General features: G+C 70.1%; 56 protein-coding genes and 1 pseudogene (2 of these 57 cut by a window edge). 35 read left to right on the forward strand and 22 right to left on the reverse strand.

Features of this window, described 5'->3' with window-relative positions; translation table 11 throughout:
- The 5 genes from ABZW60_RS31810 to ABZW60_RS31830 all read left to right on the forward strand — a co-directional run.
- Positions 1-250 carry the 3' portion of a hypothetical protein gene (locus ABZW60_RS31810; protein ID WP_355483122.1) on the forward strand. It extends 56 nt beyond the left edge of the window, so 250 of the gene's 306 nt are visible here — the last part of the coding sequence; its start codon lies beyond the left edge, outside the window; its stop codon occupies positions 248-250.
- A complete protein-coding gene (locus ABZW60_RS31815) occupies positions 247-1,275 on the forward strand; it encodes a zeta toxin family protein (protein WP_355483124.1) in 1,029 nt (342 codons plus the stop codon). Before ABZW60_RS31810 ends, ABZW60_RS31815 begins: the two co-directional genes overlap by 4 nt.
- 13 nt (positions 1,276-1,288) lie before the next feature.
- Positions 1,289-1,594 carry a hypothetical protein gene (locus ABZW60_RS31820; protein ID WP_355483126.1) on the forward strand — a complete coding sequence of 102 codons (306 nt, stop codon included), beginning with the start codon at positions 1,289-1,291 and terminating at the stop codon, positions 1,592-1,594.
- Positions 1,591-2,643: a zeta toxin family protein gene (locus ABZW60_RS31825; protein WP_355483128.1), complete on the forward strand. Its 1,053-nt coding sequence runs from the start codon at positions 1,591-1,593 to the stop codon at positions 2,641-2,643. Before ABZW60_RS31820 ends, ABZW60_RS31825 begins: the two co-directional genes overlap by 4 nt.
- A 115-nt stretch (positions 2,644-2,758) precedes the next feature.
- Complete coding sequence (locus ABZW60_RS31830; RefSeq protein ID WP_355483130.1) at positions 2,759-3,901, forward strand: hypothetical protein; 1,143 nt, start codon at positions 2,759-2,761, stop codon at positions 3,899-3,901.
- Here the strand turns inward: ABZW60_RS31830 and ABZW60_RS31835 are convergent.
- Positions 3,880-4,662, reverse strand: coding sequence for a phytanoyl-CoA dioxygenase family protein (locus ABZW60_RS31835; RefSeq protein ID WP_355483132.1), 783 nt, complete (start codon positions 4,660-4,662; stop codon positions 3,880-3,882). The genes ABZW60_RS31830 and ABZW60_RS31835 overlap by 22 nt on opposite strands.
- A gap of 50 nt (positions 4,663-4,712) precedes the next feature.
- Here ABZW60_RS31835 and ABZW60_RS31840 point away from each other — a divergent pair, with 50 nt between their 5' ends.
- Positions 4,713-5,516 (forward strand): helix-turn-helix domain-containing protein, encoded by an 804-nt coding sequence (locus ABZW60_RS31840; protein WP_355483134.1) that lies wholly within the window; start codon positions 4,713-4,715, stop codon positions 5,514-5,516.
- Here ABZW60_RS31840 and ABZW60_RS31845 read toward each other — a convergent pair.
- A complete protein-coding gene (locus tag ABZW60_RS31845) occupies positions 5,498-6,145 on the reverse strand; it encodes a response regulator transcription factor (protein ID WP_355483136.1) in 648 nt (215 codons plus the stop codon). The two genes, ABZW60_RS31840 and ABZW60_RS31845, sit on opposite strands and share 19 nt — an antisense overlap.
- Positions 6,097-7,398, reverse strand: coding sequence for a sensor histidine kinase (locus tag ABZW60_RS31850; RefSeq protein WP_355483138.1), 1,302 nt, complete (start codon positions 7,396-7,398; stop codon positions 6,097-6,099). The genes ABZW60_RS31845 and ABZW60_RS31850 overlap by 49 nt, the downstream gene beginning before the upstream one ends.
- Positions 7,399-7,587: 189 nt before the next feature.
- Between ABZW60_RS31850 and ABZW60_RS31855 the strand changes: the two genes are divergently transcribed.
- The 10 genes from ABZW60_RS31855 (at position 7,588) to ABZW60_RS31900 (ending at position 16,820) form a co-directional block, all read left to right on the forward strand.
- Complete coding sequence (locus ABZW60_RS31855; RefSeq protein ID WP_355483140.1) at positions 7,588-8,613, forward strand: acyl-CoA desaturase; 1,026 nt, start codon at positions 7,588-7,590, stop codon at positions 8,611-8,613.
- A 12-nt stretch (positions 8,614-8,625) separates the two neighbouring features.
- Positions 8,626-8,919, forward strand: coding sequence for a hypothetical protein (locus tag ABZW60_RS31860; RefSeq protein WP_355483142.1), 294 nt, complete (start codon positions 8,626-8,628; stop codon positions 8,917-8,919).
- A gap of 11 nt (positions 8,920-8,930) precedes the next feature.
- A complete protein-coding gene (locus ABZW60_RS31865) occupies positions 8,931-9,695 on the forward strand; it encodes an alpha/beta fold hydrolase (RefSeq protein WP_355483144.1) in 765 nt (254 codons plus the stop codon).
- Positions 9,696-10,020: 325 nt separating this feature from the next.
- On the forward strand, positions 10,021-11,124 hold the full coding sequence (locus tag ABZW60_RS31870; protein ID WP_355483763.1) for a DUF1343 domain-containing protein: 1,104 nt from the start codon (positions 10,021-10,023) through the stop codon (positions 11,122-11,124).
- Positions 11,125-11,205: 81 nt separating this feature from the next.
- Positions 11,206-12,171: a GNAT family N-acetyltransferase gene (locus ABZW60_RS31875; protein ID WP_355483146.1), complete on the forward strand. Its 966-nt coding sequence runs from the start codon at positions 11,206-11,208 to the stop codon at positions 12,169-12,171.
- A 1-nt stretch (position 12,172) separates the two neighbouring features.
- A complete protein-coding gene (locus ABZW60_RS31880; RefSeq protein ID WP_355483148.1) occupies positions 12,173-13,453 on the forward strand; it encodes an extracellular solute-binding protein in 1,281 nt (426 codons plus the stop codon).
- Positions 13,454-13,485: 32 nt separating this feature from the next.
- Positions 13,486-14,397 (forward strand): sugar ABC transporter permease, encoded by a 912-nt coding sequence (locus tag ABZW60_RS31885; protein ID WP_355483151.1) that lies wholly within the window; start codon positions 13,486-13,488, stop codon positions 14,395-14,397.
- A complete protein-coding gene (locus ABZW60_RS31890) occupies positions 14,394-15,269 on the forward strand; it encodes a carbohydrate ABC transporter permease (RefSeq protein WP_355483153.1) in 876 nt (291 codons plus the stop codon). Before ABZW60_RS31885 ends, ABZW60_RS31890 begins: the two co-directional genes overlap by 4 nt.
- 10 nt (positions 15,270-15,279) lie before the next feature.
- Positions 15,280-16,026: a PIG-L family deacetylase gene (locus ABZW60_RS31895; RefSeq protein ID WP_355483155.1), complete on the forward strand. Its 747-nt coding sequence runs from the start codon at positions 15,280-15,282 to the stop codon at positions 16,024-16,026.
- A 35-nt stretch (positions 16,027-16,061) separates the two neighbouring features.
- Positions 16,062-16,820, forward strand: a complete 759-nt coding sequence (locus ABZW60_RS31900; RefSeq protein ID WP_355483157.1) for a ChbG/HpnK family deacetylase — start codon at positions 16,062-16,064, stop codon at positions 16,818-16,820.
- A gap of 95 nt (positions 16,821-16,915) precedes the next feature.
- Here the strand turns inward: ABZW60_RS31900 and ABZW60_RS31905 are convergent, their stop codons facing one another.
- Entirely contained in the window at positions 16,916-17,707 is a 792-nt protein-coding gene (locus ABZW60_RS31905; RefSeq protein WP_355483159.1) for an AraC family transcriptional regulator, read from the reverse strand.
- A gap of 32 nt (positions 17,708-17,739) precedes the next feature.
- Here ABZW60_RS31905 and ABZW60_RS31910 point away from each other — a divergent pair, with 32 nt between their 5' ends.
- The 3 genes from ABZW60_RS31910 to ABZW60_RS31920 are packed head-to-tail and all read left to right on the forward strand — an operon-like array spanning position 17,740 to position 19,376.
- Positions 17,740-18,501 carry a phytanoyl-CoA dioxygenase family protein gene (locus tag ABZW60_RS31910; RefSeq protein ID WP_355483160.1) on the forward strand — a complete coding sequence of 254 codons (762 nt, stop codon included), beginning with the start codon at positions 17,740-17,742 and terminating at the stop codon, positions 18,499-18,501.
- Between the two features lie 54 nt (positions 18,502-18,555).
- A complete protein-coding gene (locus tag ABZW60_RS31915; protein ID WP_355483162.1) occupies positions 18,556-18,762 on the forward strand; it encodes a type II toxin-antitoxin system HicA family toxin in 207 nt (68 codons plus the stop codon).
- An 11-nt stretch (positions 18,763-18,773) separates the two neighbouring features.
- A complete protein-coding gene (locus ABZW60_RS31920; protein ID WP_355483164.1) occupies positions 18,774-19,376 on the forward strand; it encodes a hypothetical protein in 603 nt (200 codons plus the stop codon).
- A 41-nt stretch (positions 19,377-19,417) separates the two neighbouring features.
- On the opposite strand, the gene ABZW60_RS31925 is transcribed toward ABZW60_RS31920, so the two are convergent.
- The 5 genes from ABZW60_RS31925 to mce form a co-directional block, all read right to left on the reverse strand.
- Entirely contained in the window at positions 19,418-21,244 is a 1,827-nt protein-coding gene (locus tag ABZW60_RS31925; RefSeq protein ID WP_355483165.1) for an AI-2E family transporter, read from the reverse strand.
- A complete protein-coding gene (locus tag ABZW60_RS31930; protein ID WP_355483167.1) occupies positions 21,241-23,238 on the reverse strand; it encodes a transposase in 1,998 nt (665 codons plus the stop codon). Before ABZW60_RS31930 ends, ABZW60_RS31925 begins: the two co-directional genes overlap by 4 nt.
- A gap of 82 nt (positions 23,239-23,320) precedes the next feature.
- Positions 23,321-24,652: a crotonyl-CoA carboxylase/reductase gene (ccrA, locus tag ABZW60_RS31935; protein ID WP_355483169.1), complete on the reverse strand. Its 1,332-nt coding sequence runs from the start codon at positions 24,650-24,652 to the stop codon at positions 23,321-23,323.
- A 148-nt stretch (positions 24,653-24,800) separates the two neighbouring features.
- A complete protein-coding gene (locus tag ABZW60_RS31940) occupies positions 24,801-25,700 on the reverse strand; it encodes a sensor histidine kinase (protein WP_355483171.1) in 900 nt (299 codons plus the stop codon).
- Positions 25,701-25,752: 52 nt separating this feature from the next.
- On the reverse strand, positions 25,753-26,184 hold the full coding sequence (mce, locus tag ABZW60_RS31945; RefSeq protein WP_355483173.1) for a methylmalonyl-CoA epimerase: 432 nt from the start codon (positions 26,182-26,184) through the stop codon (positions 25,753-25,755).
- 125 nt (positions 26,185-26,309) lie between these two features.
- On the opposite strand from mce, the gene ABZW60_RS31950 reads away from it, so the two are divergent.
- The 4 genes from ABZW60_RS31950 (at position 26,310) to ABZW60_RS31965 (ending at position 29,774) form a co-directional block, all read left to right on the forward strand.
- The gene (locus ABZW60_RS31950) at positions 26,310-27,512 is read left to right on the forward strand and encodes an acetyl-CoA C-acetyltransferase (protein ID WP_355483175.1); all 1,203 of its coding nucleotides are present in this window, start codon (positions 26,310-26,312) and stop codon (positions 27,510-27,512) included.
- Positions 27,513-27,552: 40 nt separating this feature from the next.
- Positions 27,553-28,509 carry a methylmalonyl Co-A mutase-associated GTPase MeaB gene (gene meaB / locus ABZW60_RS31955; RefSeq protein WP_355483176.1) on the forward strand — a complete coding sequence of 319 codons (957 nt, stop codon included), beginning with the start codon at positions 27,553-27,555 and terminating at the stop codon, positions 28,507-28,509.
- Positions 28,510-28,806: 297 nt separating this feature from the next.
- Entirely contained in the window at positions 28,807-28,965 is a 159-nt protein-coding gene (locus tag ABZW60_RS31960) for a hypothetical protein (RefSeq protein WP_355483178.1), read from the forward strand.
- An 89-nt stretch (positions 28,966-29,054) separates the two neighbouring features.
- Positions 29,055-29,774 carry a PH domain-containing protein gene (locus ABZW60_RS31965; protein ID WP_355483180.1) on the forward strand — a complete coding sequence of 240 codons (720 nt, stop codon included), beginning with the start codon at positions 29,055-29,057 and terminating at the stop codon, positions 29,772-29,774.
- Positions 29,775-29,793: 19 nt separating this feature from the next.
- Here the strand turns inward: ABZW60_RS31965 and ABZW60_RS31970 are convergent, their stop codons facing one another.
- The 4 genes from ABZW60_RS31970 to ABZW60_RS31985 all read right to left on the reverse strand — a co-directional run bounded on the left by ABZW60_RS31970 (position 29,794) and on the right by ABZW60_RS31985 (position 32,614).
- On the reverse strand, positions 29,794-31,041 hold the full coding sequence (locus tag ABZW60_RS31970) for a DUF6596 domain-containing protein (protein WP_355483182.1): 1,248 nt from the start codon (positions 31,039-31,041) through the stop codon (positions 29,794-29,796).
- Positions 31,038-31,385 (reverse strand): YciI family protein, encoded by a 348-nt coding sequence (locus tag ABZW60_RS31975; RefSeq protein ID WP_355483184.1) that lies wholly within the window; start codon positions 31,383-31,385, stop codon positions 31,038-31,040. The genes ABZW60_RS31970 and ABZW60_RS31975 overlap by 4 nt, the downstream gene beginning before the upstream one ends.
- 61 nt (positions 31,386-31,446) lie before the next feature.
- Positions 31,447-32,169 (reverse strand): maleylpyruvate isomerase family mycothiol-dependent enzyme, encoded by a 723-nt coding sequence (locus tag ABZW60_RS31980; protein ID WP_355483186.1) that lies wholly within the window; start codon positions 32,167-32,169, stop codon positions 31,447-31,449.
- Between the two features lie 31 nt (positions 32,170-32,200).
- Positions 32,201-32,614 carry a DUF4231 domain-containing protein gene (locus ABZW60_RS31985; protein ID WP_355483188.1) on the reverse strand — a complete coding sequence of 138 codons (414 nt, stop codon included), beginning with the start codon at positions 32,612-32,614 and terminating at the stop codon, positions 32,201-32,203.
- Positions 32,615-32,682: 68 nt separating this feature from the next.
- On the opposite strand from ABZW60_RS31985, the gene ABZW60_RS31990 reads away from it, so the two are divergent.
- From ABZW60_RS31990 to ABZW60_RS32015, 6 genes are all read left to right on the forward strand, one after another.
- Positions 32,683-33,186 (forward strand): MarR family transcriptional regulator, encoded by a 504-nt coding sequence (locus ABZW60_RS31990; protein ID WP_355483190.1) that lies wholly within the window; start codon positions 32,683-32,685, stop codon positions 33,184-33,186.
- A gap of 90 nt (positions 33,187-33,276) precedes the next feature.
- Complete coding sequence (locus ABZW60_RS31995; RefSeq protein WP_355483192.1) at positions 33,277-34,950, forward strand: methylmalonyl-CoA mutase family protein; 1,674 nt, start codon at positions 33,277-33,279, stop codon at positions 34,948-34,950.
- On the forward strand, positions 34,871-36,661 hold the full coding sequence (locus tag ABZW60_RS32000; protein ID WP_355483194.1) for an NAD-binding protein: 1,791 nt from the start codon (positions 34,871-34,873) through the stop codon (positions 36,659-36,661). Before ABZW60_RS31995 ends, ABZW60_RS32000 begins: the two co-directional genes overlap by 80 nt.
- Before the next feature lie 52 nt (positions 36,662-36,713).
- Positions 36,714-37,664 carry a tetratricopeptide repeat protein gene (locus tag ABZW60_RS32005; RefSeq protein WP_355483196.1) on the forward strand — a complete coding sequence of 317 codons (951 nt, stop codon included), beginning with the start codon at positions 36,714-36,716 and terminating at the stop codon, positions 37,662-37,664.
- 93 nt (positions 37,665-37,757) lie between these two features.
- Positions 37,758-38,639, forward strand: a complete 882-nt coding sequence (locus tag ABZW60_RS32010) for a MurR/RpiR family transcriptional regulator (protein ID WP_355483197.1) — start codon at positions 37,758-37,760, stop codon at positions 38,637-38,639.
- 47 nt (positions 38,640-38,686) lie between these two features.
- A complete protein-coding gene (locus ABZW60_RS32015) occupies positions 38,687-40,111 on the forward strand; it encodes a hypothetical protein (protein WP_355483199.1) in 1,425 nt (474 codons plus the stop codon).
- Between the two features lie 75 nt (positions 40,112-40,186).
- Here the strand turns inward: ABZW60_RS32015 and ABZW60_RS32020 are convergent, their stop codons facing one another.
- Positions 40,187-40,930: a citrate/2-methylcitrate synthase gene (locus ABZW60_RS32020; RefSeq protein ID WP_355483765.1), complete on the reverse strand. Its 744-nt coding sequence runs from the start codon at positions 40,928-40,930 to the stop codon at positions 40,187-40,189.
- Positions 40,931-41,416: 486 nt separating this feature from the next.
- A pseudogene (locus ABZW60_RS32025) lies at positions 41,417-41,533 on the reverse strand (helix-turn-helix domain-containing protein); the annotation flags it as partial.
- Positions 41,534-41,606: 73 nt separating this feature from the next.
- Between ABZW60_RS32025 and ABZW60_RS32030 the strand changes: the two are divergent.
- A complete protein-coding gene (locus ABZW60_RS32030; RefSeq protein WP_355483201.1) occupies positions 41,607-42,746 on the forward strand; it encodes a citrate/2-methylcitrate synthase in 1,140 nt (379 codons plus the stop codon).
- A 180-nt stretch (positions 42,747-42,926) separates the two neighbouring features.
- Here ABZW60_RS32030 and ABZW60_RS32035 read toward each other — a convergent pair whose 3' ends face one another.
- A complete protein-coding gene (locus tag ABZW60_RS32035) occupies positions 42,927-44,366 on the reverse strand; it encodes an NAD(P)/FAD-dependent oxidoreductase (protein ID WP_355483203.1) in 1,440 nt (479 codons plus the stop codon).
- Positions 44,367-44,470: 104 nt separating this feature from the next.
- On the opposite strand from ABZW60_RS32035, the gene ABZW60_RS32040 reads away from it, so the two are divergent.
- Together ABZW60_RS32040 and ABZW60_RS32045 are read left to right on the forward strand one after the other, a co-directional pair.
- A complete protein-coding gene (locus ABZW60_RS32040) occupies positions 44,471-44,842 on the forward strand; it encodes a YciI family protein (RefSeq protein WP_355483205.1) in 372 nt (123 codons plus the stop codon).
- A 63-nt stretch (positions 44,843-44,905) separates the two neighbouring features.
- On the forward strand, positions 44,906-46,120 hold the full coding sequence (locus ABZW60_RS32045; RefSeq protein ID WP_355483207.1) for a sigma-70 family RNA polymerase sigma factor: 1,215 nt from the start codon (positions 44,906-44,908) through the stop codon (positions 46,118-46,120).
- On the opposite strand, the gene ABZW60_RS32050 is transcribed toward ABZW60_RS32045, so the two are convergent.
- Positions 46,104-46,526, reverse strand: coding sequence for a MerR family transcriptional regulator (locus ABZW60_RS32050; protein ID WP_355483209.1), 423 nt, complete (start codon positions 46,524-46,526; stop codon positions 46,104-46,106). The genes ABZW60_RS32045 and ABZW60_RS32050 overlap by 17 nt on opposite strands.
- Before the next feature lie 24 nt (positions 46,527-46,550).
- Here ABZW60_RS32050 and ABZW60_RS32055 point away from each other — a divergent pair, with 24 nt between their 5' ends.
- Positions 46,551-47,951: an MFS transporter gene (locus ABZW60_RS32055; RefSeq protein WP_355483211.1), complete on the forward strand. Its 1,401-nt coding sequence runs from the start codon at positions 46,551-46,553 to the stop codon at positions 47,949-47,951.
- Here the strand turns inward: ABZW60_RS32055 and ABZW60_RS32060 are convergent.
- Complete coding sequence (locus ABZW60_RS32060) at positions 47,899-48,846, reverse strand: sigma-70 family RNA polymerase sigma factor (protein WP_355483213.1); 948 nt, start codon at positions 48,844-48,846, stop codon at positions 47,899-47,901. The genes ABZW60_RS32055 and ABZW60_RS32060 overlap by 53 nt on opposite strands.
- A 101-nt stretch (positions 48,847-48,947) precedes the next feature.
- Between ABZW60_RS32060 and ABZW60_RS32065 the strand changes: the two genes are divergently transcribed.
- Together ABZW60_RS32065 and ABZW60_RS32070 are read left to right on the forward strand one after the other, a co-directional pair.
- Positions 48,948-49,346 carry a DUF4870 domain-containing protein gene (locus tag ABZW60_RS32065; RefSeq protein ID WP_355483214.1) on the forward strand — a complete coding sequence of 133 codons (399 nt, stop codon included), beginning with the start codon at positions 48,948-48,950 and terminating at the stop codon, positions 49,344-49,346.
- 10 nt (positions 49,347-49,356) lie between these two features.
- Entirely contained in the window at positions 49,357-50,172 is an 816-nt protein-coding gene (locus tag ABZW60_RS32070; protein ID WP_355483216.1) for an aminoglycoside phosphotransferase family protein, read from the forward strand.
- On the opposite strand, the gene ABZW60_RS32075 is transcribed toward ABZW60_RS32070, so the two are convergent.
- The 4 genes from ABZW60_RS32075 to treS form a co-directional block, all read right to left on the reverse strand.
- On the reverse strand, positions 50,162-51,034 hold the full coding sequence (locus ABZW60_RS32075) for a GNAT family N-acetyltransferase (RefSeq protein WP_355483218.1): 873 nt from the start codon (positions 51,032-51,034) through the stop codon (positions 50,162-50,164). The two genes, ABZW60_RS32070 and ABZW60_RS32075, sit on opposite strands and share 11 nt — an antisense overlap.
- A 10-nt stretch (positions 51,035-51,044) precedes the next feature.
- Positions 51,045-53,273, reverse strand: a complete 2,229-nt coding sequence (glgB, locus tag ABZW60_RS32080) for a 1,4-alpha-glucan branching protein GlgB (protein WP_355483220.1) — start codon at positions 53,271-53,273, stop codon at positions 51,045-51,047.
- Between the two features lie 110 nt (positions 53,274-53,383).
- Positions 53,384-54,796 carry an aminoglycoside phosphotransferase gene (locus tag ABZW60_RS32085; protein ID WP_355483222.1) on the reverse strand — a complete coding sequence of 471 codons (1,413 nt, stop codon included), beginning with the start codon at positions 54,794-54,796 and terminating at the stop codon, positions 53,384-53,386.
- On the reverse strand, positions 54,797-56,261 hold the 3' portion of the coding sequence (gene treS, locus ABZW60_RS32090; protein ID WP_355483767.1) for a maltose alpha-D-glucosyltransferase. Its footprint extends 248 nt past the window's final position; only the last 1,465 of its 1,713 coding nucleotides appear in the window; its start codon lies beyond the right edge, outside the window; it ends in the stop codon at positions 54,797-54,799. It abuts the gene before it with no gap.

A 56,261-nucleotide genomic window follows, 5' to 3' on the forward strand; every position in this document is an offset into this window, starting at 1 on the left:
GGTCGCACCGCTGAGCGATGACGACCGGGTCGAACGGGAGCGTGTCCGCGACCTGGTCCAGGCGGTGGCCGGCTGCTACCACACCCTTGTCGCCCAGCAGGCCGGCGCGAACGCCGAACTGGCGGCCAAGCTCGATTTCCACGACGCCGAGTTCCGCCGCCGGGACACCATGAGCGCGGCCGAGCGCGCCGAGGTGCTCCGTAGTTACCCGGCCCTGCTGGCAGAACTCCGCGCCGAGATCGACGGATGACCGCCGATCCCACCCTGACCCCGGACGAAGCGAACGCGGTCACCGCCCGCCGGATCGCGCAGATCACACCGCTGTGGCTGCCCGAGCGAGCCGCCGGCCAACGTCCCGTCCTGGTGGTCATCGGCGGCCAGCCGGCGGCCGGCAAGTCGACCGCCCAGGAACTCATCCGGGCGGCGCTCGACGCCCGTCGGGTCGCGGTGTACGACCGGGACGACGATCCGCCGGCGCACCCGCGGTTCGACCCGATCATGCGCGCGAACGGTGTCGACGGCAACCTTCTCGTCGCCGAAGGGCTCCCGCCGAACCTGCGTGACGACTGCCTCGACCATCTGCGGTCGCGGCAGTATGACGTGATCGCCAGCAGTCCGCTGCAGTCGGAGGCGGCGACCCGGTTCTGGGTGGACGGTTTCCGTCCCGAGAACTACCGGATCGCCGTCGTCTACATCGCCACGAACGAGGCCAACAGCCTGCTCGGTATCGCGAACCGGTACCAGCAGGCGAAGGACACCGTCGGCTACGGCCGCTGGCTGGAGAAGGAACTCCACGACCGTGCCGCTGCCGGAATGCCCGACGCGGCGCATGCAGCGGAGGTGCAGGGCCTGGTCGACGACCTCTACGTCGTCGACCGGGACGGCAACGTGCTGTACGAGAACCACCGTGGCGACGACGGTGTGATGCCGCCGCCGCATCGTGGCCGGGAGACGATCCTCGGCGAGCGCAACCGTCCGCCGACACCGGCCGAGCACCAGTGGTTCCTCGGCACCGCCGTGCCACTGCTCGACCGGGCCGCCGATCTGGAGCCTCCGGTCCTGCAGTTGGTACAGACCGCGCTGCGGCTGCACAACGAGCGGCCGGCCCCCGAGCCCCTCGTCCGCGGGTCCGAACTCCGCCTCGACCAGCGGCTTGCCGATCTTCGGCGGATCGCGGGTTCCGGTGTCGCGCCGCCGCAGATCGGCACCGTGGCCGCGGCGGACGCACGGCCGGTCGGCGGACGGGTTTCGGAGCGGCGATCGCTCGATCGCTGAGTACCCTGGCGACATGCCGCATGAGCCGACGAACCACATCACCGAGGCGCTGGGTGGGCGGCGGGTCGAGCCGCTGAGCCACGAGGAGCGGGTGGAGCGGGAGCGGGTCCGGACTCTCGTGCAGAGCGTGGCCTCGTGCTACAGCTCGCTGGTCGCGCAGACGAGTGACGCGGATCGGCGGGCCGAGCTTGCCGAGCGGCTCGCCTTCCACGACGCCGAGCTGCGGCGGATCGACGCGATGCCGGGCGCGGAACGGCGTATCGTCATCGGCACGTATCCGGCGCTGCTGACGCGGTTGCGCGCCGAGCTCGACGGATGATCGCGAGCACGCGTCTCGACCTGACCTTGGCCGAGGCGCAGGCGGTGCTCGCCCGTCGCCAGGCGCAGATCACTCCCGAGGAGCCGCCGTTGCGGGCTCCAGGTCAGCGGCCGCTGGTGGTGCTGATCGGAGGCCCGCCGGGGTCGGGCAAGTCGACCACGCAGTGGCTCCTGCAGGCGTCGCTCGGCGCGCGGTCCGTCGCGGTGTACGACTTCGACGACGACATCACGGCGCATCCCCGGTACGACGCGATCATGCGGGCGCGGGGCATGGGCGGCGCCGACGAACTCGCCCGCAACCTGCCGCGCGGCATGATGGTGCGCTGCCTCGAACACCTGCGCCGCGGCGAACCGCAGTACGACGTGATCGCCAGCGCCCCGCTGCATCGGGTGCCACTGGCGACGAACTGGGTGGACGGCTTCCGCGCCGTCGACTACCGCGTCGCGCTGGTCTACGTCGTGACCCACGAGGCCACGTGCCGGCTGGGACGCGTCAGCCGGTTTCAGCAGGCGCTCGACGACACGGGCATCGGCCGATGGGTCCGACCGGAGCTCGGCGACCTGTCCTACCGGTTGGTGCCGGACACCGCCCAGGAGCTCGAGTCCCTGTCGTACGTCGACGACCTGTACCTCGTCGACCGCAACGGATTCGTCCTGTACGAGAACCACCGCGACGAGGCCGGCCGGATGCCCGAGCCGTGGCACGCCAAGCAGGAGATCCTTGCCGAACGCAACCGCCCGCCGACCCCCGCCGAGAACGACCAGTTCCTCGCCACCGCGCTTCCGCTACTGGACCGCGGCGACAACCTGGCCGCGCCCGTCATCGCCGAGCTCCGCACTGCGATGGCCCAGCACGAGGCGCGCGGGGAGCCACAGCCGCGCGCACTGATCCTGCCGGACCGCCTGGACCACCAAGTCAGCGCCCTCCGCCGCTTCACCACCGGCATCGCCGCCCCCACCACCATCTCCACCCGCGTCACAGGTGGGGATGGTGGTGTTCGCAGCCCAGGTTCCTCCCGGCCAGGCCCTGCCCGCACCCGCGACCGCTGAGTGCCATCGGCGCCCGTGGCAGTAGGCGGGCCCGCGGTTCGGGGCACTCGGGAGGGACCTGACATACCCGCGAGCAGCGAGGGGCTGACCCGCGAGGGCTGGCAGACTCGGGCGGGTGTCGAGGAGATCGGTCGAGCGCGATCTGGTGTCGGTGGGTGGGACGCTGCTCGTCGTCGTGACGGGGCTCGGGCTGATCATGATGCCGCAGGCAGTCGGCGCCGACTGGTCGGGCTGGACCTCGCTGATGGTGCTGGTTGCCGTGGTGGTGATTCCGGTGGCCTGGGTGCTGATCGGGATCACCGCGGGATCGGCCACCGTAGCGCGCTGGATCGCGGTGCTCGGGGTCGGTGCGGTGCTCATCCGGCTCGCCTGGACGACGTACGACGCGGGCCTGGCGATGCTCCTCGCCGTACTGCCGCTGCTCGCCGTGATCGTCCTGCTCGGCGCGGTCCTCGCGTACTCGTGGCCGCGGGCAACCACCCGCGCGGTCCAGGACTGCGCGCACCGCAACGGCTGGCGGCTCGTCGATCCGCGGGAGCTGCGGCTGCCGCCGCTCCCGTTGCCGGTCGGCCGTACCTGGACCGCCCGGAACGTCGTACAGACATCGAACGGTGTCGCCTTCGAGGTGCGGTGGCTGCACTGGAACGGGCTGCTGTGCCGGCGACGCGTCCTGAGCGCCTTCGTCACGACGCTGCCGGTCGCGCTGCCGGGGCTGGAGGTACGACCGGGCGGGCTCACCCGTTCGGACCTCACGCTGGAGAGCGCCGAGTTCAACCGGAGCTTCGACGTGATCGGCGATGAGCCCCGCTACCTCACCGCGGTCCTGCACCCGCGCACCATGCAAGCGCTCCTCGACGCGCGCCCCGTACGGCTGGCCATCGCAAGCACAGCGCTCGTAATATCCCGCGACGAGCCGCTGACGGCCGAGTCACTCACGCAGGGTCTCGCGACCAGCATCAAGGTCCCGCAGCACGTGTACGACGACTGGGGCCGGCGCGCCCCGGAACCCGGCCGCGGCCTGCGATTCCTGGGGCGTCGCTTCGACCCGTCACCCGGCGCGGCGCTGCTGCGGATGACCACACTCGCGACCGGGATCCTCGGCCTGACGCTGCTCACCTGCCTGGCCGCCGCGGCCACCGAGGCCGACTTCGATCCACCGCACTCCGTCGGCCGGCTACTGACCGGCGGTGCGGTGCTGCTCGCGATCGCTGCAGCCTGCGCCCTGGCAAGGCGGGTTTACGGCTCGGCCTGGGCGTAGTCGCCGCAGGGGCCGCCGCCAATAGCCTCGGGCAGAACGGTCTCGCGGCGATCCGGACGGACCAGCGGGTTGTAGAAGGCCGCGATCTCGACGCTGTCCTCAGGGATGTAGTGGAAGATCAGCGAGCGGCGGAAACGGTCCTCGGTGGTGTTCGGGCGGGAGCCGTGCACAACGCTGCCGTGGAAGAACAGCACGTCGCCCGCCTTCATCCGGGTCTGCACCCTGCTGAGGCCGTCCGGGACCGGCACCTCGACGCTGGTGAACGACTCGGTCAGGTCGGCCGGCTCCGGGCAGACCAGCTCGGTCTTGTGCGAGCCGGGCACGACCGCGAGCCCGCCGTTGTCCGCGTCCACGTCGTCGATCGCGATCCAGGCCGCGAGGCACGTCTCCGGATCCGCGCGCAGGAACGTGTTGTCCTGGTGCAGGGCCTGCCCGCGGGCGCCCGGCGGCTTGAAGTAGAACATCGACTGGGCGCCGAGCGCGGGACCGATCAGAGCCTGCACGACATCGAGGATCCGGCTGTCCAGCATCAGCTCCATCGAGAGCTTCCCGGCCTCGGTGCCGTCCGCCCGGTGCGGGTGCACGAACCGCGGGAACTTCGCGAGCGGGTCGTCGTCCGGTACGCCGTCGTCGATCGCGAGCGAGTGGTCCACCGCGACCTGCTCCATGAAGACCGTCTTGATCCGCTCGACCTCGGCGGGCTCGAGCAACTGGGGGACCTGGACGATGCCGTCCCGCTGGTAGATGTCCACGACTGTCATGCCTCCAGGATCTGTCCCCGGGGCCCGGCCGAGCGATAGCCTATCGCGCTGTGAACCTTCGATATCCTGCTGAGTCGCCACATCCGGTGGTGCGCCGGCTGGTGACCGGCGAGTTCGACGAAGGGCCTGAGTACGCGACGTATCGGCGGCGCGGGACGACCGACTGGCTGCTGGTGCAGACCCTCGACGGCCAGGGACGATTCGGTCAGGTCGCGGCCGCTCCGGGCAGCGTCACGCTGGTACGCCCCGGCACCCTGCACGACTACGCCACAGTCGGCGACCGGTGGCATTTCCTGTACGCGCACATGCACCCGAAGCCCGACTGGCTGCCGCTGCTCGACTGGCCGGAGGTTGTCCCCGGCACCGTTCAGCTCCACCCAGCCGGCCCCACCTTCGAGCGCATCGCCGACCACCTGCGCGACGCCGTACGGCATCAGGACAGCGTCCTGCCCCAGGCCGAGCAGCTCAGCGCTAACTCGCTCGAAGCGGCGCTGCTGTGGTGCGACACCCAGAACCCGAGGGCGGTCCAGATCGACGACCGGCTGCTGCGCGCGATCGAGCTGGTCGACCAGGACCTCACCGCTGCGCTGGACGTTCCGCGCCTGGCGCGCGCGGTCAATCTGTCGGTGTCACGGTTCGCGCATCTGTTCCGCGAGCAGTTGGGCGTCACGCCGCAGCAGTTCGTGGAGCGACGCCGCCTCGATGCCGCGGCCCGGCTGCTCGAGCTGACCAGCCGGTCGATCGCGTCCGTGGCGGCACAGGTCGGCTACCCGGATCCGCTGTACTTCTCCACCCGCTTCCGGCGCCACACGGGCACCAGCCCGAGCGCCTACCGTCAGCGGGACGACAGGTAGGTGAGGACCGCCATCACGCGCCGGTTGTCGTCCTCGGACGGCGGCAGGTCGAGCTTGGAGAAGATGTTGTTGGTGTGTTTGCTGACGGCCTTCTCGGTGACGAACAGGGCGCCGGCGATGGCGGCGTTCGAGCGGCCCTCGGCCATCAGCCCGAGAACCTCGGACTCGCGCGGGGTGAGCCGGCTGATCGGTTCGTCGCGGGTGTTGCGGGCCAGCAGCTGACCGATCACGTCCGGGTCCATCGCGGTGCCGCCGGCCGCGACCCGGCGGACGGCGTCCAGGAAGTCGGCGACGTTCGACACGCGGTCCTTCAGCAGGTACCCGACGCCGCCTCCGCCGCCGATGAGCAGCTCCCGCGCGTACAGCTGCTCGACGTACTGCGAGAGCACCAGGATCGGCAGCCCGGGGACCTGGTTGCGCGCCTCGATAGCGGCCTTCAGGCCTTCGTCGGTGAACGTCGGAGGGAGCCGTACGTCGACCACCGCGACGTCCGGCCGGTGCTCCACCAGCGCGGGCACCAGCCGGGGCCCGTTGTCGACCGCCTCCACGACCTCGAAGTCGTGCGCCTCCAGCAGGCGGATCAGGCCGTCCCGGAGGAGGGCGTGGTCTTCAGCGATGAGGACTCGCAAGGCAGCTCCATGATCACGGTGGTCGGCCCGGCGCTCGGGCTCACCACGGTCAACGTACCGTCGAAGGCGGCCAGCCGCCGCTCGATACCGTACAGACCTCCGCCGGGCTTGATCACCGCGCCTCCGGTGCCGTCGTCACCGACGATCATGTGCAGCTTCTCGTCCTCGTGGGTGATCTGCACCCACGCGTTCGTCGCGGCCGAGTACTTGACCGCGTTCGCCAGGCATTCGGCGACCGCGAAGTACGCCGCCGACTCGACCGGCGCGGGCGGCCGGCCGGGCACGTCGAAGGTGACGTCGACCTTGAACGGGCAGGTCAGCGCGAGCGCCTTGACCGCACCTTCCAGGCCGCGGTCGGCGAGCACCGGCGGGTGGATCCCGCGGACCAGGTCCCGCAGCTCGGACAGCGCCGTACTCGCGGACTCGCGCGCCTCGGTGAGCAGCGCCGCAGCCTGGGCCGGATCCCGCGCCACCATCTCCTCGGCCATGCCGAGGTTCATGCTCAGCGCGGCCAGCCGGGCCTGCGCGCCGTCGTGCAGGTCGCGCTCGATCCGGCGCAGCTCGGCCGCCTGGGTGTCGACGGTCTCGGCCCGCGACTCGGCCAGCTCGCGGACCCGCATCGCCAGCTTCGCGCTCTCGGTCGGGCCGAGCAGCGAGCGGGCGACGTACGCGTTCGCCTTCAGCAGCCGCTCGCCGGCGGCCTGCCAGATCAGGAACGCGATCAGCGCCACCGGCATCACCAGGAAGCTGGACCAGAAGTTCACCGTGAACAGCCCGCCGAACGGCTCGGTGAACACGCCCTCGGGCGTAACCCCGACCAGCAGCGGGTAGACGAGGTAGAAGAGCCCGGCCAGGAACAGCACGGCGCTCAGCAGGCACAGTGTGAACCCGATCACGGCGTTGACGAGCAGCCAGACGACGTCCCGCCAGGTCTGCGGGTCGGTCAGGATCGTCCGCAGCCGCATCAGCATGCCGGGCATCGGAGGCTGCTTGTACGGCCGCGGGATGCGCTCGCCGAGGAAGCCGGCCAGCAGCGTGCGGTGGCAGTTCGCGAACCAGCGGGCGGTCGGCACCACCACGAGCAGTAACGGGATCCCGACCCACACCGCGATCAGCGGCACGGACACCACACTGAGCACGAACAGGGCGATCCCGAGCTCGGCCAGGATCGCGAGGAACAGCGCGATCCACGGCTGGGCGAGCTTCGGGTAGCGCATCGGCGGCGCTTCGGTGGTGGCGACGGTGGTGCTCATGCCTCCATCATGACCGAGCGTGAGAGCCACGGCAGTGGAGTTATGCCCACTCTTCGGCGGGCACTGTCACCCCCGGTGAATTGGGTAGTAACTCCCATGTTTTCGGGCGTTCGACCGACAAGGCTTGATGCCGTACGCTGGCCGCGGCTGTACGCCTAGGCCTCCCACCGCTCTCGAGACGAGGACCTGATGGCTCAGCCACTCGCGTCACCTGCTGCTACCCGCCGTTCCGACTTCTCCCCGCTGTTGCGGGAGATCAAGGCCGCCGGCCTGCTGGAGCGCCGTACGGCGGCGTATGCGATGGCGATCGGGATCAACGTGGCGCTGATGGCGCTGACCTGGGCGGGAATCGCGGTGATCGGCGCCTCGTGGTGGGTGCTGCTGCTCGCGGTCCCGCTGGGCATCCTGACCACCCGGGCGGCCTTCTTCGGGCACGACGCCGGGCACCAGCAGATCGCCGCCTCGCGCAAGCTGCACGACTGGATCGGCATGCTGCACGGCAACCTCCTGCTCGGCATGAGCTACGCCTGGTGGAACGACAAGCACAACCGCCACCACGCCAACCCGAACCACACCGACAAGGATCCGGACGTCGGCGAGGGCGTGCTGGTCTGGACGCTCGAGCAGGCCGAGGGCCGCAAGGGCCTGGAGGGCTGGCTGACCCGGAACCAGGCACGGATCTTCTTCCCGCTGCTGACCCTGGAGGGCTTCAACCTCAAGGTGTCGAGCATCCGCTTCCTGCTCGCCCGCCGGCGTACCGAGAAGGTCGAGCTCGGCCTGATGGCGGCGCACCTGGTGCTGTACTTCGGCGCCCTGTTCCTGATCATGTCGCCCGGCCAGGCGGTGCTGTTCGCGCTCATCCACCACATGGTCTTCGGGCTGCACCTCGGCAGCGTGTTCGCGCCCAACCACAAGGGCATGGAGATGCCCGACGACGACAGCAACTGGGGTCACCTGGAGAAGCAGGTGCTCACGTCGCGCAACGTGAACGGCGGTCTGGTCACCGACTGGATGATGGGCGGGCTCAACTACCAGATCGAGCACCACCTCTTCCCGAGCATGCCGCGCGCCAACCTCCGGTTCGCCCAGCCGATCGTGCGCGCGTACTGCGAACGGATCGGGATGCCGTACGTGTCCACGGGCCTGATCGATTCGTACCGGATGGGGCTGCGTCACATGCACGCCGTCGGCGAGGAGCTTCGGGCGACCGACTAGCCTTGAGGGGCTATGGCGCGCAGAAAGCCTTCCAAGTGGCAGCGGCCGGTCAGTGACCGGCCGCTGCTCGGTGGTACCCAGTCCCGCGAGGTGAAGGCCGGCGGGGAGTGGAACGTCCGGCGGGTCTCCGGATCCGCCTCGGCGAAGTCGTACCGCTGCCCGGGCTGCGACCAGCAGATCGCGCCGGCCACGCCGCACGTCGTCGTCTGGCCGGACAACCCCAGCCTGCTCGGCGCCCTGGGTGGTGCGCAGTCCCTCGACGAGCGGCGCCACTGGCACACGGCGTGCTGGCAACGGAGCCGCTGAAAGGTGTGCGGATGAAGCTTCCGGTGACGGCGTACGGCGAGATCGGTACGCCGGTCGTGGTGATGCACGGCTTGTTCGGCTCGGGGCGGAACTGGATGACCGCCGCGCGCCGGCTCGCGGACCGGCACCGGGTGTTCGCGCTCGACCTGCGCAACCACGGCACGTCACCGCACGTCGCCACGATGAGCTACCCGGAGATGGCCGACGACGTCCGGGAGACGATCGAGTCGCTCGGGGTCGGGCCGGTCGCGCTCGTCGGGCACTCGATGGGCGGCAAGACCGCGATGCTCACCGCGCTGCAGTATCCGGCCGTGGTCGAGCGGCTCGTCGTGGTGGACGCGGCGCCGGTCGCGTACCCGCCGGCGTTCGTCGAGTACGCCCGCGCGATGCGGACCGCGGATCTGTCGTCGGTCACCCGGCGCGCCGAGGTCGACGCGCAGTTGGCCGACGCGGTGCCGACGCCGGGGACGCGGGCCTTCCTGCTGCAGAACCTGATCCTCGACGCCGACGGCGCCCGCTGGCGGCCGAACCTGCCGGTGATCGAGGCCGCGCTCCCGGCCATCTCCGGCTGGCCCGCGGTCGAGGGCCTGCACTACGACGGGCCGACGCTGTTCATCTACGGCGGCAAGTCCGACTACGTCCAGCACGACCACCGCGCGACCATCGCGGCGTACTTCCCCCACGTCCAGTACACCGAGGTCCCCGAAGCCGGCCACTGGGTCCACGCCGAACGCCTCGACGACTTCCTCGCCGCCCTGACACCCTTCATCAACTGAAGAACAGAGATATTGAGGGAGTTGGATGCCTGGCCGGGTTCGGTGCTCCGGCGACGGTCGGCGGATCATAGGTCTGCAGCTGGACAGGAGGTGTGCCTTCCTGACCGGGGCCGGCCCGCTCGGGCACACCGGAAACCAGGCCCGACAACCCGACACCTCCTGTCGAGATGCCGCCCCAGCATCCCCGAGACAGCGACCTGACTCCGGGCCTGCACAGCAGTCTGGCAAACGGTTGTCAGTAATCCATTGACCTTAGCGCGGCTGCGTCGGTAAGTTTTCAACCCAGTTCCTGCAGGATCCACGATCTGGGTTGGGTGTGGTGGCGATGGTGGTCCGGACCGGCGCGCAGCGGCTGGCCGAGGACCCGGGGCTGGGGCCGGACGGGCGCCTGGGGCTGATCACGAACTTCACCGGCGTGCTGCCGGATCTCACGCCGACGCCGGTGGCGTTGCGCGCGGCCGGTCTGCCGTTGACGGCGTTGTTCGGTCCCGAGCACGGCCTCCGCGGTACGGCGCAAGCGGGCGCGAGCGAAGGCGAAGGGGTCGACCCGGACACCGGGCTCCCGGTCTTCGACACGTACCGGCGGAAGGGGCGTGAACTCGACGACCTATTCTCCGGCGTCGACGCGCTGCTGTTCGACATCCAGGACATCGGGACGCGGTTCTACACCTACATCTGGACGATGTACGACTGCCAGCAGGCGGCCGCGCGGCTCGGTCTGCCGTTCGTGGTGCTGGACCGGCCGAATCCGCTCGGCGGCGTCCGCGTCGAGGGACCGATGCTGCAGCCGGGCTTCGAGAGCTTCGTCGGGCGGGCGCCGATCCCGCTGCGGCACGGGCTCACGGTCGGCGAACTCGCCCGGCAGCTGGGCCCGGCAACGGTCGTCGAACTCGAAGGCTGGAGCCGGACGGCGACCGGCACCGGGATGCCCTGGGTGCCGCCGTCGCCGAACATGCCGACGCCCGACACCGCGCTCGTCTACCCCGGCACCGGCCTCTTCGAGGGCACCAACCTCAGCGAAGGCCGCGGGACGACGCGACCGTTCGAGACGATCGGGGCGCCGTACGTCGACGACCGGCTGGTCCCGGCGCTGCGCTCGTGCGAGCTGCCCGGCGTGATGTTCCGGCGGACCTGGTTCGAGCCGGTATTCAGCAAGTACGCCGGCCAGCCGGTGTCCGGCGTCCAGCTGCACGTCGTCGACCGGGACGCGTTCGAGCCGGTGCGGACCGCGCTGGTGATGCTCCGGGTGCTGAACGAGCTCTACCCCGGGGACTTCGGGCTGTTGCCGTCGCTCGACAAGCTGTGGGGCTCGGGCTCGCTGCGGAAAACGCTGGAAGCCGGCGACGACCCGCTCGAGCTCTTGCCCACGGCAACTACTCCCGCCGGCTGGACACGGCCTGGCGTGCTGCTTTACGAAGGGAAGGCCTGATGAGCCGCTCCGAAGGTCCGCCCGCGGCGGGTGGCAACGCCACCATCCGCTCCGCAGACGCGGCCGCGGGGGGGTGATGTGGTGATCCGTTCGTTCCAGGTCGGGGACGGACCGGCGATCGCTGCCGCGTGGACGGCTGCCGCGCCGGCCGATCCGATCAGCTACCAGCGGTTCCGCGACCTGTTCCTGCTCGACCGCAACTTCGACGCGGCCGGTCTCCAGGTGGCCGTGATCAATGATCAGATCGTCGGCGCCGCGTACGCCGTCCGCCGTCTGATCGCCGCCGACGCCGATGACCTGGAGCCGGCGTCCGGCTGGATCCCGTTCTTCTTCGTGCACCCGGAGCACCGCGGCCGCGGGCTCGGCCGCGAGTTGTTGTCCGCGGCAATGGACTGGCTCCGGTCGCAGGGCCGGTCCGAGGTGTTCTTCTCGTCGTACACCCCGAACTACTTCCTGCCCGGCCTCGACGCGGCCCGCTACCCATCGGCCGCCCGGCAGCTTGCCGGGCTCGGCTTCGAGCGCCGGTACGACGCGGTCGCGATGGACCGCGGCCTGGTCGGGTACGCCGTGCCTGACGAGGTCCGCAAGCGGATCGACTCGCTGACCTCCGAGGGCTACACCTTCGGTACCCCGGCCGGCGACGAGCTGACCGCGCTGATCGCGATCGCCGGCGCGGAGTTCAACCCGGACTGGGCGCGCGCGATCCGCGAGGGCGTCGTGTCCGGTCTGCCCCTCGATCGCATCGTGGTGGCACGCGAGCCCGGCGGAGCGATCCTCGGCTGGGCGATGCACGGGACGTACGAGGCGGTGATCGACCGGTTCGGGCCGTTCGGCGTCCTGCCGGCCTCGCGCGGCACCGGGCTCGGGAAGGTGCTGCTGCACCTGACACTCGAGCGGATGGTCGCCGCCGGCGCGCACAGCGCCTGGTTCCTGTGGACCGGCGAGAAATCCGCCGCCGGGCAGCTGTACCTGAAGACGGGATTCGGGATCACCCGCACGTTCACCATCCTCCGGGCGCCCCTGCACCCGGACGGCGGAAAGGAGTGACATGCGCATCGCCAGAGGTTTGCGGCTTGCTGTTGTCCTGGGGCTCCTCGCGACCGGCGCTGCCTGCGGCGGCAGCAGCGGCTCGGGTGGCGGCGACAAGGTCGAGCTGACGCTGCTGAGCCACTACAGCGACGGCCCGTCGAAGGACGGGCTGGACAAGATGATCCAGCAGTGGAACAAGGACAACCCGAAGATCCAGGTGAAGGCACAGGTGGTCAAGTTCGACGACCTGCTCACCACGATGACGGTCCGGCAGACCGGCGGCCGCGGCGCCGACATCGTCAGCGCGTACGGCCTGTGGGGCGGCCAGCTGATGAAGGCGAACGTCGTCGCGAAGGTGCCGGACGACATCGCGACCAAGATCAAGGCCGAGTACAGCCCGGCGGCGCTCGGCGCGGTGACCACCGGCGACACGTTGCTCGGCTACCCGACCGAGCTGAACACCTACGTGCTGTTCTACAACAAGAAGATCCTCGCCGCGGCCGGTGTCGCCAAGCCGCCGACGACCTGGGCCGAGCTCGCCGACGCGGCGAAGAAGACCGTGAAGCGCGATGCCAAGGGCAACATCCAGATCGAGGGCCTGAGCCTGATCCAGGACGGCGACAACAAGTCGGTGCACCCGTTCCTGTCGCTGCTCGACGCGGCCGGCGGGACGTTCCTCGGTCCGGACGGCACGCCGCAGTTCGACAACGCCGAGGGCAAGGCGGCGCTGAAGTTCGAGGCCGATCTCGCGGCCGCGAAGGCGACCAACCCGTCGATCATGCCGACCAAGCAGTTCCGCAGCGGCGGGGTCGCGATGGCGATCCAGGCCGGCTGGTGGATCGGCAGCCTGAAGACCCAGATGAAGGACAAGTACGGCACCGACGTCGGCGTGACGGCGATCCCCGGCCCGGCCCCGGGCAGCAAGGGCTCGCTGGCCTACGGGTTCTTCATGGGCGTGAACCAGCGCAGCAAGCACGCCGACGAGGCGTGGAAGTTCCTCACCTGGATGAACGAGCACAAGGCGGCCGAGGGTAACGTCACGGAGACCGGCAAGTGGCTGGCCGACCAGGGCCTGATCCCGCCGCGGACGGCTGACCAGGCGGAGTACAAGAAGTCGCTGTCCGACCCGAACCTGGCGCCGATCTACGACGCCGCGACGTACGCGATGGCCGAGCCCAACCAGCCGGGTGCGTACGAGGCGAAGACCGCGCTGCACAACGCGATCATGGGCGTGCTCGCCGACGGCAAGAGTCCGGACGACGCGCTGGCGCAGGCCGCCAAGGCGGTCAAGCCGCAATGACGACCGCGGTCAGCCGGGCCGGTGCCGATAACATGACGGCCGCACCGGCCCGGCGGCTCGGCAGGCTGCATCGCGAGGGCCGGGCGGCGTACCTGTTCCTGGCGCCGGCGCTGCTGTTCTTCTGCGTGTTCCTGATCCTGCCGTTCATCTTCGCGATCGTGCTGGCGTTCTCGGACTGGGGCGGGTTCGACCTGGGCACGCTGCACTGGTCGGGGATCGGGAACTTCCGCGAGGTGCTGAGCTTCGACGGGACCTTCGTCAAGCCGATCCTGGTGAACACGCTGCTGTTCGCGTTCGGTTCGGTGTTCCTGGCGACGTTCGGGTCGGTGCTGGTCGCGTACTGCATCGACCGGCTGGCGTTCCAGGGATTCTGGCGGGTGCTGTACTTCCTGCCCGTCGTCGCCACGGTCGTGGCCATCGGCAACGTGTGGAAGATGATGTACCAGCCGGCCGGGCTGATCAACGGCGTCCTGAACAAGCTCGGCGTGAACAGCGTCGGCTTCCTGTCCGACTCGTCGTACGCGCTGCCGTCGGTGACCGTCGTGCACGCCTGGGCCTCGATCGGCGGCGCCGTGCTGATCCTGACCGCCGGGCTGAAGGCGATCCCGGAGATGTACTACGAGGCAGCCGAGGTGGACGGTGCGAACGCCTGGCACCTGTTCTGGTCGATCACGCTGCCGCTGCTGCGGCCGGCGTTGCTGTTCGTGCTGATCACGCAGTTCATCGGCGGGTTGCAGTCGTTCGCGCTGATCATCGTGATGACCGGCGACGGCGGGCCGGTGAACGCGACCAACGTGGCGGCGTTCGAGATGTACCAGCGGGCCTTCAAGTACGGCGCCTGGGGGACGGCGAGCGCGATGGCGATGGTGCTGTTCGTGATCATCCTGGCGATCACGCTGCTGCAGCTGTGGATCGCCCGGCGGCGTGGGGAGGAGACCTCGTGAAGCGGCGTGGCAGGTTCCCGTGGTTCGCGTACCTGGTCGTGTTGCTCGGCGGCGTCGCGATGGTGATGCCGTTCCTCGACATGGTGATGAGCTCGTTCAAGGGCGCGGGCGAGTACGGCGTGATCCCGTACAAGCTGCTGCCGTCGTCGTTCGGCCTGGACAACTACCGCGAGGCGTTCTCGCAGCTGGAGCTGCCGCGGCTGTTCCGCAACAGCGTGATCGTGACGGTCAGCGTCACGGTGTCGGTGCTGATCACGTCGGCGCTGGCCGGGTACGCGCTGGCCAAGCTGCGGTTCCGCGGCCGCGCGGTGATCTTCCGGTTCATCCTCGCGACGATGATGCTGCCGCCGTTCCTGCTGCTGATCCCGACGTTCCTGATCATGCTGAACTGGCCGCTGGCCGGCGGCAACGACATCCTCGGTCGCGGCGGCGACGGCGGGCTGACCACCAGCCTGCTCGCGCTGATCCTGCCGTTCACGGTGTCCGGGTTCGGGATCTTCCTGATGCGGCAGTTCATGGTCTCGTTGCCGGACGAGATGCTCGAGGCGGCCAAGATCGACGGCGCGAACCAGTGGCAGACCTGGCGGCTGATCGTGCTGCCGCAGACCAAGCCGGTGGCGATCACACTCGGCCTGATCACGTTCATCGGCACCTGGAACGAGTACATCTGGACGCTGCTGATCTCGTCGTCCGACCCATCGCTGCAGACGCTGCCGGTCGGCATCCAGCTGCTGCAGAGCTTCCTCGACCCGGACCGCACGATGCCGATCGTGATGGCCGGCCTGGTGATCAGCACGCTGCCGGTGCTGGTCGTGTTCCTGATGTTCCAGAAGTACTACGTCCGTGGCGTCGTGCTCAGCGGCCTGAAGTGAGGAGACCCTTGTGACCAGAACAGTGCTCGCCATCGGGGCGCACATCGGCGACATGGACCTGACCGCCGGGCCGACGCTGGCCCAGCTCGTGCTCGAGGGCGCGTCGGCCACGATCGTCGCGCTGACACCGGGCGAACGCGGGCACCCGCGGATGACGCCCGCGGAGTACAAGACGCAGAAGATCGCCGAGGGGACGGCGTTCGCGGAGGCGATCGGCGCGGACTTCGCGGTGCTCGACCACAGCGACGGGTTCCTGCCGTCGACCGACGACGTCGCGCTGCAGCTGGCCCAGATCATCCGCGAGAAGCAGCCCGACACGATCATCACGCACTGGAAACACTCCATCCACCGCGACCACGAGCACACCGCGCTGCTCGCCGAGCGTGCCCGTTTCCTGGCCGGCCTACCGTTGTCGGCCGACGACGATTTCGCCGCGATCACGCAGTACCCGGAACTGGCCGCGAAGGTGGCCGCGCTGCCGCGGCACGGCGTCCGGACGTTCCTGCACGCGGAGAACTGGGAGGACATGGAGGGATTCACGCCGTCCCTGTACGTCCCGATCCCCGAGGAGGCCTTCTACCGCTGGGTCTCCGCCATCCGCCACCAGGCCTTCGCCCGCGGCGAGACGTACGGCTTCCGCTACATCGACTACTACACCGCCCTGATGACCACCCGCGGCTGCCTCGCGTCGTACCCCCGCGCGTGCGCCTTCCACACCAGCCGGTCCCCGGAGGTCAGCAAGCTCGCCGGCCCGTAGATTACGTCGTGCCGGTGATCGAGAGGAGTGGGGCTGTGGCTGAGGTTCGGTTGGTGGTTCAGTCGGACGACTTCGGGATGTGCCATGCGGTGAACGCCGGCACGGTGCAGGCCTTCCGCGAGGGGATCGTGACGCAGGTGTCGACCATGGCGGCGTGTCCGTGGTTCACCGAGGCGGCGGCGCTGGCGCGGGAGTTCTCGATCCCGGTGGGCGTGCATCAGACGCTGACGTGCGAGTGGGACTTCCTGCGGTGGCGGCCGTTGACGGACGGGGCGTCGCTGGTGGGGGAGGACGGCACGTTCCGGCGTACGGTGGCCGAGGCCGCGGCGGGCATTTCCCACGAGGACGCGGTGCGGGAGTTGTCGGCGCAGGCGGCGAAGTTCGCGGCGGAGGGACTGACGCTCGAATACCTCGACTTCCACATGGGGTCGTCGGTGCCGTCGGCGTACGACGAGGTGTCCGCGGCGCTCGGCAAGCCGTTCATCTACGGGCCGGAGTGGTCGTCCCGCTTCGCGTCGATGGAGATCCTGAGCGACCGCGACGCCGCGGACAAGAAGCCGTGGACGCTCTCGTATCTCGACGCGCTCACCCCCGGCGTACACCTCCTCGTCACCCACTGCGCCGCCGCCGACCCCGAACTCGCCGCCCTCCACCGCCCCGGCTCCGACACCTACCGCTGGGCCGAGGAATACCGCCTCTCCGACCAGGCCATCGTCCTCGAGCCCGACATCCACCAGTCGATCAAGGACAGAGGAATCGAGCTCACGACCGTCCAAGCCGCCTTCGCCGGCTGACCCTGTCCGCCGAGTCGTGGATTTCGGCTGTGATCGTCAGCCACAATTCACGACTCGGCGATCGGGGGAGGAGCCGATCGCCACGACTCGGCGGGTCAGCGCTGTGGGCCGGTCGCACGTAAGGCGCCTGGTGGGGCGCCTGTCGCGGACTTGACGTGGCGGGTGAGGTGGCTGACCGAGTGGTAGCCGGTGAGGTCGGCGACGGCTTGGAGGGGGAGGGTCGAGTTCCGGATGTGGGCGAGGGCGTGGCGTAGACGGACTGCTTGCAGGGCGGCCTGAGGGCTGGTGTTGCGGAGGCGGGCGAAGGCGGCCCGCAGGCCGGAGGGTGAGATGCCCAGGTCGGCTGCGACCTGGTTGATGCGGAGGCCCGTGGCGAAGCGTTCCTCGAAGAGCTGTTCTGCTTGGGCGACCAGTTGTTCGGCCGGTGTTTGCGGTGGGGTGGCTGCGGCGCGTTTCAGGCGGAGGTCCAGTTCGGCGAGGAGCAGCGAGCGGATTTCGCCGTCGGTTTCCCTGACCAGGGCGTCGAACACGCGGCGCAGGGTGTGGTCGGTGTCGTCGTAGCACAGGCGCGGCCACGGGTGGGTGGTTGCGGCGTCCACCTGGAGGAAGCGGTTCGCGTACCCGGTGCGGCTCTGCTCGGCGTGCCATGTGTGCGGCGGCGTGAGGAGCACGGTGCCGGGCGTGGCGTCGTACGTGTCGTCGCCGACGGGGCAGGTGATCCGGCCGCGAACGTAGTACACGAGCTCCCACGAGGTGTGCGCGTGGGGCGGGTAGTCCTTGCCGGGCGCCGCGGTGTGGACTCCGGCGCCGAGGAGTCGTGGCGATTTGTGCACAAGCCCTGTCGCCTTCTGCATTGTTTCGCGGGTGGGTCCGATCGATGCTGTCATCGATTCGTGCATCTTGTGAAGGAGTGCTTGGGATGGATATGACGACCGCGCTGCGCGAGCTCGGCGTGACCGACGACGTACTCACGCAGGACGAGAGGGACCAACTGGACCGCGACGGGTACCTGCCGCTGGAGGGGATCCTGACGGGCGCCGAGGTCGCCGCGATCAACGAAAGGCTGGCCGAACTGACCGCCGCCGAGGGCGACCGGGCCGGCCTGGAGGTGCATCAGGAGAAGGGCACGGACCGGCTGGCGGACCTGGTGAACAAGGACCCGAGGTTCGCGGTGTGTTTCAGCCACCCGCGGGTGCTGGCGGCGATGCGGCACGTACTGGGCGAGTTCCGGCTGTCGTCACTGAACAGCCGCGCGGCGCTGCCCGGCGAAGGCCACCAGGCCCTGCACGCCGACTCCGGCCACCCGGTCGAGCCCGGCGCGTACGAGGTCTGCAACTCGATCTGGCTCCTCGACGACTTCACCCCCGAGAACGGCGCCACCCGCGTCGTCCCCGGCTCCCACCGCCGCGGCACCATGCCCGCCGACGAGATGCCCGACCCCGCCGCCCCCCACCCCGACCAGATCCAACTCACCGGCCGAGCCGGCACCGTCGTCATCTTCAACAGCCACCTGTGGCACGGCGGCACCAAGAACCACACCGACAAACCCCGCCGAGCCATGCACTCGTACTTCGCCCTCCGCCACCTACCCCAGCAACTCGACCAGCAGGCGTACCTCCGCGTAAACACCTACAACCACCTGACCCCCGCCCAGCACTACATCCTCGACGTCACCGCCTGATCGATCCGTCTACCCGATTGGCCTTGAAAGTGTCTAGCCAGCTAGCCTAAAATCATGGTCAGCGAGCAGCCGACACGGAAGGTCGTGAAGGCGTTCAGGGACGCCGGCTGGCGGCGGGTCAGGACGGAGGGTTCGCACAGCTTGTACGAATGTTCCTGCGGTCAGCACACGTTCGTGCTGCCGGACGGCCACCGGATGATCTCTCCGGGGATCGTCCGGAAGGTCGACAAGGCACTCGCCGAGTGTGAGGAGGAGCGGTGAAGACCTACGAGGTGACGGTCAGCCGGGAAGACCGTTGGTGGATGGTTGCTGTCCCGGAGCTCGGGGGAGTGACCCAGGCGCGGCGGCTCGACGAGGTCGAGCAGATGGCACGGGAGTTCATCGCGGTGTCCACTGACGTACCGCTGTCGAAGGTCGCGATCGAAGTGGCCGGCATCGACGCGGACGGGCAGAACCTGCTCGAGGCGAAAACGCTGGTCGACGCCCTCCGCCGCCGGGCGAAGGACCTCGAAGCCTTGGTCGCCGAGCTCACGCGCGAGGTGGCGTCCGCGCTGACCGACGCAAGCGTTCCCGTCCGCGATGTGAGCAGCATCCTCGGCGTCTCCCACCAACGCGTCTCTCAGTTGGTGCAGACAGCCGCAAACAAAGAATCCGGCCGGAAGGCGATGCGGCAAGCGCGGCAGGAGTTCACCCACGACCTCGTCATCAGACTCGACGACGGACGATCCCTACAACTGATCGAAATCACCGAACCGAAGCGCAGCCGGACCGCCAAGGCTCGGACAGCTCCACCCGCGGCTGATCGCCCCGCTCGCGCGAGTGCCACACCACGCTCTTCCCGAAGGCAGAAGGCTGCCGGCAGGCAAACCGTGTGACCTTCCTTCGGGTGGCGCGAGCGTCACCCGAAGGAAGCTGCTCAGGAGGCGTCGGCTTTGCGGACCCAGACTTCTCGGATGATGAGGAGGATGGCGGCGGCGGAGGGGATGGCGAGGAGGGCGCCGACGACGCCGAGGAGGGCGCCGCCGAGGAGGGCGGCGATAACGGTGACGGCGCCGGGGATGTCGACGGCGCGGCGCATGATGCGCGGGGCGACGACGTAGTTCTCGACCTGCTGGTAGATGATGCCGTAGATCAGGCAGCCGAGCCCGGTCCACAGGCCGCCGGTGAAGCCGATCAGGGAGACCACGACGACGCCGATCAGTCCGCCGACCATCGGGATGAAGTCGCAGAACATCACCACGATCGCCAGCGCCACGGCGTACTCCCGCAGGCCGATGATCTCCAGGAAGATGAACATACAGACGCCCGCGCACAGCGCCACCATGAACTGGCCGCTGACGTAGCCGCCGACCCGGCCGAGGACCTCGTCGCCGAGGATCGAGACGCGGGTCCGGCGGGTGCGGGGGACCAGGCTGTACGCCGCGCGCTTCACCGACGGGAGCGACGCGAGGAAGTACAGCGTCAGCACCAGGATCGTGAACGTGTTGAACAGCGCGCCCGCGACCACCTTGCCGACGCCGAGGATGCCGCCGAACGCGCGCTGGGCCAGCGCCGGGTCCTGGATGTAGTCCTGCGCCTTCTGGATGAAGTGGTACTTGCTGTCGAGCTCGTTGAGGGTCTTCGACTTGGTCAGCAGGTCGAGCCACTCTGGGGCGTTCTTGATCAGGCTGTTGATCTGGTCGGTGACGACCGGGACGATCGCGAACCCGACGCCGGCGACCGCGAGGATCATCAGCAGGAACACCACGCCGACGGACAGGCCGCGCCGCAGGCCGCGGCGCATGAACCACTCGACCAGCGGGTTCAGGCCGACGGCGATGAACATCGAGACCAGCAGCAGGATCAGGACCGAGCGGGCCTGGCCGGCCGCGTTCCACAGACCCCAGGCGACGAGAACGCCGAGCGCGGCGAAGAAGCCGAAGGTGAACGGGTTGCCCCGGCGCAGCGGCGGACCCGGCGTTCCCATACCGACCGAGGGGTGCCGCTCCTCGATCAGCAGCTCGTCGACGATGTCCCCGTCCGCCGCATGCGCGGCAGCCGCAGCTTCGTCGGCCGAGACGTCAGCCTTGTCCGCGGACGTATCGGCCTTGTCGGCGGAAGTGTCCGCCTTGTCGGCAGCAGCGTCCGCTTCGTCCGCGGAAGCATCCGCTTTGTCTGCGGAAGCGTCCGCTTTGTCTGCGGAGGTGTCGGCCTTGTCAGCGGCAGCGTCCGCTTGGTGAGCGGAAACGTCGGCCTCGTCCGCGGAAGCGTCCGCCTTGTCCGCGGAGGTGTCGGCCTTGCCCGCGGAAGCGTCCGCCTTGTCCGCGGAGGTGTCGGCCATGTCCGCGGAGGTGTCGGCCATGTCGGCGGAAGCGTCCGCCTTGTCTGCGGAGGCATCGGCCTGGTCCGCTGAAGTGTCGGCTTTGTCCGCGGCGGCGTCGGCCTGAACCGCCAGAGTGTCCGCCTTGGCTGCGGAAATGTCCGCCTCGTCGGCCGAGGTGTCCGCTGCCCGTGCCGAATCGGCCGCCTCGTCGGACGACGTGTCGGCTGCGCGTGCGGCGTCGGTCGCCTCGTCCGAGGAGGAGTCGGCGGCGTCGGCCGCGGCTTCGGCTTCGGTGGCTGAGGTGGCGGCCTGGGCGGCTGCTTGTTCGCTCTTGCCGGCGGCGGCTTCGGCCTTGGCGGCCGCGGACTTCGCTTCGCGAGTTGCCTCGGCGAGATCCGCTTCCGGGGTCGCTGTGGAGGTGTCGTCGCCGGGAGGCGTCACATCTTGTCCTTCGGGGATCGCGCGCTCGAGGTGGTCGTGTCGTCGGACGCACTCCCGGACTTCGCCGGGGCGGACGGCCGCGTCTGCGCCCGAGTCTCCTCGCTCGCGAGGTCACCCAGCCGGAACTCGTCCACCATCGTCGAGTCCTTCGGCTCCTCGGTGTCGTCCGCGGCGGAGTCGGCCGGGCCGCCGGCGGACCGGCTGGTCTTGTCGGCGAGGCCGTCGGCGTCCTTCGGGTCGACGCGCAGATCGGTGTCGATCCGGGTCTCGTCGACGCGCGCGTCCCCGGCCCCGGAGCCGACGAACGGGCTGGCGCCGGTGAACGGCCCCGCTTCGTCCTCCTCGTCGTACGACTCACTCGCGCCGGACGCGGCCGGAGTCGCCCCCTGGAACGGGTTGTCGGCCGCCGTCGTCGCCGGGTACGGGTTGTCGTCCTCGGCAGCAGAATCAGCCGGGGACTCGGCGGGGAACGCCGTCCCCTCGGCGGACCCAGCCTCGGACGTGGCGCCAGCCGCGTCCGACGAAGCCTCGGGCGAGAACGCCGAGCCAGCCGAGCCCGACGAAGCCTCGGGCGAGAACGCCGAGCCAGCCGAGCCCGACGAAGCCTCGGGCGAGAACCCGGTGGCCGGGCTCGACGAAGCCTGAGGCGAGAACGCGCCGGCCGGGCTTGACGAGGCCTCGGGCGAGAACGCGCTGGCCGGGCCTGACGTTGCCTCGGGCGAGAACGCGCCGGCCGACGGGCCTGACGTTGCCTCGGGGGAGAACGTGGACGGGCCCTCGGCGGAGAACGGGCTCGCGGCCGCTCCGTCGGCAGCGAACGGGCTGCCCGCGCCGGAGCCGGGCGTGCCGAACGGGTTGCCGCCGCGCCCCGACGGACCGTCGGTGAGACCGGACGACGACTCGGTGCCCCGGGCAAACGGGTTCACGTACGGCGCCGCGGCGGTCTCGGAGTCGAGCTCGGCGGCCTGCCGGGCGATATTGCTGGCGATCTCGTTCAGGCCGGCGATCTGGGTGAGGATGCCGTCGCGGCGCTTGGCCAGCCGCTCGGTCTCGCGGGCGACGACGGTCCGGGACCGCTCCGCCTCGTCGGCGGCGTTCGCGAGCTCGGCCTCGGCGCGGGTCCGCGCGGTGGTCAGCAGCTGCTCGGCCTCGCGGCGGGCGCGCGACAGCGTCCGCTCGGCCGACTCCTCGGCCTCGGTGCGGATCTTGCGGGCCTGCTCGGTCGCCTCGGCCACCCGGCGCTCGGACGCCTCGGCGGCCTCCTTCATCTGGGTGGTCAGGCTGTCGGTGTCGGCCGCGATCTGCTGGTGCTTGTCGGCCAGCTCCTTGGCCTGCTGCTCCCGCTCGTCCGCCAGCCGCGCCCGCAGCGCCGCCGACTCGCGCTGGATCGCGGTCCGGATCTTCTCGGCCTCGTGCAGCGCGCCGTTCTTCAGCGTGCTGGACTGCGACTCGGCCGTCAGCTGCAGCTGCTCCGCCTTCCGCTGGGCCGCCTGCAGCACCTCGGCCGCCTCGGTCTCCGCCGTACGCCGCAGCTCGGCCGCGTCACCCTCGGCCGTACGCCGCATGCTGTCCGCCTCGTTCAGCGCGACGGTGCGGATGTCCTCGGCCTCGCGGTCGCCGGTCGCCCGCGCGGCGGCCGCCTCCTTGGCCGCGTTCGCGCGCAGCTCCTCGGCCTCGCGCTTGGCCTCCTCGAGCGCCTCGGACGCCTGGTCCTGGGCGAGCCGGAGGATCTGCGCGGCCCGGTCGCCGAGCCCGGCGTACGACGGGTTGGCGCTGGCCTCGAGCTGACGCCGGGTCTCCTCGAGCTGCTGCTGCATCGGCGCGACGCTCTGCTGCAGGCTGTCCGCGCGGTTGCGGGCCTCGACGAGCTGCATCTCCAGCGCGCGGACATAGTCGTCCACGGCCTGCTTGTCGTACCCACGACGGCTGACCGGGAAGCCCCCGGCCGCGGTCGCCGTGCGATCGAAGAACGGCAGGCTCGACTCGTCAGGCATTTCCCGAGGTTTCCCTTCTGGCGGCTCACAGTGAATCCCCCACCATAAGCCTGTCAGAACCCGCCTCAAACGCCCAAACGAACTACCTGTTACGGAAGCGATTAATTCCGTCGAGGTGTTTCTCGCGCAGCGCGGTGTCGCGGACGCCGAGGCCTTCGGTGGGGGCCAGGGTGAGGACGCCGACCTTGCCCTGGTGCAGGTTGCGGTGCACGTCGTAGGCCGCCTGGGCGGTGTCCTCGAGCGGATAGACCTTGCTGACCGTCGGGTGCACCATGCCCTTGGCGATCAGCCGGTTCGCCTCCCAGGCCTCGCGGTAGTTGGCGAAGTGAGAGCCGATGATCCGTTTCAGGTTCATCCACAGGTACCGGTTGTCGTACTCGTGCATGAACCCCGACGTCGACGCGCAGGTGACGATCGTCCCGCCGCGGCGCGCGACGTACACCGAGGCGCCGAACGTCTCCCGGCCCGGGTGCTCGAACACGATGTCCGGGTCGTCGCCGCCGGTCAGCTCGCGGATCCGGGCGCCGAGCCGCTTCCATTCCTTCGGGTCCTGGGTCGACTCGTCCTTCCAGAACCGGTACCCCTCGGCCGACCGGTCGATGATCAGCTCGGCGCCCATCGCGCGGCAGATCTCGGCCTTCTCCGGCGACGACACCACACAGACCGGGATCGCGCCGCCGTTCAGCGCGAACTGGGTCGCGTACGAGCCCAGGCCGCCGGACGCGCCCCAGATCAGCACCACGTCGCCCTGCTTCATGTTGGCGCCGTTCGCCGACACGAGCTGGCGGTACGCCGTGCTGTTCACGAGCCCGGGCGACGCCGCCTCCTCCCACGTCAGATGCGCCGGCTTCGGCATCAGCTGGTTGGACTTCACCAGCGCCAGCTCCGCCAGGCCGCCGAAGTTCGTCTCGAAACCCCAGATCCGCTGCTCGGAGTCGAGCATCGTGTCGTTGTGCCCGTCCGGCGACTCCAGCTCGACCGACAGGCAGTGCGCGACCACCTCGTCGCCCGGCTTCCAGGCGTTCACGCCCGGCCCGGTCCGCAGGACGACGCCCGCGAGGTCGGAGCCCACCACGTGGTACGGCAGGTCGTGCCGGGCGGTCAGCGGCGACAGCTTCCCGTACCGCTTCAGGAACGAGAACGTCGACACCGGCTCGAAGATCGACGTCCAGACGGTGTTGTAGTTGATCGCGCTCGCCATCACCGCGACCAGCGCCTCGCCCGGGCCGAGCTCGGGGGTCGGGACGTCGTCGAGGTGCAGGCTCTTGCGCGGGTCCTTCTCCTTCGCGTCCAGGCCCTCGAACATCGTCGCCTCGTCGGCGTGCACGGTGATGCCCCGGTAGTGCTCCGGTACGTCGAGCTCGCCGACGGCGGCACTGTCGCCGGAGAGGATCGCATCGAGGATCTGCTTCACGAAAGTACCTCCTGGAACGGCGGTCTGTGTGAGCGGAACTTACCGTCGAGTATGCACGCGTGGCTGTGCGCTGTAACACAGCGGAGCACGGGTGAGACGACCGTCACTTTTCCAGTCCACCGTTGTCAGTGGTCTTATCCGCGTGACGTCACCGCAGACGTGTGTGCAGCCGCACCTGGGTGAAGTCGTCGCCCGACCGCAGCTGGGCCAGGTCGCACAGCTGGTTGGCCAGCCAGACGCCCCGGCCGCCGAGCCCGTCCAGCGGCGGCAGCACCCGCCCGACCAGCAGGTCGTCGATCCGCCCACGGTCGAGTACGTCGCAGATCAGCGTGCCGTCGGCGATCCACACCGCCAGCCGGCCGCGCCCGCCACCGAACCGGATGCTGTTCGTACAGATCTCGTGCAGGGCCAGCGACAGGTCGTCGAGCCGGTCCCGCGAGACACCGTGCGACGCTGCCTGACCACTCAGCCATTGCCGGATCTCCCCGAGCTCGGCCGGCCCGAACTCCCAGCGCTCGGCGCGGTCCGGGATGTCGTCCAGCGCGGTCCGGAACACCTTCTCCGCAAGGGCATCCGCGCCCGCGTGGGTCGCGGTCGGGTCGATCCCGACGGACGCCTCGTACGCGCAGCACAACCGGAACGACCGGTCGCGCGCGAACGCGATCCCGGTCAGCGCCTCGTGCAGCAGCACCTCGTCGTACGCCGCCTGGCCGCGGCCCGGGTACGCCGGCTCGCCGAGTCCGCGGACCGGCCCGGGGTGCTGCTCGAGGAGGTCGCGCCAGAACGGGATCAGCCGCGCGGGGTTGCCCCCGGCAACGGTCATGTCGTGGAAGCCGACCTGGCCGGACACCGGTCCGAGGGCAGCCCGCAGGACGGCGCCCCGCTCCGGCGGCAGCACCGCCACGATGGTTTCCCCCGCCGTCAGACCCTCCCGAACGAACGCGACCGCGCGCTGCACGAACTCCTCGTCCGAAGCATGGACGAAGCCCTCGTGCTCGAACCCGGTCGGCGCACCGTGCAACGAGTCGGTGGCGCTGTCCCTCAGCACCCGAACAGGGTAGTCCGCCACCCCGCCCGAGTCCCGCCCGTTTCGCGTGCCGTTACCCGGCGTGGGTGGGCGATGGCTCCACGAGTTCGACGAGGACGCCGCCGGCGGACTTCGGGTGGACGAAGTTGACGCGGGAGCCGGCGGTGCCGCGCTTCGGTTCGTCGTAGAGCAGGCGGGCGCCCCGGTCGCGGAGGACCTCCGAGACGGCGTCGAGGTCGCTGACGCGGTAGGCGAGCTGCTGGATGCCGGGGCCTCGCTGGTCGAGGAACTTGGCGATCGGCGAGGCGTCCGACAGTGGCGCCAGCAGCTGGATCGAGGAGCCCGAGTCGCCGACCGAGAGCATCGCCTCCCGGACGCCCTGCTCCTCGTTGATCTCCTCGTGCGCCACGGTCATGCCGAACACGTCGGCGTAGTACCGGACGGCCTCGTCGAAGTCGGGCACCGCGATGCCGACGTGGTCGATCGCGTCGAACAGCTGATCCATGTCGCCAGCGTGGCGCACGCCGTCCCTCCAGGCCATCGAAAGTGGCCCAGCCGACACGATCCGTGTGACCCGTCTGACGTGCTCGAGCAGCGGCGTACCAGTGCCGTCGCAGGTATCGTGACGGCATGTCTGACACGCGGAACCACAGCGTCATCGTCGCCGGTGCACGGACCCCGATCGGGCGGTTGCTGGGTGGCCTCAAGGGCTTCACCGGAGCAGAGCTCGGCGGGTTCGCGATCAAGGGCGCACTGGACAAGGCCGGCGTCGCGCCGGACCAGGTCGAGTACGTCGTCATGGGCCAGGTCCTGCAGGCCGGCGGCGGTCAGATCACCGCCCGCCAGGCCGCGGTCAAGGGCGGCATCCCGATGGATGTCCCGGCCATCACGATCAACAAGGTCTGCCTGTCCGGGCTGAACGCGATCGCGCTCGCCGACCAGCTGATCCGCGCCGGTGAGTACGACATCGTCGTGGCCGGCGGCATGGAGTCGATGACCAACGCGCCGCACCTGCTGCCGAAGTCCCGCGAGGGCTTCAAGTACGGCGACGTGCCGCTGGTCGACTCGATGGCCTACGACGGGCTCTGGGACGCGTTCACCGACCAGGCCATGGGCGCGCTCACGGACCAGCAGAACAACACGGTCGAGAAGCTGACCCGCGAGGAGCAGGACGAGTTCAGCGCCCGCTCGCACCAGCGCGCCGCCGAGGCCTGGAAGAACGGCGTCTTCGCCGACGAGGTGATCCCGGTCGAGGTGCCGCAGCGCAAGGGCGACCCGATCGTGGTCGACAGCGACGAAGGTGTCCGCGGCGACACCTCGGTCGAGGCCCTGGCCAGGCTGCGGCCGGCGTTCGGCAAGGACGGCACGATCACGGCCGGCTCGGCGTCGCAGATCTCCGACGGCGGCTGCGCGGTCGTCGTGATGAGCAAGGCGAAGGCCGAGGAGCTCGGGCTCAGCTGGATCGCCGAGATCGGCGCGCACGGCTCGGTCGCCGGACCGGACTCGACGCTGCAGAGCCAGCCGGCCAACGCGATCGTCAAGGCCTGCTCGAAGGAAGGCATCGCGCCGGCCGACCTCGACCTGATCGAGATCAACGAGGCGTTCGCGGCGGTCGGCATCGCGTCCGCGCGCGAGCTGCAGGTCGGCGAGGACAAGGTGAACGTGAACGGCGGCGCGATCGCGCTCGGCCACCCGATCGGGATGTCCGGCGCGCGGCTGGTGCTGCACCTGGCGCTCGAGCTCGGCCGCCGCGGCGGCGGTGTCGGCGCGGCCGCCCTGTGCGGCGGCGGCGGTCAGGGCGACGCGCTGATCGTCCGGGTGCCGAAGAGCTGATGCCGATCCCGAACCCGGCCGGCGCCCGGCGGGTGGGCTGATGCCACGACGTACGGCGCCTGTCGGCGAGTTGGTCGAGCGGGCCCGGGAGGGTGACTCCCGGGCCGTGGCGCGACTGATCTCGCTGGTCGAGGACGAGTCCCCGCTGCTGCGCGACGTGATGGCCGCCCTGGCGCCGTACGCCGGGCATGCGCACATCGTCGGCATCACCGGGTCGCCGGGCGTCGGCAAGTCGACGTCCACGTCGGCGCTGGTGTCGGCGTACCGGGAGACCGGGAAACGGGTCGGCGTGCTCGCGGTCGACCCGTCGTCGCCGTTCTCCGGCGGCGCGCTGCTCGGTGACCGGGTGCGGATGCAGGACCACGCGACCGATCGTGGGGTGTTCATCCGGTCGATGGCGTCCCGCGGGCATCTGGGCGGGCTGTCGTGGTCGACGCCGCAGGCACTGCGGGTGCTGGACGCGGCCGGGTTCGACGTGGTGCTGGTGGAGACCGTCGGCGTCGGGCAGTCCGAGGTCGAGATCGCCGGGATGGCCGACACCACGCTGGTGCTGCTCGCGCCCGGCATGGGCGACGGCATCCAGGCCGCCAAGGCCGGGATCCTCGAGGTCGGCGACATCTACGTGGTGAACAAGGCCGACCGCGACGGGGTCCAGTCGGTCACCCGGGACCTCCGGGCGATGCTGGCGCTGGCCGAGCGGGCCGAGGGCGCCTGGTTGCCGCCGATCCTCAAGACGGTTGCGTCCCGCAACGAGGGTGTCGCCGAGGTGGTCGAGGCGATCGAGGACCGGCTGGAGTGGATGCGCGGGAACGGCGTCCTCACCGACCGCCGGCGCGGTCGCGCCCGGGACGAGATCGAGGCGATCGCGACCACCGCGCTGCGCGCCCGGTTCGCCCACCTGCACGGTGACGCCCGGCTCGACGTGCTCGCGGCGAAGGTCGCGGACGGGGACACCGACCCCTATTCGGCGGCCGACGAGTTGATCGCCGCGTTGTGACGATTGTCTCGCTGTGGAACAATCGACCACGCAGTGTCACTTTGTGTCTTTGCTTTTCGTTCACCAGGAGTTGTGCCGGATTCGGGCAAATACCGCAGAATTCACGCCGTGTACGGTGGTCCGCGTCTCAGGGCGGCGCGCCGATGGCTGCCGTGCCCCCGAATCCGTTACAGAATGGACCTTGTAGCTGGTGAGCATTGTGCGGTGGGCTGTGTTCAGTCAGTGACAATTGGTGACCGTCCGTGATACAAACTCAAACACAGTCGACCGAGTGGGTTAGGAACAAGGAGTGGCGACATGCCGAAGAAGCTGTTGATCTGGTCGCTCATCGCCTTTGCCGGCTTCTATCTGTTCACTCAGCCGGCCAACGCCGCCAACGCGGTAGGAGGCGCGTTCTCGGCCGTTGGTGACGCCTTCACCAGCGTCATCGCGTTCCTGACCGCGCTGTTCAGCTGATCCCTCGTTGCGAGTGTCCCGTTGCGCGCCGTCGTGCGGGACACTTGGATGTACGGGGTCACACAACAGCGTGACAGGGGAGTGAGCGGATGGCCGGAATAGGCCTGTTCCGGATCTTCGACCCGAAGGTCCGGCGCCATCTGATCTCGGACGAGGGCGAAGTCGTCATCGACGAGGTGCGGCAGCACTGGGTGGTGTACTCGGTGCCGATGCTCGAGGTGGTTCTGGCGGCGGCGCTGCTGGTCACGATGGCCACCACCGCGATCGGCGGGCAGCCGGTGCTGCTGGCCATCGTGCTCGTGCTGTGTGCGCATGCCTTCTGGCAGTTCCTCACGCACCATCGGGACCGGTTCGTGGTCACCAACATGCGGGTGATGCGGATCCGTGGCGTCTTCTCGCAGACGGTCGCGACCACCCCGATCGCCCGGGTCCTCGACATCACGCTGCAGAAGCCGATCATCGGCCGGATGCTCGGCTACGGGCACTTCGTCTTCGAGTCGGCCGCGCAGGACCAGGGTTTCCGCGAGATCAAGTGGGTCAGCCGGCCTGACGACCGCGACCTGACCATCCAGCGCGTCATCCAGCGCACCGGCCTGCGGGCCTCGGCGAGTGTCGACGTACTCGAGGGGGACGAGGACTCCGACGACGACGGCACCGGTCCGATCGGAATGGACTCGGCGCAGGAAGTCATCGCGAGCACACCGGCGCCGGCCGCCGCGCAGCCGTCGTCCCGGCCGGCGTCGCCGCCGTCGTCCGGCTCGAAGTCGATCTTCAACAGCGAACGCGGCAACTGGACCGACAACGACTGATCAGCCGTGCACGGGCTGATCAGGTGTTGACGGTCGTTTGCTCCGACTTGGCGCGGAACAAGGCCCGGCGGCGTTCTCTGTGCGCGCGCTCCGGGTGGTCCGGCGGAGCGGTGGCCAGCGCCTGGTCGAGCTCGTCGACGGCTTCCGCGTAGCGCGAGCGGCGGGCGAGGAGCTCGGCCCGGACCGCGTGCCGGCGTGAGCTGGGCGGTATCGCGTCGAGCAGCTCGAGCGCCCGGTCCACCTCGCCCGTCTCGGCGATCGCGACGACCCGGGCGAGCTCGGCGGCAGGGCTCGGCGACACCGCGACCAGCAGGTCGTACAACCGGACGATCTCGCGCCAGTCGGTCGCCGGGTAGCTGGGCACGCGTGCGTGCTCGGCCGCGATCGCGGCCTGCAGCTGATAGGCGTCGGCCTGCCGGGCGGACCGTTCCAGCGAGTCGTTGAGCAGCGTCACGCCGCGGCTGATGAGGTCCTGATCCCACAACGAGCGGTCCTGCAGGTCGAGCGTGACGACATCGCCGGCGTCGTCGAGACGGGCCGGACGGCGCGCCTCCGTGAGGAGCAGGAGCGCTAGAACGGCGGTCGGTGTGGGCTGGTCGGGGAGCAGCGAGTGCAGCAGCTCGGCCAGCCGGATCGCCTCGCCGCAGAGGTCGACGTCGTACGCCGCGTCGCCCTCGGCCGGTGCGTGACCCGCGGTGTACAGGCTGTGGATCACAGCGCAGACCGCGGGCAGCCGCTCGGGCAGCTCGGCCTCGGCCGGTACACGGTACGGGATCCGGGCGGCCGCGATCTTCTGCCGCGCCCGCACGAGCCGCTTCGTGGTCGCGACCTCGGTGGTGAGCAGGACGCCGGCGATCTGGGCGGGGGAGAGGCCGCAGAGGGTGCGGAGCGCGAGGGCCACGCGGGTCGGCGGGGACAGCGACGGGTGGCAGCAGGTGAAGATCAGCCGCAGCAGGTCGTCCTGGACGACGGCCTCGGTGTCGACCTCGCGCTTGGACAGCTCGATCAGGTCCGCGCCGTCGCGCTCCTTGGCGCCGCGCGACTGCTCGCGGCGGATGATGTCGATCGCCTTGCGCCGCGCGGTCACGGTGAGCCAGGCGCGCGGTTCGGGCGGTACGCCGGTGACCGGCCAGGCGCCGAGCGCCGCCACCGCGGCCTCCTGGACGGCATCCTCGGCGAGCTGGACGTTGCCGACGGTCCGGATCAGGGTCGCGAGGATCCGCGTCCCCTCGATCCGGATCGTCTCGGCCAGGGCGTCGTGGTTCATCGGGCCAGGATGACCGGCCTGACCTCCACCGCGCCGCCCCAGGCGGCCGGGATCTCGGCGGCGATCCGCACCGCTTCCTCGAGATCGTCGGCCTCGATCAGGTAGTAGCCGGTCAACGCTTCCTTGGTCTCGGCGTACGGCCCGTCGGTGGTGACCACCGGCCCGCCGCGGGCGCCCTCGACCCGGACGACGGTCGCCGTCGAGGTCGGGTGCAGCACCGCGCTCGCCTTGACCTGCTCGGCGAACTCGGCCCCGAACCTGCGGTACTCGGCCAGCTCCTCGGCCTGCTCGGGCGCCCACCAGTCGACGTCGGCGGTGTAGGTCAGTGCAAGATATTGCGCCATCGGAGTCCTCCTTCTCGGCTGTTGTGAAGGGAACGAACGGCAAGCCTCCCGGAGGACATCATCACTGCGACGCTTCGGAAATTCTGCCGCGGAACGCCCGCACCACGGCCGGATCGCCGTCGACCACGATCGCGTCCTCGCCGGCCCGCCCCCACAGCCACAGGTAGACCTGCGCCGGGTCCCCGGAGATCTCCGCCGCCGCGTCGCCTTCGGCGCCTTGCCGTACCTCGATACTCGTCGCGTCGGCGTGCACGGTCCAGGACCGGCCCGCGGCGGTGAGCCGCACGGCCGCGTCGATCGGGTACGCGGTGTCGCCCTCTTCCCACCACGGGCCGCCGACCGTCGGATAGAGGATCTCGTCGATCCCGTCGAGGGCCAGCCGGGGGTCGATCGGGCTGACCGCGTCGTGCGCCTGCTCGACGTCGATCCGGTGGACGACGGTCTCGTGCGCCATCCGCCGGTGCCAGAACGCCGACGTCGGGTCGCGTGGGCTGAACGTCCACGTCGGCGTGCCGGTCCCGGCCGCGGCCAGCGCGTCGACGATCGCCGCCCGGGCCTCGTCGTACCACTCCACGGTCGCGAGGCCGGAGAAGTCCGGCGGCCACGGGTCGGGGAGGGCTCCGAGTTTCAGCACCTCGACCTTGTGCACGTAGACCGTCGCGACGTGCCGCACCAGGTTGTCGACCGTCCAGCCCGGGCAACTGGGCACCGCAGCGTCGAGCCCGGTCCGCGCCACCTCACCGAGCCGGGCGCTCTCGGCCCGCACGTGCTCCAGAAAGTCCATGCCCGAACCATCGCAGAGCCCGTGGACAGTTTCAGAGGCTCCGCGCCTTCAGCGCCGCCTCCCAGTCCTCGGTCTCGCTGTGGCTGATCTCCACGACCCGCTCGGCGAGCAGCTTCACCGGGTCGCCGGCCTTCGCGTACCGGCCGGCCTTCTGGGAGTACAGCCAGGCCTCGTTCCGCAGCTCCTGCGCGGTCCGGGTGTATGTCGGGTACGAATCCTTGAACCCGAACAGTGTCCGGATCCCCTCGGCCAGCGCGATCACACCGCCCAGCGTCGGAGCCAGCCAGGTGGGCGCGTTGATGGCCACGGAGATCGCGATCACCAGGGCGGCGAGGAGCTGCACGGTCCCGAGCGCGCGGTACCAGATACGCGCGCGCCGGGCCTGCGCGGCGTACCAACGGAAGCGGATGCTGATCAACTGCTCGGCGGGCGCGTCAGTCCCCAACGTGGGGAAATCCGAATCTCTGAGTCTTCTCGACATGGTCAGAACAGTGTGGGGTTAAGGTTCCGCCCATGGCCAGGAAGAGGGCGTTGCCGTTCGATCCGATCGACGAGGCGTCGCGGCAGTGGGGCCGGCGCTGGGGTGCCGTCGAGCAGATGCGGGCGGTCACGTCGCTGATGCGCGCGCAGCAGATCGTGATCAACGAGCTCGACGAGATCCTCCGCAAGCACGGGCTGACATTTGCCCGGTTCGAGGCGCTGGTGCTGCTCACGTTCTCGCGCCGCGGGTCGCTGCCGCTGGGGAAGATGGGGGAGCGGCTCCAGGTGCACCCGACCTCGGTGACGTCGATCGTGCGCCGGCTGGAGGCGGCCGGGCTGGTGACCCGGACGCCGCACCCCGACGACGGCCGCGCGGTGCTCTGCGAGATCACCCCCGAGGGCCGCGACCTGGTCGAACGCGCCACCGCCGACCTGGTCGCCGCCGACTTCGCCCTGTCCGGCCTCACCGACGAGCAGCTGAAGATGCTCTGGTCCGTCCTCGAACCCCTCCGCCACAACGCCGGCGACTTCACCTGACCGAGCCCCGCACAGCCTCTGTGATGCACGCCGGATTGGAAATAGTTGGACGTCCTAGTACTTTGGGACCAGTCCCCGAGGAGGTCTGACATGGATGCCGAGCAGATCGCGGCCGGCCGGAGCCGGTGGCAGCAGCGGTACGACGCGGCGCGCACGCGGGAGGCGGACTTCACCACCTTGTCCGGCACCGAGGTCCAGCCGGTGTACGGGCCGCCGGAGGGGGTCGACGACCCGCGGATGGAGCGGATCGGCTGGCCGGGGGAGTTCCCGTTCACCCGCGGGCTGTATGCGACCGGGTACCGCGGCCGCACCTGGACGATCCGTCAGTTCGCCGGCTTCGGTAACGCCGAGCAGACCAACGAGCGGTACAAGATGATCCTGAACGGCGGCGGTGGCGGCCTGTCGGTCGCGTTCGACATGCCGACGCTGATGGGCCGCGACTCCGACGAGCCGAAGTCGCTCGGCGAGGTCGGGCACTGCGGTGTCGCGATCGACTCGGCAACCGACATGGACCGGCTGTTCAAGGACATCCCGCTGCAGGACGTCACCACGTCGATGACGATCTCCGGCCCCGCCGTGCCGGCCTTCTGCATGTACCTGGTCGCGGCCGAGCGCCAGGGTGCCGACATCTCGAAGCTGAACGGCACGCTGCAGACCGACATCTTCAAGGAGTACATCGCGCAGAAGGAGTGGCTGTTCCCGCCGGAGCCGCACCTGCGCCTGATCGGCGACCTGATGGAGTACTGCGCGACCACGATCCCGGCGTACAAACCGCTCAGCGTCTCCGGGTACCACATCCGCGAGGCCGGCTCGACGGCCGCGCAGGAGCTCGCCTACACCCTCGCCGACGGCTTCGGGTACGTCGAGCTCGGGCTGTCCCGCGGCCTGGACGTCGACGTGTTCGCGCCCGGCCTGTCGTTCTTCTTCGACAGCCACCTGGACTTCTTCGAGGAGATCGCGAAGTTCCGCGCGGCCCGCCGGATCTGGGCCCGCTGGCTGCGCGACGAGTACGGGGCGAAGACCGACAAGGCGCAGTGGCTGCGGTTCCACACCCAGACCGCGGGTGTCTCGCTGACGGCGCAGCAGCCGTACAACAACGTCGTCCGGACGGCCGTCGAGGCGCTCGCCGCCGTGCTCGGCGGGACCAACTCGCTGCACACCAACGCGCTCGACGAGACGCTCGCCCTGCCGAGCGAGGAGTCGGCCGAGATCGCGCTGCGGACGCAGTCGGTGCTGATGGAGGAGATCGGCGTCACCAACGTCGCAGACCCGCTCGGCGGGTCCTGGTACGTCGAGGCGCTCACCGACGAGATCGAGGCGGAGGCCGAGGAGATCTTCGCCCGGATCAAGGAGATGAGCCCGGACGAGTCGATGACCGGCGGCATCCTGCGCGGCATCGAGGACGGCTGGTTCATGGCCGAGATCGCCGACGCCGCGTTCGAGTACCAGCAGAAGCTCGAGAAGGGCGAGAAGAAGATCGTCGGCGTGAACACGCTGACTGACACGGTGTCCGGCGAGCTGGAGATCCTGCGGGTCTCGCACGAGGTCGAGGTCGAGCAGTGCCGGGTGCTGGCCGAGCGCAAGTCCCACCGCGACGAGGACCGGGTACGGCGTACGCTATCGGCTCTGGTGGAGGCGGCCAGCGGCACTGGCAACCTGATCGAGCCCATGCTGGAGGCGGTGCGTGCGGAGGCCACGATGGGGGAAATCTGTCACGTTCTTCGGGAACAGTGGGGAGAGTACCGAGAGCCCGCCCGGTTCTGACGAGCCGCCGTCCTCGGGGCAGGACGGCGCCCGCGATGCGCTCGACGGGCGCCGGGTCGTGGTCTGCGGCTCGGACCGGACGATGCTCCGGGTGGTCACCGAGCTGGTGAGCTCCGGCGAGCGGGTGACCGCGATCGTCAACCCGGCGTCGCGGCACTACGACCGGATCGGTGAGCTCGGCGCGACCGTGATGGGCGCGCGGGTGATCAGCGAGGGGCTGCTGCGCCGGGCCGGGGTCGACGCCGACGACGACGGTACGCCGTCCACCGCGCGCGCACTGGTGCTGCTGGACACCGACGACGTCCACAACGTGCACACCGCCCTCACCGCGCGGGACATGGATCCGGAGCTGCGGATCGTCGTACAGATGGTGAACCCGCGGCTGAGCAAGCAGCTGAACGACCTGCTCGGCGACTGCGTGGTGATCAACGGGCCGTCGCTGGCCGCGCCCGCGTTCGTGTCGGACGCGCTCGAGGACGACGAGCTGACCTGGATGGAGCTCGGCGGCCAGCGACTGGTGGTGGGGCCGGCCGATCTGATCCGTGAGCCGCACAGGACGGTGCTCGCCGACACCACCTCGTCGGCCACCCCGCAGTTGCTGCCGGCATCGAGCGCCGACCCGGACGGCGACATCGTGCTCGGCACCGGAGTGCGGCCGATCTGGCGCAGCCGCGACGTCCGTCCCGCGGGCTGGTTCATGGCGCTGCGCGACATCCTGGACAGCCGGGTGCGCAAGATCGCCGCGGTGATGGCGTTCCTGGTCGCGGGCGGTACGGCGGTCATCCACTTCTTCGGCGGGATCGAATGGTGGCGGTCGGTCTACCTCGCGGCCGGCGCGGTGACCTCGGCCGGGATCGAGGACGACGCGTTCTCCGAGGCCGACCCGTGGGTGAAGGTCGCGGCGGTCGCGGTGCAGCTGACCGGCATCGTGCTGATGGCGCTGCTGACCGCGGTCGTGGTCGACTCGCTGATCGGCGCCCGGCTGTCGCGGATCATCGGCGGCGTCCGCGGCCGGCCGCGCAACCACGTGGTGGTGTGCGGTCTCGGCACGGTCGGTGCGCGGGTGCTGGAGATCCTCACCGAGCGCGGCGTCGCCGTGGTCGGCGTCGACCAGGACGAGGACGCGCCCGGTGTCCTGGTCGCGCACCGGCTGCGGATCCCGGTCGTGATCGGGGACAGCAGCAACGAGGAGACGCTGCGGTCGGCGGGCGTCCAGCGTTGTCAGTCGGTGCTCGCGATCACCGACGGCGACATCACCAACCTGGAGTCGGCGATGGTGGTCCGGGACCTGAACCCGGACGCCCGGATCACGATGCGGATGTTCGACCACGACCTGGCGCAGCGGGTCGAGCGCCGGCTGGGCCTCGGTCACAGCCGGTCGGTGTCGATGCTGGTGGCGCCGGCGGTCGCGGCCGCGGTCGCGAACCGGCGCAAGCAGGTGACGATCCCGGCCGGACGCCGCGTGCTGCTGCTGACCGAGGTGAACGTCGAGTCCGGATCGGTCGCGGGCGGGCTGCGGCTCGGCGAGCTGGACGAGGCCGGCGGGCTGCGGGTGCTGGCCCGGCAGGACTTCGACGGTCCCTGGGACTGGGATCCGGAGCCGGACCGGGTGCTACGGCCGGGGGACCGGCTCGCGGTCGCCGGTACCCGCAGCGGGCTCGCCCGGCTGCTGATGGCGACCCGGGCGCAGCGCGGTTCGGCCGCGTCGTAGAGGATAGAGCTGTGGAGACACAGTTCAGTACGCACGGATTGCGAGGACAGTGGTGAGCCAGTCCAACTTCTCCCGTCCCGGGGCGATCGATCTGTCGGCCCTGCGCAAGCCTGGCGGTGCGCCGGCACCCGGCGGCCCGGCGGGCGGTGCTCCGGCCGGTGGCGGCGGTGCCGCGGGGTCGTACGTGCTGAACGTGAGCGAGCCGACCTTCCAGAGCGACGTCATCGAGCGCTCGCTGCAGGTCCCGGTGGTGGTCGAGTTCTGGTCGCCGCGCTCGCAGGCGTCGGTCGCGCTCGGCCCGGTGCTCGCGGCGCTGTCCACCGAGTACGCCGGGAAGTTCTTGCTCGCGCGGATCGACATCGACGCGAACCCGCAGCTGGCCCAGGCGGTTGGCGTCCAGACGGTTCCGCTGGTGATCGCCGTCCTGCGCGGGCAGGTCGTGCCGCTGTTCCAGGGCGCGCTCGGCGAGCCGGAGGCCCGGCAGTACCTCGACCAGCTGCTGACCGTCGCGGTCGCGAACGGGATCACCGGTCGCGCCGAGCCGGTCGGTCCGGCGGCGGCGGACGGGCCTGACCCGGACGAGGAGGAGGCGCCGAACCCGCGGTACGAGAAGGCCGAGAACGCGATCGGCGCGGGCGACCTGGACGGCGCGATCGCGGCGTACGAGGAGCTGCTGAAGGAGACGCCGAACGACGCCGAGGCGAAGTCGGGCCTGGCCCGGGTGCAGCTGGTGAAGCGGACGCAGGACGTGCCGGCCGACGTACGGACGCGGGCGGCCGACAACCCGGCGGACGTCGAGGCGCAGCTGCTGGTCGCTGACGTGGACCTGATGGGCGGGCACGTGGACGACGCGTTCGCGCGGCTGATCGCCACCGTCCAGGCGACCGCGGGCGACGAGCGGAACACCGTGCGGCTGCACCTGCTCGAGCTGTTCGAGGTCGTCGGCGCGGACGACGAGCGGGTCGTCAAGGCGCGTCGTCGGCTGATGGCTGCGCTCTTCTGACGGGGACGTTCCGAGCGGGTGTGAATCGGCTGGCCGGATCCGGTCGGTGTGAATTCTTGTAATTGGCGCTGAAGTGCTCTGAGAATTCTTCACATGAGCGCTGTCGAGTCACCGCCGCCGAGCCTGGAGGCACGGATCCACGGCCTGCTGCCGGCGCTCAGCCCGGCCCAGGCGCGGATCGCCGCGGAGGTCCTGCGGGACCCGGCGGCGGTCGCCTCGTCGACGATCGGGCAACTGGCGGCCCGGTGCGGGACGTCGCTGCCCAGCGTCACCCGCTTCTGTCTGGCGCTCGGCCTGTCCGGGTACGCCGAGCTGCGCCTGACGCTGGCGGCCGAGAGTGGCCGGACCAGTCCGAGCTGGGAGCGGGGGACCGGCTCCGAGGTCGGTCCGGACGACTCGCTGGACGACGTACTGCGGACGCTGCTGCGCGCCGACACCCGCGCGCTCGAGGACACCGTCGCGGCGCTCGACGTCGACGCGCTCGGACGCGCCGTCGAAGCGATCTCGAACGCCCGGCGGATCGACCTGTACGCCGTGGCCGGGTCGGCCGCCGTCGCCGAGGACCTGCGCCTGCGGTTGCACCGGATCGGGCGCGGCGCGAGCACCTGGAGCGACGTCCACACCGCGCTGGCCAGCTCCGCGCTGCTCGGCAGCGGGGACGTCGCGATCGGGATCTCGCACAGCGGCGAGACGATCGAGGTCCTGGAGCCGATGACCAGGTCGGGCCGGCAGGGCGCCACGACTGTTGCCATCACCAACTATCCGCGCTCGCCGCTGGCACGGGCGGCCGACATCGTGCTGGTCACCGCGGCCCGGGACGTCACGTTCCGCACCGGCGGCCTGTCCGGGCGGCACGCCCAGATGATCGTCCTCGACGCGCTCTACCTCGGCGTCGCGCAACGCGACTACCCGCTGGCCGAACAGGCCTTCGACGCCACGGCCGACGCGGTGTCGACGCACCGCCACCGTTCCTGAACTCCCGCACTCCCGCACTCCGTTCGACCGCCTTCCGAAGGAGAGTCATGCAGAGTCCACACCAGACCCTTGGCCCCAGCCGCCGCAGCCTGCTGCTCGGCGCGGGTGCCACCGCCATCACCGCGGCGACCGCCGCGACCGCCTCCACCGCAGCCGCCTCCACCGCTTCGGCTTCTGCGGCTTCGGCTTCCGCCGGGGCTTCGGCTGGGGCTGCTCTCGCGGGTGCGGCCGAGGTCGCCGTACCGTCGCCGGACGTGTTGCCGCTGACCGGGGGGCCGGACTTCCCGATCGGGTTGTTCTGGCCGCCGCACCCGTTCGCGAGCACCGCGGAACGGTTCGCCGAGATCAAGAACGCCGGGTTCGACTTCGTCATCTCCGGCAACTACGCCGGCGACGGCAACATCTTCACCTACCAGCTCGGGCTCGCCCGCGACGCCGGCCTGAAGATGCTGATCTCCGACGACATCCAGATCCGCAACATGGCCCGCTGGTTCTCGATCTCCGACACCACGACGGACTTCCTCAGCGTCACCCCGGCCGAGGCCAAGGAGCTCTACACCCGGGCCCGGAACGCGTACGGCCCGTACTCCTCGCTGGCCGGGTTCAACTTCTACGACGAGCCCGGCGCGGGCTGGTTCGCGACGCTGGCGAAGGCGCTGGCGATCTCCCGTGAGCTGGCGCCGCAGCTGCTGCCGTACATCAACCTGTTCCCGTCCGACGACGCCGCCTACTACCGCAGCTTCGTCGACGTGGTGAAGCCGTCGCTGATCTCGTTCGACCGGTACCCGCTGCTGTCCGAGGGCCGCGAGGACGCGAACTACTTCCACAACTGGGCGATCGTCCGCGACGCCGCGCTGCACGGCGACATCCCGTCCTGGGTGTTCATCCAGACGCTTGCCTACAACAACCATCGCGAGCCGACCGCGGCCGAGCTGCTCTGGCAGGTGAACGTCAGCCTCGCCTACGGCGCGAAGGGGATCCAGTACTTCACCTACTGGACGCCGGAGGCCGCCCGCGGCGAGGGGTTCGGGCCGGCGCTCATCACGGTGGACGGCGAACGCACCTCGCGGTACTACGCCGCGAAGCAGATCAACACCACCTGGCTGCACCAGGTCGGACGCGAACTCAAGCCGCTGGTGTCCGAGACCGTCGAGCACGTCAACGAGACGCCGCTGCCGAACGGGACCGTCGGCTTCACCCCGACGAGCCTGGTGTCAGGAATCTCCGGAAATCCGGTCGTCGTCGGCACGTTCCGCCCCCGGGACACGGCCTCGGGCGACCGCTGGCTCCTGGTCACCAACCGCTCCCACAGCACCCGCGCCCGGGCGGTGGTCTCGCTGAACAGCCAGACCGTCGGGTCGGCCGGGTTGTTCCAGCCGTCCCGCCAGCAGTACGCCCCCCAACGCGTAGGCCAGCTCCCCCTAACCCTCGCCCCAGGCGCCGCAACCCTCCTCAAGCTCACCGCCAAGTAGGGGTTGCCCTCTCAACTGGAGGGTTGCCTGCTCGATATTTCAGCGGGCAACCCTCCAACTCGAGGGGCAAGCGGATCAGGTCGTTTGGCCCGTGTAGACGCCCATGGTGCGGAAACGGAGGGCTGGGGCCGCGTACTCCTCCAGGGCGTGCGCGGTCCAGCCCACCATCCGGGCCAGGGCGAACAGGGCGTCCCCGGCGTCCGGGCGGAAGCCGTACGCATGCATGATCGCGGCGATGGCGAGATCGCTGTTCGGGAACGTCGGCGTGCGCTCGGCGATCGCGTGGATCGTGCCGACGATCGGGTGATCGCCGAGCAGGCCGAGCAGTACGTCGGCGCGCGGGTCGCGGTGCTGGTAGATCCGGTGGCCGAAGCCGGGGACGGGTTCGCCGGAGCGCAGTTGGTCGGAGAGCGCCTTCAGGGGGTCTTGTCGGGCGCGCTCCAGGAACTCGTAGGCGAGGGTCGGTGCGGCGCCGTGGTACTGACCGTCGAGCGCGCCGAGGCCGGCCGAGATGACGGCGTACAGGTTCGCGCGGGCGCTGGCGGCGACCCGGGCCGCGATGGTCGAGACCGCGAGCCCGTGGTCGGCGAGCAGGATCAGCGCGGCGTCGAGCACCTCCGGCCGCGGCTCCTGGTCGGAGAACTTCGGCCAGAGTCTCCCGCCCAGTGTCGTACCGGCGGTTGCCGGTCCCGGCAGCGCCGCGATCAGCGTCCCGATCAACCTCCCGGCCGCAGCCGTCACCGAAGCCGCCGACACATCGAACCGCAACGGATCCGCAGCCCCCAGAACAGCCACCGCCACCCGCAACCGATCCGTCAACCGAGCCCCCTCCGGCACAACCCCCATGGCCCTTCGGGCCAGCTCCACCTCGTGCCCCCGAACCCCGAACAAACCCGTCTCCGGCCCCGCATCCCCTCCGCCAGCAGTACCAGCGCCTGTGGCGCCAGCAGTACCAGCGCCTGTGGCGCCAGCAGTACCAGCGCCTGTGGCGCCCGCAGTACCAGCGCCTGCGGCGCCCGCAGTACCAGCGCCTGCGGCGCCCGTGGCGCCGGCCGTACCTGCGCCCGTGGCGCCCACAGGGCCGTCCTGGGGGAGTTGGCCGGTCCAGAGGAGGGTGGCTACCTGCTCGACGGTGGCGGTGGTGGCGAGGGTGTGGGCGGGGTGGCCTCGGTAGTGGAGGGTGTCGTCTTGGAGGAGGGTGAGTTCGGATTCGATGCGTTCGACGACGCCTGAGTGCTCGACGGAGCGGGCGGCGAGGCGTTCTACGTCGGCGGCGGGGAACAGGCTGCCGCGGCGGCCGCGGGCGCGGACGCTGGTGAGTAGACCGCGGCTGACGTACGCGTAGACCGTCGCCGGCTTCACCTGCAGACGACGCGCCACCTCGGCGGTGGTCAGGTAATTCTCGTCACCTTCGGCCGGCATCCACGCTCCTCGCAGCACTCATGTTGACTGGATCAATATTGACAACTATTGATTGCCTGTCAACCCTGAAGATATGTCAACAACGATCAACGTCCCGCCCGGCCTGCGCAACGTCGTCGTCACCGAGACGACCCTCGGCGACGTCCGCGGCGACGAGGGGTTCTACCACTACCGCCAGTACTCGGCGATCGATCTCGCCAAGTCCAAGACGCTCGAAGACGTCTGGTACCTGATGTTCGAGGGCCACCTCCCGACCGACGCCGAGCGCGACCGGTTCGTCGCCGAGCTCGCCCCGCTGCGCGTCCTCCCCGACGAGGTCAGCGCGGTCCTTCCGGCGATCGCGACCGCCGGCGCGACGTTCAACCCGCTCGCAGGCCTCCGCACTGCGCTGTCGCTGCTCGCCGCCGTACGCGGTCTGCCGCCGCTGTGGGACGCCGACCCGGCCCGGCGCAAGGCCGACGCGATGCTGGTCTGCGCGGTGACGCCGACCATCCTCGCGGCTCTCTACCGGCTCCGCGAGGGACAGCAGCCGCTGAAGCCGCGCGCCGACCTCTCGGCGGCCGAGAACTGGCTGTACCTGGTGACCGGCCACGAGCCCACCGCCGTCCACGCAACCGCGATCGAGCACTACCTGATCTCGACCGTCGACCACGGCTTCAACGCGTCGACGTTCACCGCGCGGGTGATCGCCTCGACCGGCGCGGACGTGGTCGCGGCCGTGGCCGGCGCGATCGGCGCGTTCTCGGGCCCGCTGCACGGCGGCGCCCCGGACCGCGCCCTGGCCAGCCTCGACGAGATCGGGACGCCGGACCGGATCGACGACTGGGTCCGTGCGAAGGTGTCCGCGGGCGACCGGATCATGGGCTTCGGGCACGCGGTGTACCGCACCGAGGACCCGCGCTCGCTGATGCTGCGCGACATCGCCCGCGGGATCGGCGGCGAGCTGGTGGACTTCGCGACCACGGTCGAGCAGCGCATCGTCGACGTGCTCGCCGAGCTCAAGCCGGGCCGCAACCTGTACGCCAACGTCGAGTTCTACGCCGGTGTGATGATGGAGCTCTGCGGCATCCCACGCGCCATGTTCACGCCGACGTTCGCGGTCAGCCGGATCATCGGCTGGTCGGCCAACATCCTCGAGCAGTCCACCGACCCGAAGATCATCCGCCCGATCGCCACGTACGTAGGCCCGCAGCCACCCGTACCCGTTCCCTGACCCCCCGCCGGATAACCAACCCGAACACCCACACCGCCCCACACCGCCCCACACCTCGGGGGTTGCCCCCTCAGATGGTGGGTTACCCCCTGGGAATCTGAGGGGGCAACCCACCATTCGAGTGGTCAACCAAGGTTTACGGCGGACAGGCGGCGAGACTGGCGTGGGGGTGGGTGGAGGTCAGTCCCGGGTGAACTGCATGGTGCCGTCGTCGAGGCGGTTGTAGCGGAGGGTCAGCAGGTCGCGCGGGTAGTTCTGCCGCAGCCGCCACGGGCCTTGGGTGCCTTGGCGGGGGAGGAGGGCGGCCGCGCGGCGGATGTAGCCGGAGGTGAGGTCGACGACCGGGCGGGGCGGGGCGTCGTACTCGGCGGGGTCGATCTCCGGGACGCAGATCCGGGTGCCGGTGGCGGTGAGGTGGTTGAGCAGCCGGCAGACGTACTGCGAGGTGAGGTCGGAGCGCAGCGTCCACGAGTTGTTGGTGTAGCCGATGCACCAGGCGAGATTCGGGACGCCGCTGAGCATCATGCCCTTGTAGACGAAGGTGTCGTGCGGCGCGACCGGCCGCCCGTCGACCGTCACCTCGATGTTGCCGAGCGCAACCATACGGAGGCCGGTCGCGGTGACCACCAGATCGGCGTCCAGTTCCCGGCCGGACCGCAGCCGCAGCCCGGTCGGGACGAACCGGTCGATCTCGTCGGTCACCACCGACGCCGAGCCGTTGCGCAGCGCCTTGAACAAGTCGGCATCCGGGACCAGGCAGAGCCGCTGGTCCCAGGGTTTGTAGCGCGGCGTGAAGTGCGGATCGACCGGGATCGACTCCGGCAACTGCTTGGCCACGGTGCTGTTCAGCAGCCACGCCGCGTGCGCCGGCCACTTCCGGAACGCGCCGTACACCGCGGTGCTCAACGCGACGTTCTTCCCGCGGATCACCCGGTGGGCGAGCTTCTCGGGCAGCACAGCGCGGATCCGGTCGGACATCGCGTCCCGCGCCGGACGGGAGGCGACGTAGCTCGGCGACCGCTGCAGCATCGTCACATGCTCCGCCGTCCCAGCCATCGCGGGCACCAGCGTCACCGCGGTCGCCCCGCTGCCGATCACGACCACGCGCTGGCCGGTGTAGTCCAGCTGGTCCGGCCAGTGCTGCGGGTGCACGATCCGCCCCTGGAAGTCGTCCTTGCCGTCGAAGTCGACGACGTACCCCGCGTCGTAGTCGTAGTACCCGCTGCACACGTAGAGGAACGAGCACGTGTACGCCGTGTCCGCGGTCCGCACCGTCCACAGCGCGTCCGCCGACGACCACGAGGCGCGCACAACCCGCTGACCGAAGCGGATGTGCTTGTCGATCCCGTACGCCGCCGCGGTCTCGTGCAGGTAGTCGAGGATGGCCGGACCGTCCGCGATCGCCTTCGCCGCCTTCCACGGGTGGAACGGGAACCCGAGCGTGAACATGTCGGAGTCCGACCGCACCCCCGGGTACCGGAACAGGTCCCAGGTGCCGCCGAGCGCGTCGCGGCCCTCCAGGACGGCGTACGTGCGGTCCGGGCAGCGCGTCTGGATCCGGTACGCCGCGCCGATGCCGGACAGGCCGGCGCCGACGACGAGGACGTCGAGGTGCTCCATGTACCCCACGGTAATAAAGATTCTTCCCGGGCGTTGTCGATTCCGTGTCGGGGCGTTCGTCAGCAAGATATCCAAGTAACCGGCGCTAGACGAGGGAGTCTGAGATGGCGCAGTACATGTTCCTGCTGTTCGACAGCGAGGAGTGGTACGACAACCTGACCCGCGACGAGTGGCAGCAGGCGATGAAGCTGCACGGCGAGTTCGCGGCGGCGGTGGAGAAGGCCGGGGCGCGGATCCTCGGCGGGGAGGCGCTGGAGCGGTCCAGCACGGCCAGCACGGTCAAGAACCGGGAGGGCGCGGAGCCGCTGGTCACCGACGGCCCGTTCATCGAGACCCGGGAGGCGCTCGGCGGCTTCTACGTCATCGAGGCCCGCGACCTCGACCAGGCGCTGGAGCTGGCCAAGCTCTGCCCGTCGGGCAACGTCGAGGTCCGGCCCGTGATGCCGACGTCCGAGGACGCCGCACCGCCGGCCTGAAGACGACTCGGGTACGCCGATGCTCTGCCCGTCGGCGTACCCGTTGCCGAGACAGGGGGAGAAGTGACCGAGGCCGTGGAGGTGACCCGGGTGGTGGACCGGGTGCACCGGGAGAGCTGGTCGACCGTGCTGGCGTCCGTGGTCCGGCTGACGCGGGACCTGGACCTGGCGGAGGACTGTACGCAGGACGCGTTCGTCCGGGCGCTGCGGACCTGGCCGGACGGGATCCCGGACAATCCGGCGGGCTGGCTGACGACGGTCGCCCGGCGGCTGGCGCTGGACGGGCTGCGCCGCGAGACCAACCTGCGGCGGAAGCTTCCGCTGCTGGTGGAGGAGCCGGGCGAGACCGAGCAGCCGACGGATCCACTGCGGCTGGTGTTCACCTGCTGCCACCCGGCGCTGGCGCGGGAGTCACAGGTGGCGTTGACGCTGCGGCTGATCTGCGGCCTGACCACGCGCGAGGTCGCCGCGGTGCTGCTGATCGCCGAGGCGACGGCGGCGGCGCGGATCACCCGGGCGAAGAAGAAGATCGCGGCGGCCGGGATCCCGTACCGCATCCCGGCCGACCACGAGCTGCCGGCGCGGATGGACGTGGTGCTGACCGTCGTCCACCTCGTCTACACGGCCGGGTACGTCGCGACCGGCGCGGAGCTGACCCGGACGGACCTGACCGGGCGGGCGATCGAGCTGGCGCGGATGCTGGAGCGGTTGATGCCGGACGAGCCGGAACCGCAGGCGCTGCTCGGGTTGCTGTTGATGACCGAGGCGCGCGGCGATGCGCGGGTCAGCGCCGACGGCGAGCTGGTCCTGCTGGCGGACCAGGACCGGTCGCGCTGGAACGGGAAGCTGCTGGCCGAGGGGGTCGCGCGGGCGACGGCGGCGCTACAGCGCGGGCACGGGCGGTTCGCGCTCCAGGCGGCCGTCGCCGGTCTGCACGTGACCGCGCCGTCGTGGGAGCAGACGGACTGGCCCCAGGTGGTCCGGATGTACGACGCGATGATGGTGAGCTGGCCGACCCCGATCGTCGCGCTCAACCGGGCGGCCGCGCACAGCCTGGTCCCCGGCGCTGACCTGGAGGCGGTGCTCACCGAACTGGATGCCCTGAGCAAAGAACCGGCCCTCGCGACCTACGCCTACCTGCCGGCGACCCGCGCGGACGTCTGCACCCGGCTGGGGCGCCAGGCCGAGGCAGCCGAGGCCTACGCGCAAGCCATCCAGCTCACCGCCAACGAAACCGAACGCCGCTTCCTCACCACCCGCCTCAAGAGTCTGCGGTAGGCGCCCACAGCCGGTCCGCGTCGCCGGCTTCGAGGCGGCCCCGGTAGACGTCGATCTTGTGGTCGATGAGTTCGAGGCTCTCGCTGAGTGCGGCGAGCTGGGTGAGGATCTCCGCGCGATGCGTCTCCAGCAACTCCAGGCGGTCCTTCTCGTTACCGCGACCGGCGGTGACGAGCTCGGCGTACTTGCGGATGGTGCGGATCGGCATCCCGGTGGCGCGGAACCGGGTGCAGATCTTGATCCAGTCCAGGTCGATCTGGCGGTAGCGGCGGCGCCCGCCGGCGGTGCGGTCGACGGTGGTGACGACCAGGCCGGCGCGCTCGTAGTACCGCAGCGTGTGGACGCTGACACCGGTCCGCTCGGCGGCCTCGGCGATGCTGATCCCGCGTTCATTGACTTCGAGCACGCTCTAAATCCTAGCGTGGCCGGTATGACTACGCTCGAGGCAACCGTCGGCGTCCGCCGGTACACCGTGCTCGCGATCTGCTGCGCCAGCCTGCTCGTCTCGGTGATGGACATCTCGATCGTGAACATGGCGCTGCCCGCGATCCGCGACGACCTCGGCGCCTCGACGGCCGGTCTCCAGTGGACCGTCGACGCCTACACCCTGGTGCTGGCGAGCTTCCTGCTGCTGGCCGGCTCCACCGCCGACCGGTTCGGCCGCAAACGCATGTTCCGCCTCGGCCTGATCGTCTTCGGCCTCGGCTCGCTGCTCTGCAGCCTCGCCCCGACCATCGAGGCGCTGGTCGCCGCCCGCGCCGTCCAGGCGGTCGGCGGCACGCTGCTGAACCCGGTCGCGATGGCGATCGTGGTGACGGTCTTCCCGGACCGCGCCGAGCGCGCCCGCGCGATCGGGATCTTCGGCGCGACCGCCGGGCTCTCGCTCGTCCTCGGCCCGATCCTCGGCGGCGCGCTCGTCGACAGCTTCGGCTGGCGCTCGGTCTTCTGGGTGAATCTGCCGATCATCGCGCTCGCGGTGCTCTTCACCAGCTTGTACGTGCCGGAGTCCCGCGCCGCCCGTGGCCGCCGCTTCGACCCGGTCGGCCAGCTCCTGGTGGTGCTGGTCCTCGGCAGCGCGGTGTCCGCGATCATCGAGCAGGACGCGTGGCGGACGCCGTTGATCGTCACAGCCGCCGTCGCGGCGGTGCTGTTGATCGCGTACGAGCGCCGCCGGGAGGAGCCGCTGCTCGAACTGCGGCTCTTCCGCAGCATCCCGTTCAGCTCCGCGGTGGTGATCGCGATGGTCGCGTACACCGGGTTCGGCGCGTTCCTGTTCGTCACCACGCTCTACCTGCAGAGCATCCGCAACCTGTCCGCCCTGGACGCGGGCCTGTGCCTGCTGCCCGTCGGCCTGCTCATCACCGTGCTCTCGCCGCTCACGGGCCGGGTGGTGGGCGCGCGCGGCCCGCGGCTGCCGCTCGTCGTCGCCGGTACGGCGCTGACGCTCGGCGCGATCGCCTCGCTCGGGATCGGACCGGCCACCCCGCTGCCCGTCGTGCTCGGGATCTTCCTGCTGTTCGGCGTCTTCCTCGGCACGATCAACCCGCCGATCGCGAACTCGGCCGTGTCCGGCATGCCCGCGTCGATGGCGGGCGTGGCCGGGTCGCTCGCGTCGGTCGGCCGGCAGACCGGTACATCGCTCGGCGTCGCGGTCGCGGGGTCGATCATCGGCACCGCGGCCGCGACACCGGCCGACCCGCAGCGGTTCGTCCACGCCGAGCACATCGTCTGGTGGCCGACGGTCGCGATCGGCCACGTCGTACTGGCGCTGGCCCTGTTCAGTACGAGCCGCCGCGCCCATCGGACTGTGCAGGTAGACCGAAACGCGTGACGAGGCCCGGGTCGCTGAACACGTGGATGTGCGTGAGACCGGTCCGAGTCGGCGTGAGTACGGCGACGCCGTACGGCTCGCCCTTGAAGTACGCGCCCACCGCGGGCTGGCCGTTCGCGACGATCGGGAGCATCCGCCAGTCACCCGGATCGCCGACCGCGGAGGCCAGCAGGCGCAGGCACAGCACGCGGCCGTCGAACCAGGTCGTCGTCCCGACCATCTCGATCGCGGCGTCCGCGCGGAGGGCCCGTTCGAGCGCCGCGGTGTCGGCGTTCTCGAAGCCGGTGATGTAGTCGTCGAGCAGAGCGCGAGCCACGGGGTCGGTCGGCTCCACCACCTCGTCCTGGGACGGCGCCGTCTCGTCGAGGCGGGCCCGTGCGCGCTGCAGGGTGCTCTTCACGGCCGCGACCGAGGTGTCGAGCATCTCCGCCACCTCCGCCGCCGGGAACGCCAGCACCTCGCGCAGGATCAGCACAGCGCGCTGCTTGGGCGGCAGGTACTGCAGGGCGGCGATCAGCGCCAGCCGAAGACTCTCCCGCAGCGTGACGATCGCGGCGGGATCGGAGGCGACGAGCGACTCGGCGATCGGCTCCAGCCAGGCCGTCCCGTCCGGCTCGGCGGGTGGCGGGGCGGCGAGGTCCGTACTCGGTGCGGCGATCCCCGACGGCAGCGCCCGGCGGCGGCGTTGCTCGAGCGCGGTCAGGCACACGTTGGTCGCGATGCGGTACAGCCACACCCGCACCGACGACCTGCCCTCGAAGTCGTCCCACGACCGCCAGGCCCGCAGGTACGTCTCCTGCACCGCGTCCTCGGCCTCGTGCACCGAGGCGAGCATCCGGTAGCAGTGTGCGAGCAACTCCTTCCGGAACGGCTCGGTCACGCCGAACTCGCGCACCACGACTCCCTCCGCCGTCACAGCCCGACCGCCATCGCCAGATCCTTTCGTTGCAGCTCTGTCACCGGTACAGACCGAGAACGCCGGGACAAGGAATCGGTGTGCTTGACTTGAGTATGGCTACGCCGAACGCGGGGTCGCCGTTGGCGGCCTCGGAAGAGCGCACGTGGGCGATGGTCGCGCACATCGGGGTGCTGGTCGCGGCCTGGTTCGCGATGGGGTTCCTGTGCCCGCTGATCATCTGGCTGATCTTCCGCTACCGCTCGGACTTCGTCCGCCGGCACGCGGTGGAGTCGCTGAACTTCCAGCTCTCGCTGCTGATCTACTCGGCGGTCGCGGCCGTGCTGATCTTCTTCACGCTCGGGCTCGGGGTGCTGATCGTCGTGCCGCTGCTGGTGATCGGGGCGATCGCGGCGCTGGTGGTGATCATCCTCGCGACGGTCGCCGCCTCCGGTGGGAAGGACTACACGTACCCGTTGACGATTCGCCTCGTCCATTAGGGTCGGCCCGGTGGAGCTCATCGGGCAGGGGATGGAAGGCGCCGTCTACGACCTCGGCGACGGGACGGTCCGCAAGGTCTGGTTCGACCGGCGGCCGGAGGACGTGCTGCCGCTGCGGGCGTTCCTCGACGAGCTGCCGGAGCTGCCGTTCCGGACGCCGCGGATCCGGGAGATCGCCGCGGCGGAGAACGGGCTGGCGATCACCGTCGAGGACAAGCTGACCGGGGTGCCGCTGCACGAGGCCGGGCTGCCGGAAGAGGTCGGCCTGGACGCGTTCGTCACGGTGGTCGAGGCGTTGCGAGGGACGACTCCGGGGCCGGCGAGCAGGCTGCTGCCGGCGGTTGGCGAGTCGTTCTGGGAGCGGTCGTGGGGTGCGAGTCTCGCGGCGCTCGTACGACGTCGTGCGCAGGTCTCGCAGGGCTATCTGGAGCGCGACGTACCTGATTTCTCCCAACTGCTGCAGGAAACGCTCGACGCCCTCTCCCAGCTCGATTCCGACGGCTTGAGCGTGGTCCACGGGGATATCTGTCCGCCCAACCTGTTGATGGAAGGGGAGCGGGTGGCGGCCGTGCTGGATTGGGGGTTCTTGTCGACCGCCGGGGACAGCACGTTCGAGGCGTCGCTGGCGGCGGGGTTCTTCGACATGTACTCACCGGACGCCCGGCGGTTGGACGACCTGCTGACCGAGCGGTTCGCAGGACTGGGGCACGACCGCGAACGGATGCGGCTCTACCGCAAGGCGTACGCGATCATCACCGCGACGGTCTACGACGAGAACGCCGCCGACGGCCACTACACCTGGTGCGTCAACCAGCTCACGAGGTGATGGGGGAGCCGTTGCTGAGGTTGTGGAGCTGATCGGGGGCGGCGAGGATCATCGGGAGCCGGCGGGCGTTGAGCGGCGAGACCAGGCCGGCCAGTTCGTCCGGCGCGCGCCAGGAGATCGAGCGGATCTCGAAACCGTCCGGCCGCAGACGGTCGATCAGGGACGGGTCGTGGACGCCGCCGTCGTACAGGATCTCGACCGCGTCGCCCCAGCCTTCCCACCGCGGCAGCCAGTCGATCGCGAGGATGCCGAGCAGCGGCAGCGCCGTACCGAGCTCTTCCTCCATCTCCCGCGAGGCACCGGTCGCCGGGTCCTCGTCCGGCTCGACCACTCCGCCCGGCAGCTCCAGGTCCTTCTTGTAGCTGACCTGGCACAACAGCACCCGTCCGAGAGTGTCGCGGACGACGACGTGCGCGATCACCCGCTTCTTCGGCAGCGCCGAGTCCATCAGCGCGGTCCAGCCCGTCACCGTGTCCGGCCGCGCATCGTCCACGCGCATGCCGTAGATGGCCACGTCGCGGCGCTCGCCCTCGACCAGCGCGGCCCCGCGCAGCACGCCCTCGCGCCGGAAACCGGACCGGATCGCGACCCGGGCGGACGAATGCAGCTCCACGTCCACCTCGACCTGCAGTCGCTCCAGACCGAGCTCACCGAACGCGTACTCGCTCAGCAACCGGAGCGCACGCTGCGCGATCTCCGTGCCGCCGTCCAGCGCCCACACCACCAGACCGACACCCGGCGTGGTCCGGCGGACCTCGACGGTGCCGACCGGCTGCCCGTTCTCGACGTCGAACCTGACGACCACCTCGTCGTCGAGTGCGAGTCGCAGCGTCAGGTCACCATCGGTCAGCGGAGCGGTCACGCCGTGAACGCTACCCGGTGAACCGCAGGTACACCGTCGCCAGGGGTGGCACGGACAGCTCAGCGCTGCTGTCCAGCCCGTGCCACGGCGTCCCGTTGGCCTCCACCGCACCGAAGTTGCCGACACCGGACCCGCCGTACGACGCGGCGTCGGTGTTGACGACCTCCTCCCAGCGACCGGCGTACGGCAGGCCGAGCCGGTAGCCGTGGTGCGGGACCGCGGAGAAGTTCGCGACGCACGCCACGGTCGGCTCGCCCTCCTCGCCGTACCGGACGAAGGAGAACACGTTGTTGCCGGCGTCGTTCGCGTCGATCCAGCTGAACTTCTCCGCCGCGTGGTCGGTGCGCCAGAACGCCGGGTTGTCCTTGTAGACACGGTTCAGGTCACGGACCAGGTCCTGCAGGCCCTGGTGGTCGCTGTGATCCAGCAGCCACCAGTCCAGCTCGCCCTTCTCCGACCACTCCGACTCCTGGCCGAACTCGCACCCCATGAACAGCAGTTGCTTGCCCGGGTGCGCCCACATCATCGCGAGATAGGCGCGCAGGTTCGCGAGCTGCTGCCACCGGTCGCCCGGCATCTTGCGCAGCAGCGAGCCCTTGCCGTGCACGACCTCGTCGTGGGACAGCGGGAGGACGAAGTTCTCGGAGTACGCGTACATCATCGAGAACGTCATCTCGTGGTGGTGGAACTGGCGGTGCACAGGCTCGTGCTCCAGGTAGCGGAGCGAGTCGTTCATCCAGCCCATGTTCCACTTGAAGCCGAACCCGAGCCCGCCGAGGTGCGTGGCCCGGGTGACGCCCGGCCAGGACGTCGACTCCTCGGCCACCGTGATCACGCCCGGGACCCGCTTGTAGAGCGTCGCGTTCATCTCCTGCAGGAACGACACGGCCTCGAGGTTCTCCCGGCCGCCGTACTGGTTCGGCACCCACTGCCCGTCGGAGCGCGAGTAGTCCAGGTAGAGCATCGAGGCGACCGCGTCCACCCGCAGGCCGTCGATGTGGAACTCCTCGGCCCAGTAGATCGCGTTCGCCACCAGGAAGTTCCGCACCTGCGGACGGCCGAAGTCGAAGACCAGCGTGCCCCAGTCGGGCTGCTCGCCGCGGCGCGGGTCCGGGTGCTCGTACAGCGGCGTCCCGTCGAACCGGGCCAGCGCCCAGGCGTCCTTCGGGAAGTGCGCCGGCACCCAGTCCACGATCACGCCGATCCCGGACTGATGCAGCCGGTCGACCAGGAACCGGAAGTCGTCGGGGTCGCCGAAGCGCGACGTCGGCGCGAAGTACGACGTGACCTGGTAACCCCACGAGCCGCCGAACGGATGCTCCATCACCGGCATGAACTCGACATGGGTGAAGCCCATCTCGTTGACATAGGCAACGAGCTCGTCGGCCAGCTCACGGTACGACCTGCCCTTGCGCCAGGAGCCGAGATGCACCTCGTACACACTCATCGGCTCGGCGTAGGCCTGCGCCGCGGCGCGCCGCTCGATCCACGCGGCGTCGTCCCACTCGTACGTCGACTCGTGCACGACGGACGCGTTCGCCGGGGGAGTCTCGGCCAGGTTCGCCATCGGGTCGGCCTTCTGCCGCCAGACACCGTCGCGGCCGCAGATGTCGAACTTGTACCGCGTCCCCGGGCCGACGCCGGGCACGAACAGCTCCCACACGCCGGAGGAGCCGAGCGACCGCATCGGATGCGCGCGGCCGTCCCAGAAGTTGAAGTCGGCCGTCAGCCGGATGCCCTGCGCGTTCGGCGCCCAGACCGCGAACGACGTACCGGTCACGGCGCCGGCCGGTCCTTCGTAGCGGCGGACGTGCGCGCCGAGCACGGTCCACAGCTGCTCGTGACGGCCTTCGCCGATCAGGTGCAGGTCGACCTCGCCGAGCGACGGGAGATACCGGTACGGGTCGTCGACCTCGGTCGCGGGACCGTCGGTGTAGGTGACCTCGAGCCGGTAGTCGGGGACCTTGTCGACGTCCAGCACACCGACCCAGACGCCGTCGTACTCGTGGCGCAGGTCGAGCCGCCCGCCGTCGTACAGCACCGTGACACTGTTCGCGTACGGACGGAGCGCGCGGACCGTCACACCGTGCTCGCCGAGATGCGGGCCGAGCACGTGATGGGGATCGTGGAACGTGCCGGCGACCAGTCGCTCGAGGTCGGTCCGGGCGACCGGAACCGCTGTCACCACAGGCTTGTCGGCCGACACCACCGGCTCCTCAAAAGCTTCACGCTCTCCCATAGACCCCATCCTGCCCGATCACGTCGTCGTTCACCGCACCCCGTACCCGTCGAGTCCCGAAGTACACAAACGCGGTCGGTCAGCGCGTCGCGAACGGCGTTCCGGCGGGATTACCGACCGGCCAACTGTGCGGCCGCCGACAGCGGGATCCGCAGCCAGGTCGGGCGGTTGCGGGCCTCGTAGAGCACCTCGTAGATCACCTTGTCGGCGAGGAACGCGTTCAGCAGGACGTGCTGGCCGCGCGGATCCGTGCCCGCCACCTCGGCGTACCCGTCGCAGAAGGCCTGCTGGTTGCGGGTCGCCCACTCGGCCGCGCGGTAGGCGATCTGCTGGTCGCCCTCGTGGTCCTGCAGCAGCGACCGGGCCGCGTAGTCGAACGAGCGCAGCATCCCGGCGACGTCCTTCACCGGCGTGTCCAGCGCCCGGCGCTCGACCAGCGACTTGGCCGGCTCGCCCTCGAAGTCGATCAGCTTCCAGCCCTCGATCGTGCGCAGCACCTGACCCAGGTGGTAGTCACCGTGGATCCGCTGCACGGTCACCGGCTGGTCGTACGCCGCCAGCGCGTCGAACGCCCCCGCCAGCCCCGCGGCGTACGGCGCGAGCTCCGGGATCGCCGCCGACGCGGTGTCCAGCCGGCGGCGCATCGCGTTCGCGTGCTCGACCAGCTTGGCCGGCTCCCAGACGTCGGTGCCGAGCGCCTTCGCCAGCTCGGAGTGCACCTGCGCCGTGCTCGCGCCGAGCCGGTGCGACTCCGGCGCGAAGTCGCCGCCGACCTCCTCGGCGTGCAGGTCGGCCTCCGCGTACAGGTCCCGCACCGACGAGGTCGCGAACGACCAGCCGTCGGTCGAGTTGTTCTGGAACGCCGTCATCATCGCCAGCTCGCCGCTGTCGGTGCCGCCGCCCGCGCGCGGCCACCTGCCGCGCGCGGAACCCAGCACCTCCGGGACCAGCTCGGATCCGGCCTCGGTGAGCGCCGACTCGATCTCCACCCCGGGGTTGCTCCCGGGCTCGAGCCGACGGAACACCTTCAGCAACGCCACGTCGCCGAACACCAGCGACGTGTTGCTCTGCTCCACGGTGAGGACCAGGGACCGTGCGTCCGGCGGCACCTCGACGTGGTGTTCCGGCGCCTGGACGGGGTGGAACTCCAGCCCGTCCAGCTGCCGTCCGTGCGTCAGCCCGTCCAGCCAGTACGGCGTCGCTTCCTTGTCGTGCAGCGCGTCGTACACCCAGACCTCGGTGTCGCCGAGGTCGGGCTCGATCCACTCACCGACCAGCGCGTGGCCGAGGTTCTCGACCGGTGCGCGGTGGTAGCTGAGCGGCAGCTGGTACACCCGGATCGGGATCTCGATCCCGGGCGGACCCGCACAGTAGACGAACCCGATCCGGACCGCGGGCCAGGCGTCCGTGTCCGACAGCCAGGCCGAGGTGGCCATCGCTTCGACATGGACGTCGTGTCCCTTCTCGCCGAACCACCTCTGGCCCGCGCAGAAGGACTGGACCTGGTCCAGATGGGAAGTCACTTAAATGCTCTCCTCATGCTTCTCCGACTGTGCTTCCGGCTTCGCGACCGGCAGCCGGAACCAGTAGAAACCGTGGGCACCGAGGGTCAGAAGGTAGGGCAGCTCACCGATCGTCGGGAAGTGCACACCGCCGAGAAGTTCGACCGGCTCGACGCCCTGCCACTGCCGCAGGTCCAGTTCGATCGGCTGCGGGAACCTGGACAGGTTGTTCACGCACAGCACCACGTCGTCGCCGAACTCGCGGACGTAGGACAGCACGCTCGGGTTGGAGCCGCCCAGGTCGGTGAACGTGCCCATACCGAACGACGGGTGCTGCTTGCGGGTCTGGATCATCCGCCGGGTCCAGTGCAGCAGCGACGAGGCGTTCTCCATCTCGGCCTCGACGTTCACCGCCTGGAAGCCGTAGACGGGGTCCATGATCACCGGCAGGCTGAGCTTGCCCGGCGTCGCGGTGGAGAACGAGGCGTTGCGATCCGGCGACCACTGCATCGGGGTCCGGACGCCGTCGCGGTCGCCCAGCCAGATGTTGTCGCCCATGCCGATCTCGTCGCCGTAGTACAGGATCGGGGAGCCGGGCAGGCTGAGCAGCAGCGCGGTGAACAACTCCATCTTGTTGACGTCGTTGTCCAGCAGCGGCGCCAGCCGGCGGCGGATGCCGATGTTGGCCTTCATCCGCGGGTCCTGCGCGTACTCGCCCCACATGTAGTCGCGATCCTCGTCGCTGACCATCTCGAGCGTCAGCTCGTCGTGGTTGCGCAGGAAGATGCCCCACTGGCAGGTGTCCGGGATCTCCGGCGTCTGGGCCAGGATCTCCGAGATCGGGAACCGCGACTCCCGGCGCACGCCCATGAAGATGCGCGGCATCACCGGGAAGTGGAACGCCATCTGGCACTCGTCGCCGCCCGAGTCCCGGTCGCCGAAGTACTCGACCACGTCGGCCGGCCACTGGTTCGCCTCGCAGAGCAGGACGCGGTCCTCGTAGTTCGCGTCCACCTCCTTGCGGACCCGCTTCAGGAACTCGTGGGTGCGCGGCAGGTTCTCGCAGTTGGTGCCGTCGGTCTCGAACAGGTACGGCACCGCGTCCAGCCGGAAGCCGTCGACACCGCGGTCCAGCCAGAACTTCAGCGCCTCGATCATCGCGTCGCCGACGGCCGGGTTCTCGAAGTTCAGGTCCGGCTGGTTCGAGTAGAACCGGTGCCAGAAGTACTGCCCGCGCACCGGGTCCCAGGTCCAGTTCGAGGACTCGGTGTCGACGAAGATGATGCGCGCGTCGGTGTACTTGTCGTCGGTGTCGGACCACACGTAGAAGTCGCCGTACGGGCCCTCGGGGTCCTCCCGCGACGCCTGGAACCAGGGGTGCTGGTCCGACGTGTGGTTCATGACGAAGTCGACGATCACCCGGATGCCACGAGCGTGCGCCTGGTTGAGGAACTCCTCGAACTCGGGCACCGTGCCGATCTCCGGC

Origin of the sequence: Kribbella sp. NPDC003557 (genome assembly GCF_040610805.1) — a bacterium.
Classification (GTDB): Bacteria; Actinomycetota; Actinomycetes; order Propionibacteriales; family Kribbellaceae; genus Kribbella.

Coding starts and splice junctions, on each gene's coding strand:
- ABZW60_RS31870 (WP_355483763.1), top strand. CDS start 10,021: ATGGTGGTCCGGACCGGCGCGCAGCGGCTGGCCGAGGACCCGGGGCTG.
- ABZW60_RS32055 (WP_355483211.1), top strand. CDS start 46,551: ATGACTACGCTCGAGGCAACCGTCGGCGTCCGCCGGTACACCGTGCTC.
- ABZW60_RS31965 (WP_355483180.1), top strand. CDS start 29,055: ATGGCCGGAATAGGCCTGTTCCGGATCTTCGACCCGAAGGTCCGGCGC.
- ABZW60_RS31820 (WP_355483126.1), top strand. CDS start 1,289: ATGCCGCATGAGCCGACGAACCACATCACCGAGGCGCTGGGTGGGCGG.
- ABZW60_RS31860 (WP_355483142.1), top strand. CDS start 8,626: ATGGCGCGCAGAAAGCCTTCCAAGTGGCAGCGGCCGGTCAGTGACCGG.
- ABZW60_RS31950 (WP_355483175.1), top strand. CDS start 26,310: ATGTCTGACACGCGGAACCACAGCGTCATCGTCGCCGGTGCACGGACC.
- ABZW60_RS31930 (WP_355483167.1), bottom strand. CDS start 23,238: ATGCCTGACGAGTCGAGCCTGCCGTTCTTCGATCGCACGGCGACCGCG.
- ABZW60_RS31815 (WP_355483124.1), top strand. CDS start 247: ATGACCGCCGATCCCACCCTGACCCCGGACGAAGCGAACGCGGTCACC.
- ABZW60_RS31915 (WP_355483162.1), top strand. CDS start 18,556: ATGGTCAGCGAGCAGCCGACACGGAAGGTCGTGAAGGCGTTCAGGGAC.
- ABZW60_RS31880 (WP_355483148.1), top strand. CDS start 12,173: ATGCGCATCGCCAGAGGTTTGCGGCTTGCTGTTGTCCTGGGGCTCCTC.
- ABZW60_RS31960 (WP_355483178.1), top strand. CDS start 28,807: ATGCCGAAGAAGCTGTTGATCTGGTCGCTCATCGCCTTTGCCGGCTTC.
- ABZW60_RS31980 (WP_355483186.1), bottom strand. CDS start 32,169: ATGGACTTTCTGGAGCACGTGCGGGCCGAGAGCGCCCGGCTCGGTGAG.
- ABZW60_RS32040 (WP_355483205.1), top strand. CDS start 44,471: ATGGCGCAGTACATGTTCCTGCTGTTCGACAGCGAGGAGTGGTACGAC.
- ABZW60_RS32030 (WP_355483201.1), top strand. CDS start 41,607: ATGTCAACAACGATCAACGTCCCGCCCGGCCTGCGCAACGTCGTCGTC.
- meaB (WP_355483176.1), top strand. CDS start 27,553: ATGCCACGACGTACGGCGCCTGTCGGCGAGTTGGTCGAGCGGGCCCGG.
- ABZW60_RS31995 (WP_355483192.1), top strand. CDS start 33,277: ATGGATGCCGAGCAGATCGCGGCCGGCCGGAGCCGGTGGCAGCAGCGG.
- ABZW60_RS31850 (WP_355483138.1), bottom strand. CDS start 7,398: ATGAGCACCACCGTCGCCACCACCGAAGCGCCGCCGATGCGCTACCCG.
- ABZW60_RS31990 (WP_355483190.1), top strand. CDS start 32,683: ATGGCCAGGAAGAGGGCGTTGCCGTTCGATCCGATCGACGAGGCGTCG.
- ABZW60_RS31905 (WP_355483159.1), bottom strand. CDS start 17,707: ATGACAGCATCGATCGGACCCACCCGCGAAACAATGCAGAAGGCGACA.
- ABZW60_RS31910 (WP_355483160.1), top strand. CDS start 17,740: ATGGATATGACGACCGCGCTGCGCGAGCTCGGCGTGACCGACGACGTA.
- ABZW60_RS31855 (WP_355483140.1), top strand. CDS start 7,588: ATGGCTCAGCCACTCGCGTCACCTGCTGCTACCCGCCGTTCCGACTTC.
- ABZW60_RS32035 (WP_355483203.1), bottom strand. CDS start 44,366: ATGGAGCACCTCGACGTCCTCGTCGTCGGCGCCGGCCTGTCCGGCATC.
- ABZW60_RS32010 (WP_355483197.1), top strand. CDS start 37,758: ATGAGCGCTGTCGAGTCACCGCCGCCGAGCCTGGAGGCACGGATCCAC.
- ABZW60_RS31825 (WP_355483128.1), top strand. CDS start 1,591: ATGATCGCGAGCACGCGTCTCGACCTGACCTTGGCCGAGGCGCAGGCG.
- ABZW60_RS31975 (WP_355483184.1), bottom strand. CDS start 31,385: ATGGCGCAATATCTTGCACTGACCTACACCGCCGACGTCGACTGGTGG.
- ABZW60_RS32015 (WP_355483199.1), top strand. CDS start 38,687: ATGCAGAGTCCACACCAGACCCTTGGCCCCAGCCGCCGCAGCCTGCTG.
- ABZW60_RS31865 (WP_355483144.1), top strand. CDS start 8,931: ATGAAGCTTCCGGTGACGGCGTACGGCGAGATCGGTACGCCGGTCGTG.
- mce (WP_355483173.1), bottom strand. CDS start 26,184: ATGGATCAGCTGTTCGACGCGATCGACCACGTCGGCATCGCGGTGCCC.
- ABZW60_RS31970 (WP_355483182.1), bottom strand. CDS start 31,041: ATGAACCACGACGCCCTGGCCGAGACGATCCGGATCGAGGGGACGCGG.
- ABZW60_RS31885 (WP_355483151.1), top strand. CDS start 13,486: ATGACGGCCGCACCGGCCCGGCGGCTCGGCAGGCTGCATCGCGAGGGC.
- glgB (WP_355483220.1), bottom strand. CDS start 53,273: ATGGGAGAGCGTGAAGCTTTTGAGGAGCCGGTGGTGTCGGCCGACAAG.
- ABZW60_RS31835 (WP_355483132.1), bottom strand. CDS start 4,662: ATGACAGTCGTGGACATCTACCAGCGGGACGGCATCGTCCAGGTCCCC.